Origin of the sequence: Virgisporangium aurantiacum (assembly GCF_016863635.1) — a bacterium.
GTDB lineage: Bacteria > Actinomycetota > Actinomycetes > Mycobacteriales > Micromonosporaceae > Virgisporangium > Virgisporangium aurantiacum.
Genome location: NZ_BOPG01000024.1, coordinates 228322 through 285202 on the forward strand (window position 1 = coordinate 228322; position 56881 = coordinate 285202).

The 56881-nt window shown below is 72.8% G+C and carries 49 protein-coding genes and 1 pseudogene (2 of these 50 running past the window's edge); 30 read left to right on the plus strand and 20 right to left on the minus strand.

Features of this window, described 5'->3' with window-relative positions:
* Window positions 1–104 carry the 5' end (the start) of a VOC family protein gene (locus Vau01_RS19515; RefSeq protein ID WP_203994725.1) on the minus strand. 622 nt of this gene lie to the left of the window's left edge, so the window shows 104 of its 726 coding nt (coding positions 1–104); its start codon is at window positions 102–104; its stop codon lies beyond the left edge, outside the window.
* A gap of 383 nt (window positions 105–487) precedes the next feature.
* Here Vau01_RS19515 and Vau01_RS19520 point away from each other — a divergent pair, with 383 nt between their 5' ends.
* The 11 genes from Vau01_RS19520 (at window position 488) to Vau01_RS19570 (ending at window position 12987) form a co-directional block, all read left to right on the plus strand.
* On the plus strand, window positions 488–1342 hold the full coding sequence (locus Vau01_RS19520; protein WP_203994736.1) for a fatty acid desaturase family protein: 855 nt from the start codon (window positions 488–490) through the stop codon (window positions 1340–1342).
* Complete coding sequence (locus Vau01_RS19525; RefSeq protein WP_203994738.1) at window positions 1339–2490, plus strand: 3-oxoacyl-ACP synthase III family protein; 1152 nt, start codon at window positions 1339–1341, stop codon at window positions 2488–2490. The genes Vau01_RS19520 and Vau01_RS19525 overlap by 4 nt, the downstream gene beginning before the upstream one ends.
* Window positions 2491–2492: 2 nt before the next feature.
* Entirely contained in the window at window positions 2493–3545 is a 1053-nt protein-coding gene (locus Vau01_RS19530) for a MupA/Atu3671 family FMN-dependent luciferase-like monooxygenase (RefSeq protein WP_203994740.1), read from the plus strand.
* The gene (locus Vau01_RS19535) at window positions 3545–5347 is read left to right on the plus strand and encodes a beta-ketoacyl reductase (RefSeq protein ID WP_203994742.1); all 1803 of its coding nucleotides are present in this window, start codon (window positions 3545–3547) and stop codon (window positions 5345–5347) included. Before Vau01_RS19530 ends, Vau01_RS19535 begins: the two co-directional genes overlap by 1 nt.
* Window positions 5347–6552 (plus strand): beta-ketoacyl-[acyl-carrier-protein] synthase family protein, encoded by a 1206-nt coding sequence (locus tag Vau01_RS19540; protein ID WP_203994744.1) that lies wholly within the window; start codon window positions 5347–5349, stop codon window positions 6550–6552. The genes Vau01_RS19535 and Vau01_RS19540 overlap by 1 nt, the downstream gene beginning before the upstream one ends.
* Window positions 6552–7139 (plus strand): sterol desaturase family protein, encoded by a 588-nt coding sequence (locus Vau01_RS19545; protein ID WP_203994746.1) that lies wholly within the window; start codon window positions 6552–6554, stop codon window positions 7137–7139. The genes Vau01_RS19540 and Vau01_RS19545 overlap by 1 nt, the downstream gene beginning before the upstream one ends.
* 23 nt (window positions 7140–7162) lie before the next feature.
* Complete coding sequence (locus Vau01_RS19550; RefSeq protein WP_203994748.1) at window positions 7163–8074, plus strand: phosphatase PAP2 family protein; 912 nt, start codon at window positions 7163–7165, stop codon at window positions 8072–8074.
* Window positions 8071–8775, plus strand: coding sequence for an ABC transporter ATP-binding protein (locus Vau01_RS19555; RefSeq protein WP_239151709.1), 705 nt, complete (start codon window positions 8071–8073; stop codon window positions 8773–8775). The genes Vau01_RS19550 and Vau01_RS19555 overlap by 4 nt, the downstream gene beginning before the upstream one ends.
* On the plus strand, window positions 8772–11600 hold the full coding sequence (locus tag Vau01_RS19560; protein WP_203994751.1) for an FtsX-like permease family protein: 2829 nt from the start codon (window positions 8772–8774) through the stop codon (window positions 11598–11600). Before Vau01_RS19555 ends, Vau01_RS19560 begins: the two co-directional genes overlap by 4 nt.
* Window positions 11601–11669: 69 nt before the next feature.
* Window positions 11670–12032, plus strand: a complete 363-nt coding sequence (locus Vau01_RS19565; RefSeq protein ID WP_203994754.1) for a hypothetical protein — start codon at window positions 11670–11672, stop codon at window positions 12030–12032.
* A gap of 16 nt (window positions 12033–12048) precedes the next feature.
* Entirely contained in the window at window positions 12049–12987 is a 939-nt protein-coding gene (locus Vau01_RS19570; RefSeq protein ID WP_203994757.1) for a hypothetical protein, read from the plus strand.
* A gap of 31 nt (window positions 12988–13018) precedes the next feature.
* Here Vau01_RS19570 and Vau01_RS19575 read toward each other — a convergent pair whose 3' ends face one another.
* Window positions 13019–13894: a sigma-70 family RNA polymerase sigma factor gene (locus Vau01_RS19575; RefSeq protein WP_203994759.1), complete on the minus strand. Its 876-nt coding sequence runs from the start codon at window positions 13892–13894 to the stop codon at window positions 13019–13021.
* Between the two features lie 62 nt (window positions 13895–13956).
* On the opposite strand from Vau01_RS19575, the gene Vau01_RS19580 reads away from it, so the two are divergent.
* The gene (locus Vau01_RS19580; RefSeq protein ID WP_203994761.1) at window positions 13957–15219 is read left to right on the plus strand and encodes an FAD-binding oxidoreductase; all 1263 of its coding nucleotides are present in this window, start codon (window positions 13957–13959) and stop codon (window positions 15217–15219) included.
* 61 nt (window positions 15220–15280) lie between these two features.
* Here Vau01_RS19580 and Vau01_RS19585 read toward each other — a convergent pair whose 3' ends face one another.
* The gene (locus Vau01_RS19585) at window positions 15281–16552 is read right to left on the minus strand and encodes a YbiU family protein (RefSeq protein WP_203994762.1); all 1272 of its coding nucleotides are present in this window, start codon (window positions 16550–16552) and stop codon (window positions 15281–15283) included.
* Between the two features lie 99 nt (window positions 16553–16651).
* On the opposite strand from Vau01_RS19585, the gene Vau01_RS19590 reads away from it, so the two are divergent.
* On the plus strand, window positions 16652–17725 hold the full coding sequence (locus Vau01_RS19590) for an ROK family transcriptional regulator (protein WP_203995181.1): 1074 nt from the start codon (window positions 16652–16654) through the stop codon (window positions 17723–17725).
* Here the strand turns inward: Vau01_RS19590 and Vau01_RS19595 are convergent.
* Complete coding sequence (locus Vau01_RS19595; RefSeq protein ID WP_203994763.1) at window positions 17708–18553, minus strand: helix-turn-helix transcriptional regulator; 846 nt, start codon at window positions 18551–18553, stop codon at window positions 17708–17710. The two genes, Vau01_RS19590 and Vau01_RS19595, sit on opposite strands and share 18 nt — an antisense overlap.
* A 104-nt stretch (window positions 18554–18657) precedes the next feature.
* On the opposite strand from Vau01_RS19595, the gene Vau01_RS19600 reads away from it, so the two are divergent.
* Complete coding sequence (locus Vau01_RS19600) at window positions 18658–20067, plus strand: MFS transporter (RefSeq protein WP_203994764.1); 1410 nt, start codon at window positions 18658–18660, stop codon at window positions 20065–20067.
* Here the strand turns inward: Vau01_RS19600 and Vau01_RS19605 are convergent.
* The 8 genes from Vau01_RS19605 to Vau01_RS19640 form a co-directional block, all read right to left on the minus strand.
* Window positions 20054–22243, minus strand: a complete 2190-nt coding sequence (locus Vau01_RS19605; RefSeq protein ID WP_203994765.1) for a discoidin domain-containing protein — start codon at window positions 22241–22243, stop codon at window positions 20054–20056. The two genes, Vau01_RS19600 and Vau01_RS19605, sit on opposite strands and share 14 nt — an antisense overlap.
* 57 nt (window positions 22244–22300) lie before the next feature.
* Window positions 22301–23149, minus strand: a complete 849-nt coding sequence (locus Vau01_RS19610) for a DUF1996 domain-containing protein (RefSeq protein ID WP_203994766.1) — start codon at window positions 23147–23149, stop codon at window positions 22301–22303.
* 102 nt (window positions 23150–23251) lie between these two features.
* Window positions 23252–24097 (minus strand): sugar phosphate isomerase/epimerase family protein, encoded by an 846-nt coding sequence (locus Vau01_RS19615; protein ID WP_203994768.1) that lies wholly within the window; start codon window positions 24095–24097, stop codon window positions 23252–23254.
* The gene (locus Vau01_RS19620; protein ID WP_203994770.1) at window positions 24094–25194 is read right to left on the minus strand and encodes a Gfo/Idh/MocA family protein; all 1101 of its coding nucleotides are present in this window, start codon (window positions 25192–25194) and stop codon (window positions 24094–24096) included. Before Vau01_RS19620 ends, Vau01_RS19615 begins: the two co-directional genes overlap by 4 nt.
* Complete coding sequence (locus Vau01_RS19625) at window positions 25191–26018, minus strand: sugar phosphate isomerase/epimerase family protein (protein ID WP_203994772.1); 828 nt, start codon at window positions 26016–26018, stop codon at window positions 25191–25193. The genes Vau01_RS19620 and Vau01_RS19625 overlap by 4 nt, the downstream gene beginning before the upstream one ends.
* Before the next feature lie 5 nt (window positions 26019–26023).
* The gene (locus Vau01_RS19630) at window positions 26024–26893 is read right to left on the minus strand and encodes a carbohydrate ABC transporter permease (protein WP_203994773.1); all 870 of its coding nucleotides are present in this window, start codon (window positions 26891–26893) and stop codon (window positions 26024–26026) included.
* Complete coding sequence (locus Vau01_RS19635; protein ID WP_239151710.1) at window positions 26890–27858, minus strand: carbohydrate ABC transporter permease; 969 nt, start codon at window positions 27856–27858, stop codon at window positions 26890–26892. Before Vau01_RS19635 ends, Vau01_RS19630 begins: the two co-directional genes overlap by 4 nt.
* The gene (locus Vau01_RS19640; RefSeq protein WP_203994775.1) at window positions 27855–29192 is read right to left on the minus strand and encodes a sugar ABC transporter substrate-binding protein; all 1338 of its coding nucleotides are present in this window, start codon (window positions 29190–29192) and stop codon (window positions 27855–27857) included. The genes Vau01_RS19635 and Vau01_RS19640 overlap by 4 nt, the downstream gene beginning before the upstream one ends.
* Window positions 29193–29344: 152 nt before the next feature.
* Between Vau01_RS19640 and Vau01_RS19645 the strand changes: the two genes are divergently transcribed.
* From Vau01_RS19645 to Vau01_RS19665, 5 genes are all read left to right on the plus strand, one after another.
* Window positions 29345–30385: a LacI family DNA-binding transcriptional regulator gene (locus Vau01_RS19645; RefSeq protein ID WP_203994777.1), complete on the plus strand. Its 1041-nt coding sequence runs from the start codon at window positions 29345–29347 to the stop codon at window positions 30383–30385.
* Between the two features lie 107 nt (window positions 30386–30492).
* Window positions 30493–32487: a S41 family peptidase gene (locus Vau01_RS19650; protein WP_203994779.1), complete on the plus strand. Its 1995-nt coding sequence runs from the start codon at window positions 30493–30495 to the stop codon at window positions 32485–32487.
* Window positions 32488–32602: 115 nt separating this feature from the next.
* Window positions 32603–34327, plus strand: coding sequence for a VMAP-C domain-containing protein (locus Vau01_RS19655; RefSeq protein WP_203994781.1), 1725 nt, complete (start codon window positions 32603–32605; stop codon window positions 34325–34327).
* Window positions 34324–35319, plus strand: coding sequence for an AAA family ATPase (locus Vau01_RS19660; RefSeq protein ID WP_203994783.1), 996 nt, complete (start codon window positions 34324–34326; stop codon window positions 35317–35319). Before Vau01_RS19655 ends, Vau01_RS19660 begins: the two co-directional genes overlap by 4 nt.
* The gene (locus Vau01_RS19665) at window positions 35309–40756 is read left to right on the plus strand and encodes an SAV_2336 N-terminal domain-related protein (RefSeq protein WP_203994786.1); all 5448 of its coding nucleotides are present in this window, start codon (window positions 35309–35311) and stop codon (window positions 40754–40756) included. Before Vau01_RS19660 ends, Vau01_RS19665 begins: the two co-directional genes overlap by 11 nt.
* 28 nt (window positions 40757–40784) lie before the next feature.
* Here Vau01_RS19665 and Vau01_RS19670 read toward each other — a convergent pair whose 3' ends face one another.
* Window positions 40785–41159 (minus strand): hypothetical protein, encoded by a 375-nt coding sequence (locus tag Vau01_RS19670; RefSeq protein WP_203994788.1) that lies wholly within the window; start codon window positions 41157–41159, stop codon window positions 40785–40787.
* Between the two features lie 158 nt (window positions 41160–41317).
* Here Vau01_RS19670 and Vau01_RS19675 point away from each other — a divergent pair, with 158 nt between their 5' ends.
* Window positions 41318–42514 (plus strand): BTAD domain-containing putative transcriptional regulator, encoded by a 1197-nt coding sequence (locus Vau01_RS19675; protein ID WP_203994790.1) that lies wholly within the window; start codon window positions 41318–41320, stop codon window positions 42512–42514.
* 70 nt (window positions 42515–42584) lie between these two features.
* Window positions 42585–42962 carry a VOC family protein gene (locus tag Vau01_RS19680; RefSeq protein WP_203994792.1) on the plus strand — a complete coding sequence of 126 codons (378 nt, stop codon included), beginning with the start codon at window positions 42585–42587 and terminating at the stop codon, window positions 42960–42962.
* A 3-nt stretch (window positions 42963–42965) separates the two neighbouring features.
* Here Vau01_RS19680 and Vau01_RS19685 read toward each other — a convergent pair whose 3' ends face one another.
* A complete protein-coding gene (locus Vau01_RS19685) occupies window positions 42966–43769 on the minus strand; it encodes a methyltransferase domain-containing protein (RefSeq protein WP_203994794.1) in 804 nt (267 codons plus the stop codon).
* Between the two features lie 72 nt (window positions 43770–43841).
* On the opposite strand from Vau01_RS19685, the gene Vau01_RS19690 reads away from it, so the two are divergent.
* Window positions 43842–44888, plus strand: coding sequence for a M20/M25/M40 family metallo-hydrolase (locus tag Vau01_RS19690; RefSeq protein WP_203994796.1), 1047 nt, complete (start codon window positions 43842–43844; stop codon window positions 44886–44888).
* Here the strand turns inward: Vau01_RS19690 and Vau01_RS19695 are convergent.
* A complete protein-coding gene (locus Vau01_RS19695) occupies window positions 44879–45277 on the minus strand; it encodes a VOC family protein (protein ID WP_203994798.1) in 399 nt (132 codons plus the stop codon). The two genes, Vau01_RS19690 and Vau01_RS19695, sit on opposite strands and share 10 nt — an antisense overlap.
* An 80-nt stretch (window positions 45278–45357) precedes the next feature.
* On the opposite strand from Vau01_RS19695, the gene Vau01_RS19700 reads away from it, so the two are divergent.
* Window positions 45358–47907, plus strand: coding sequence for an ATP-binding protein (locus tag Vau01_RS19700; RefSeq protein WP_203994800.1), 2550 nt, complete (start codon window positions 45358–45360; stop codon window positions 47905–47907).
* A 19-nt stretch (window positions 47908–47926) separates the two neighbouring features.
* Here the strand turns inward: Vau01_RS19700 and Vau01_RS19705 are convergent, their stop codons facing one another.
* Entirely contained in the window at window positions 47927–49156 is a 1230-nt protein-coding gene (locus Vau01_RS19705) for an alpha-amylase family glycosyl hydrolase (protein WP_203994801.1), read from the minus strand.
* A 46-nt stretch (window positions 49157–49202) separates the two neighbouring features.
* Here Vau01_RS19705 and Vau01_RS19710 point away from each other — a divergent pair, with 46 nt between their 5' ends.
* The 3 genes and pseudogenes from Vau01_RS19710 to Vau01_RS19720 form a co-directional block, all read left to right on the plus strand.
* Complete coding sequence (locus tag Vau01_RS19710; protein ID WP_203994806.1) at window positions 49203–49646, plus strand: hypothetical protein; 444 nt, start codon at window positions 49203–49205, stop codon at window positions 49644–49646.
* 54 nt (window positions 49647–49700) lie between these two features.
* Window positions 49701–50135, plus strand: a complete 435-nt coding sequence (locus tag Vau01_RS19715) for a carboxymuconolactone decarboxylase family protein (RefSeq protein WP_203994808.1) — start codon at window positions 49701–49703, stop codon at window positions 50133–50135.
* A pseudogene (locus Vau01_RS19720) lies at window positions 50132–50890 on the plus strand (sigma-70 family RNA polymerase sigma factor); the annotation flags it as partial. The gene Vau01_RS19715 and the pseudogene Vau01_RS19720, both read left to right, overlap by 4 nt.
* Here Vau01_RS19720 and Vau01_RS65685 read toward each other — a convergent pair.
* Window positions 50819–51172, minus strand: coding sequence for a CBU_0592 family membrane protein (locus Vau01_RS65685; RefSeq protein ID WP_444546033.1), 354 nt, complete (start codon window positions 51170–51172; stop codon window positions 50819–50821). The pseudogene Vau01_RS19720 and the gene Vau01_RS65685 sit on opposite strands and share 72 nt — an antisense overlap.
* Window positions 51169–52071, minus strand: a complete 903-nt coding sequence (locus tag Vau01_RS19725; protein WP_203994812.1) for a cyclase family protein — start codon at window positions 52069–52071, stop codon at window positions 51169–51171. Before Vau01_RS19725 ends, Vau01_RS65685 begins: the two co-directional genes overlap by 4 nt.
* 71 nt (window positions 52072–52142) lie before the next feature.
* On the opposite strand from Vau01_RS19725, the gene Vau01_RS19730 reads away from it, so the two are divergent.
* Genes Vau01_RS19730 through Vau01_RS19745 form a run of 4 tightly spaced genes read left to right on the plus strand, consistent with a single transcriptional unit; the run spans window position 52143 to window position 55630 of the window.
* Window positions 52143–53054 carry a LysR family transcriptional regulator gene (locus Vau01_RS19730; RefSeq protein WP_203994814.1) on the plus strand — a complete coding sequence of 304 codons (912 nt, stop codon included), beginning with the start codon at window positions 52143–52145 and terminating at the stop codon, window positions 53052–53054.
* Entirely contained in the window at window positions 53051–53980 is a 930-nt protein-coding gene (locus tag Vau01_RS19735) for an ornithine cyclodeaminase family protein (protein ID WP_239151712.1), read from the plus strand. Before Vau01_RS19730 ends, Vau01_RS19735 begins: the two co-directional genes overlap by 4 nt.
* Before the next feature lie 37 nt (window positions 53981–54017).
* Complete coding sequence (locus Vau01_RS19740; RefSeq protein WP_203994816.1) at window positions 54018–55019, plus strand: hypothetical protein; 1002 nt, start codon at window positions 54018–54020, stop codon at window positions 55017–55019.
* Window positions 55016–55630, plus strand: coding sequence for a nucleoside deaminase (locus Vau01_RS19745; RefSeq protein WP_203994817.1), 615 nt, complete (start codon window positions 55016–55018; stop codon window positions 55628–55630). The genes Vau01_RS19740 and Vau01_RS19745 overlap by 4 nt, the downstream gene beginning before the upstream one ends.
* Window positions 55631–55633: 3 nt before the next feature.
* Here the strand turns inward: Vau01_RS19745 and Vau01_RS19750 are convergent, their stop codons facing one another.
* Together Vau01_RS19750 and Vau01_RS19755 are read right to left on the minus strand one after the other, a co-directional pair.
* Complete coding sequence (locus Vau01_RS19750) at window positions 55634–56437, minus strand: MBL fold metallo-hydrolase (RefSeq protein ID WP_203994822.1); 804 nt, start codon at window positions 56435–56437, stop codon at window positions 55634–55636.
* Window positions 56438–56506: 69 nt separating this feature from the next.
* Window positions 56507–56881, minus strand: the 3' portion of a protein-coding gene (locus Vau01_RS19755) for a LamG domain-containing protein (protein ID WP_203994825.1). Its footprint extends 624 nt past the window's final position; 375 of the gene's 999 nt are visible here — the last part of the coding sequence; the start codon falls outside the window, past its right edge; its stop codon occupies window positions 56507–56509.

Genomic DNA, 56881 nt, shown 5'->3' on the forward strand with positions numbered 1-56881 from the left:
TCGTCGCCGTAGATCTGTGTCCAGCCGGCGAGGTCCTGGTAGAACCGGGCCAGGCCGGCGTGGTCACGGGCGTCCAGGACGACGGTCTTCAGCGTGCCGATCATCGTTCCATGATTGCCGAGAAGTCGACGGACCGTGGTCTGTCCTCAGTGGACAGTCATCTGAACGCGGTTACCAATGAGTAAAGAATACGCTGAAACATTCTTGAAACAGGTATGCCATGCGCGTCTATCTTGACCTGTCAATCAGGTTCTGAGCAGGCATTCTGCACTGTCATTGTGATTAGTTGACCGGCCGTCGGCCCATGATCGTCACCCACGATCCGACCACTTCGCGAGATGTCCGATTCCGTCACTGTGATGCGTTGCGGTCGAGGGGTAGCATGTAGCGCTCGACCTTAATGTGATCGGGGGCGGTCGGGGTGACGGCGGTGTCTGCGCGCCGGGGTAACTTGTCGGCGGAGCATTTCCAACCAGTTTCCTGGCAGATGTGGAAACTGCTTTTCTATGTCGCATTGGTGGTCGGCGCGATCGCGTTCGGCTCGATGTATTCGGGTCGGCTCGAACTCGTCGCGCAGGGTGCCGCGCTCGTCGTGGGCGCCTTCGGGTACATCGGCGTATTCGGCCTCATGCATGAATCCGCACACGGGCATCTGGCCCGAACCGGTCGGCTGAACCGGATCTTCGGCGAGATCCTGTCGGTCGTCGTGGGCACGTCGTACCCGGGCTACCGCACCGCCCACCTCACGCATCACGCCCGGTTCCGGTCCGACCGTGATCCGCAGGAGGTCATCCACCCGCGCCGGCCGAAGCCGATTATGGCGGCCCTGTTGATCGTCGCCACCGTGATCGGCGCGCCCGTGTTCCTGCTTGTGAAGGCGCCGTTGATCGCGGCGAAACGGGGAAAGGTGATACGCGCGATCTGGGGTCCGCTGGCGTCGATCACATTTTATGTGACGCTCGGCCTGATACTGCCCGATGCGCAGGCGACGTTCCTGATTCTCACCATCGTCGCGGCCTATGTACTCGGCAGTATGAACGACATCGTGTACCACCAGGGCCTGGTCGACGACGACAGTTTGCAGGCCAGCACGTCGTTCGAATGCGACGTCTTCGGGCAGGCATTCCTCAGCGGCGCGAACCGGCACGCCGAGCACCACCTGTACCCGAACATTCCCGGTCCGCGCCTGGTCAAGGCGTCGAAGGAACTGCGCGGCGAGTTGGAGGACGCCGGGGTGCCGTTCGAACGTGCGTTCTCCATCGCGTTCGTCAAACGGTTGACCGTCAACCCGGTCTTCCTGCCGCCGCCGGGGCCCGACGAGCTCGCCGAGATCAGCAAGTGAGCGCCGCGCGCCCGTACCGGATGATCTCCACCGAGCTGAGCGTTCTGGGCACCGGCGTCTCGCTGCCGGGCCTGCCCCGCACCAACGACGACATGGTCGCCTTCATGGCGCTGGCGGCCAGCCGGCACACGTCGGAGTTCGTGGGGAAGATCGCCGACCAGCTCGGGGTCCACCACCGGTACCTCTCCCGTGATCTCGCGGCCACCCGCGAGCTGCCGCGCCCCGGCGACACCAACCCGGAGCTGTGCGAGCGCGCGGTCCGAGCCGCGCTGGCCGAGGCCGGTCTCGGCGTCGGCGACCTCGACCTGCTGATCGGGCACACCACGTCGCCGCACACGCTGCTGCCGCCGAACATCGCCTGGGTCGCCGACCGGCTCGGCTACCCGGGGCAGTTCATGGAGCTGCGGCAGGCGTGCACCGGCTTCGCCAACGCGCTCACGATCGCGAGCTCGATGCTCACGTCCGGCGCCGCCGAGCGGGTCTGCATCGTCGGCAGCGAAACGGGCTCGGTCCTCTTCGACGTCGAAGACGCGCTGCGCGACCGGGGCCAGCTGGTCAACGTCTCCGTGATGGGCGACGGCGCCGGCGCGGTGATCCTCTCCCGGCACGACGGCGGCGGCGGGCCGCACATCCGCGACGTCTACTTCGGCACCCGCGGGCTGGGCAAGCCGTCCGGGTTCAGCCTGATCGCCGGTGGCTCCTCGCAGCCGGCGCACGCCACGGCCGACCCGTCGGCCAAGCGCGGCTGGATCAACGACTACACGCTGGCCCGCGCGGAGGGCATGGAGCTGTTCACGTCCGGGTTCGCGGCGTTGACGTCCACCGGTCTCACCGACCGGGGCATCACCCGGTACCTCACGCACCAGACCAACGGGCGGATGGCCGAGGTGCTGTCGCCGGTGCTGGGTGTCGCCGAGAACAAGTTCCACAACTGCGCGGCCGACTACGGCAACACCGGGTCGGCGTCCACGTGGATCGGCCTGCACAGCGTGCGCGAGCAGCGGCGGCTGCGGCCGGGGCAGGTGCTCGGCGTGCTCGGTGCCGAGGCCACCAAGTTCATGTTCGGCGGCTTCACCTACGTCGAGGGCGTCCGCGCGGGTCTGATCGACGAGACGCCGGCCGAGCCGGCGATGTCAGGGGTGGCGTGACCATGCGGCTGAGCGTCATGTTCTTCTCCGGTGCCCTGGAGGCGAAGACCGGAGACCAGTACCGCACGATCCTCGAGCTGGCCGAGTTCGCCGACCGGCACGACTTCGCCGGCATCTGGCTGCCGGAGCGGCACTTCGCCAGCTTCGGCGCACCGTTCCCGAACCCGTTGCTGCTGCTGGCCGCCGTGGCCGCCCGCACCGAGAAGCTCACGCTGCGGTCCGGCAGCCTGGTGGCGACGCTGCACGACCCGATCCGGGTCGCCGAAGACCTCGCGGTGCTCGACAACCTGTGCGGCGGCCGGCTCGAAGCGGGCTTCGCCTCCGGGTGGCTGCCGACCGACTTCGCGTTCTTCCCCGACCGCTACGAGAAGCGGCACGCCCTGCTGTTCGAGCTGATCGACCAGGTGCAGGCGATGTGGCGGGGCGGGCTGCACGACGCCCGGTCGGGCTCCGGCGAGGACATCCGGGTCCGTGCGCTGCCGCGTCCCGTCCAGCGCGACCTCACGGTGTGGATCGCCGCCGCGCAGAGCATCGAGACGTTCCGCAGCGCCGGCCGGCGGGGTGACGGCGTGCTGACCCACATCCTCGACGGCAACCTCGACAAGCTGCGCGAGAACATCGGCGCCTACCGCGACGAACGGGAGAAGTCCGGCCTCGACCCGGCCGGCGGGCGCGTCGCGGTCATGCTGCACACCTACGTCGGACCCGATCGCGACGAGGTGATCGAGACCGTCCGCGCGCCGTACACCGACTACCTCAAGACGATGGCGCCGCTGGCCCGGGGCCTGGCCACCGCCCGCAACCGCAACGTCGACCTCAACCGGCTGAACGCCCGCTACGTCGACCAGTTCGTCAAGGTCCACTTCGAGCGCGCGCTCGACGGCCGGTCGCTGATCGGCACGCCGCGCGACGCCCTCGACACCATCGGGATCATGCGGGACGCCGGCGCCGACGAGATCGCCTGCCTGGTCGACTTCGGCCTGCGCGGCGACCAGGTCCGCACGCAGCTGCCGTATCTGAGCGAGGTCAACGAACACGTCCGGGGGGATGCGTGATGACCATGGGGTTTTCCGAGATCGAGGCCGACGACGCGACGCGGATCCTCACCCTGCAGTGGGAGAAGGCCGAGGCGTTCGAGCCCCGTCCCGGCGCGGCGGGGGAGGCCGCCTGGGTGATCCGGTCGTGGGGGCCGAGCCGGGCCGCCGACGCGTTCGCCGACGCGCTGCGGGCGGCCGACCCGTCCGTCACCCTGGTTCGTGACGACGCGGCCGGGACAGCGGCCGGGACGGCGGCCGGGATCGCTGCCGCCGACCCGCGGTACGTCTTCTTCGTCGACGAGACCGCGCCGATGGCCGAGGTCGACCTCGCCGACGACGCCAACTGGGCGTGGGCGCACGCGGTCGTCCGGACGTGCCAGGAGGTCGCCGCCCGGCCGGGGTCGCGGGTCTGGCTCGTCACGCGCACCGGCCTGCACGGGCCCGGGCACAGCGACACGGTCCGGCCCGAGCACGACTTCGTCTGGGCGATCGGCCGGTGCCACGCCACCGAGAGCGCCGACAGCTGGGGCGGCCTGGTCGACGTGAAGGTCGATGACCCCCGCGCGGCCGGCGACATGCTCGCCGCCTACCTGCTGTCCGGGTCGGCGGAAGACGAGGTGCTGCTGCACGACGACGGGCCGTTCGTGGCCCGCCTCACCGCGTCCGAACTGCCGCCCACCGACAGCGGCCAGGGCATCTCGATGGACCGCCTGCACATCGTCAGCGGTGGGGCGCTGGGCCTGAGCTTCGAGATCGAGCGCTGGCTGGCCCGCGCGGGCGCGACGCGGATCCTGGTTCTCGGCCGCAGCCCGCTCGACGCCGACCGCGGGCGCAACCTGCGGCTGCTGGAGGGCATGGGCGCCACCGTGGAGTACGAGGTGCTCGACGTCGGCGACCCGGAACAGGTGCGCGGGCTCGCGATCCGGCTGCGCGAACGCGGCGAGTCGATCGGCGGGGTGTTCCACCTGGCGTCGTCCTGGCGGCTCGACGGCGAGTCGTGCGTGGCGCCGCTGGCGACCGCCACACCCGAGCAGACCCGGGTGCTGCTCGGCGCGAAGGCCAGCGGCGCGCTGCTGCTCGCCGATCTCGCCGAGGGGCTGGGCGCCGAGGCGATGGTGCTGTTCTCGTCGGCGGCCGCCACGCTCGGGTCACCCGGCCAGGCGAACTACGCGGCGGCGAACGCCGTGCTCGATGGCGTGGCGCGGCGCCTGCACGGCGGCCGCGTGCGCGCCGTCAGCCTCGCCTGGGGGCCGATCGGCGAGGTCGGGTTCGGCGCCTCACGGGAGGGTGCCGACCTGCACGAGGTGTGGGAACGGCTGGGCCTCAAGCGGCTGACGGTCGACCGGGTGCTGTCGACGGTCACGATGGCGCTGTCCCAGGACGAGCCGAACCTGTCCGTCGTCGCCTGGGACGAGACCGCGCTGGGCGCGCTGCCGTGGTTCGGGCAGCGGCCGGTTCTGGAGCGGCTGGCCACCGCCGAACCCGTCGGCCTGTCGTTGGACGGCCTCGCCGACCTGGCGGGCGGGGAGCGGATCCGGTACATCGTCGACGTCATCCGCGGGCACCTGGCCACGATGCTGGGCGAGGCACCCGCCGACGTCGACCCCGACCGGCCGCTCGTCGACCTGGGCCTCGACTCGCTCATGGCGCTCGAACTGCTGTTCATCGTCGACCGCGAGTTCGCGGTGAGCCTCGAACTGCACGAGGTCATGGTCGGCATGGACGCCACGCTGACCACGATGGCGACCCGGCTCGACGAGCGGATCCGCGTCTCGCCGCAGTCGGTGCTCGCCGCCGACGGCACGAGCGGACCGCGCTGATGCGGGGGGTCGCCGTCTCCGGGCTCGGCGTGCTGACGTCGATCGGCGCCGACCTGAAGACGTTCTGGGGGAACCTGGTCGAACCGGTGCCCACGTTCGGCCCGCCGTCGGCGTGCCCGCAGGTGCGGGTGCCGGTGGCCGAGATCGGGTCCACCGACTTCATCACCGGATCGGTGCTGCCCAAGCCGGCGCTGTGCGACCGGTCGGCGCTGGTCGCCGTCGCGGCGGCGAAGAGCGCGCTCGACGACGCGGGCCTCGCACCCGACTCGGTCGCACCCGACCGGGTGGCCGTGATCATCGGCAGCGGCGCGGCCGGCGTCGCGACGATCGAGGAGCAGTACGACCTGCTGTACCGGCAGCGCCGGCCGCGGGTCAGCCCGCTGACGGTCCCGAAGATGATGAGCAGTTCACCGGCCAGCTGGATCGCGATCGCGTTCGGGTTCCAGGGGCCGGCGTTCGTGGTGGCCAGCGCGTGCGCGTCGGCCACGCACGCCATCGGGATCGCCGCCCAGCTCGTCGAGTCGGGGGCGGTCGACGTCGCGGTGTGCGGCGGCACCGAGGCCTACCTGGCCGAGGGGCCGCTGCGGTCGTGGGAGGCGCTCGGCGTGCTGGCGAAGGACACCTGCCGGCCGTTCTCCGCCAACCGGGCCGGGCTGGTCCTCGCCGAGGGCGCGGGAATGCTGGTGCTCGAGTCCGTCGCGCACGCCCGGGCCCGGGGCTTCGTTCCGCGCGCCGAGGTGCTGGGCGCCGGGTGGAGCGCCGACGCCGGTCACCTCACCCGGCCCGCCGCCGCCGGAATGGCCGCCGCCATGCGCAAGGCGCTGGCCGCGGCGGAGATCGCACCCGGCGAGGTCGACTACATCAACGCGCACGGCACCGGCACGCCGGCCAACGACCCGACCGAGACGGTCGCGCTCAAGGACGTGTTCGGCGAGGTGCCGCTGATGTCGTCGACGAAGGGCACCACCGGCCACGCGTTGGGCGCGTCGGGCGGCATCGAGGCGGTGGCGGCCCTGCTGGCGGTGGAGCACGGCGCGGTGCCGCCGACGGCCAACTACGAGGCACCCGACCCGGAGTGCGACCTCGACTGCGTCCCGAACGTGGCCCGCGAGCACCCCGTCCGCACCGTCATGTCGAACTCGTTCGCGTTCGGTGGGCTCAACGCATCCGTTCTATTCCAGATCACAGGCAAGGGGGACAGGTGATGTCGACAGCGTCGTTCGTAGGCTTCTTCCTGCTCGGCGTCGTGCTGTGGACCGCCCTGGAGTGGCTCATCCACGGCAAGGCGGGACACCGCAAGAAGGCGAAGAACCCGTTCGCGAAGGAACACGCGAAGCACCACGCGACCACGAGCTACATCGCCGGGTGGCCGATCAAGTTCGTGATCGTCACGCCGGCGTCCCTGCTCGTGTGGGGCGCCCTCATGCCGGTGATGGGCAAGGTGAACGCCGCCGGGATCGTGGCCGGGCTCGCGCTCATGTACCTGTACTACGAGGCGGTGCACCGGTCCATCCACCGCCGCGCGCCGCGCAACCGGTACGACCGGTGGATCCGGATCCACCACGTCTACCACCACTTCCACAACCCGCAGCAGAACTGGGGCGTCACGTCCCCGTTGTGGGACAAGGTGTTCGGCACCTACGTGAAGGTGGAGCTGCCGGTGTCGATCCCGGAGAAGCACGTGTTCCCCTGGATGCTCGACCCCGACACCGGTGACCTCGCCGCCGCGTACGCCGACGACTACGTGATCCGCCAGCGCCGTCGCGACGGCGCTCCGGTCGAGACCGGCTGAGAAGGCAGCCCCGGCAACAGACGATGGTCGTCGCTGAATCCGAGTCCGAACCTCGCACCCGCCGCCGGCCACTGACGCGGACCCTGCTCGCCTCGGTGGCCGCCGCGGTGTTCGTGGCCGTGCACGTCGCCGGTGGCGACCTGAAGGTCACCCATGTGCTGTTCGCCGTCGTCACGGTGGTGGCGGTGTTCATGCTCGACCGCTGGCGCGCGGTGGTGCTGTTCGCGCTGCCGTTCATCGTCATGACGGCCGCGTACGACCTGCAGCGGTTCGTCGGCGCGAAGGTGACGTCGATGCCGGTGCACGTCACCGCGCTGCGCACCTGGGAACTGGCATGGTTCGGCATCCACACGCCGCACGGCGAGATCACCCCCGCCGCGTGGTTCCAGACGCACACCCTCGCGGTGCTCGACGTCGTGTCGGCGTTGACGTACCTCGGGTTCGTCGCCGCGTTCCTGGTCATGGCGGTGTGGTGGCGGTTCAAGGAGAAGCGGCCCGAGGCGCAGCGGGTGATGTGGGCGCTGCTGTGGCTGCACCTGACCGGCTACCTCGTGCACCTGCTGTACCCGACCGCGCCGCCGTGGTACGTCGACGTCTACGGCGACGGTCCGGCCGTCGCCGACGCGGCGCCCGACCCGGCCGGCCTGGCGCGGTTCGACGACCTGTTCGACACGTCCTGGTTCGCCAACCAGTACAGCACCAGTTCGAACACGTTCGGCGCCTGCCCGTCGCTGCACGTCGGGCAGATGTTCCTGGCCGTGCTGTTCGCGCTGCGGTTCCGGTCGCTGCGCACGGTCGCGGTCACGTACTGGGCGCTGGTGCTGTTCGCGTCCGTCTACCTGAACCACCACTACATCGTGGACGGCCTCGTCGGGATGGTGTTCGCGGTCGGCGCCTACCTCCTGGTGCACCTGCCGGGGAGACTCCGGAGATGACGCCCGAGGAGCGCGCGCTCACCTACCGGCAGCGGATGGTGTACGCGGCCAACGTCGTGAAGCATTACCACACCGGCGAGCTGGAGGTGCCCGCCCTGCGGGGCGTCAGCGTCGACATCTGGGCCGGTGAGTTCGTCGCCATCATGGGCCCGTCCGGAAACGGCAAGTCGACGCTGATGAACTGCCTGTCCGGCATCGATACCATCGACTCCGGCCTGGTGATCGTCGACGGGTACGAGATCCACGCGTTGTCCGACAAGGCCCGCACCGCCCACCGGGCGAAGCGGATGGGCTTCGTGTTCCAGGGCTTCAACCTGATCCCGGTGCTCACCGCCGTCGAGAACGTGGAACTGCCGCTGCTCGCGGCGTCGGTCAAGCCGGCCGAGGCGCGGCGGCGCGCGGTCGCCATGCTCGCCCGGGTCGGCCTCGACGACCGCGCGCACCACCGCCCCGGTGAACTGTCCGGCGGGCAGCAGCAGCGGGTGGCGATCGCCCGCGCGCTGGTCGGAAACCCCGCCGTCGTCTGGGCCGACGAACCGACCGGGAACCTCGACTCGTCGACCGCCACGGCAATCGTCGAGCTGTTCGTCGAGCTGACCGCGGGCGGTCACACCGTCGTCATCGTCACCCACGACCCGGCGATCGCGGCGCGGGCGCACCGGGTCATCGACATGGTCGACGGCCGCGTGGTGCCGGTGTGACGCTCGCCTGCGCCGTCGTTCTCGGGCTGCTCGTCCCGCCGATCCTGTTCGACCTCCTGTTCCGGCCGGCCGTGCGGCGGATCGGGCTGCGCAACGTGGTCCGGCGGCCGGGCGAGGCGGCGCTGGTGGTGTTCGGGTCGATGCTGGCGACCGCGCTCATCACCGCGTCGTTCATCGTCGGCGACTCGTTCGGGACGTCGTTCCGGGCCCGGGCGGAGACCTACCTCGGCCCGCTCGACCTCGTGGTGGCCACCACCGACGTCGACGCCGACCTGGGCAGGCTGAACGCGGTGCGCTCGGCGGAGGACACGCCGATCGAGTCGGTGATGGCGGTGCGTGAGGGTGACATCAGCGCCGCCGACGGCCGCGGCCGGACGCAGCCGCGGGAACGGTTCTGGGAGGTGGACCCGGCCGAGGCGCGCCGGTTCGGCAACGACCTGGCCGCGTCCGGCCTGACGGACCTGCCGGAGCGGTTGGGGCCTGACGAGGTGGCGGTCAACGCCGACCTGGCCGACCGGTTGCGCCTCGGCACGGGCGACGGCCTCGAACTCGTCGCCGGCACCGTCGTCCGCAACCTGAGGATCGTCGCCGTGCTCCCCGAGCGCGGGCTCGCCGGGTACGCGCCGATCATCGTCGCGAAGGGCGTGCTGAGCGACGCGATCGGGGACCGGCCGGGCGTCATCCGCGACGTCATCGCGGTCTCGAACGTCGGCGACACCTACGGCGGTGCACGTCGCAGCGCGGCGGCCGAACGCCGGATCGTCGAGACGCTGGGCGAGCGCACCACGGTCGTCCCCGTGAAGGCGCAGACGCTCGACCGGGCCGACAAGATCGGCGACCAGGCGACCACCCGGTTCAGCACGGTGGGCGGGTTCACCGTGGCGGCGGCGGTGCTGCTCGTCGTCAACCTGTTCGTCATGCTCGCCATGGAACGCCGGGTCGAGCTGGGCACCCTGCGTGCGGTGGGCGTCCAGGAGGGCCACACCCGGCGGGCGTTCGCCGTGGAGGGGCTGGTCTACGGGCTGTTGGCGACGATCATCGGCGTCGGGGTCGGGCTCGACGTCGCGGCGCTGGTCATCCGCACCGCGCACGGGCTGTTCGGGGTCGGCCTGGACTTCGACCTGCGGCTGGGCGTCGAGCCGACCAGCCTGCTGTCGGGCGCGGTGATCGGGCTGGCCATCTCGCAGCTCACGGTGCTCGTCACCACGATGCGGGTGGTGAAGGTCAACATCGTGGCGGCGCTCAAGGACGCGGTGCCGCGCCGGGCCCGCGGCGACTCGCGGCCGCGCATCGTCACCGGGCTGGTGCTGTGCGCCGTCGCGGGCGCCGCGTGGGCGCTGGCCCCGGACACCCAGGCCACCGTGTTCACCGCGCCGCTGGTGATCGCGGTCGGGCTGATCCCGGCACTGACCGCCCTGATCGGGCCGAGAGCCGCGGTGACGCTGTGCTGCGGCGCCGGCATCGCCTGGGCGGGCACAGCGTTCGGGCTGCGGCCGGAGCTGTTCGAGAAGACCGAGATCACGCTGTTCATCGTCCAGGGGGTCGCGCTCATCGGGCTGTCGGCCACGATCGTGGCGGTCTTCGACACGTGGCTCGTCGCCGGCATCCGCGCGGTGGGCAAGGGCTTCGTCGCGTCGCGGCTCGGGTTGGCGACCGCGCTGGCGCGACCGGTCCGCACCGCGCTGCTGACGTCGATGTACGCGCTGGTCATCTTCACGGTCACGTTCACGGCGGTGCTCAACACCGTCCTCGCGCAGGAGGAGCCGAAGGACATCGCCCGCGCCGGCGGCGGCTACGACGTGGTGCTGTTCAGCAGCCGCGCGTCACCCGTGACCGCCGAGGCGCTGCGCGGCCGCGCCGACGTCGCCCGCGCGATCGACCTGACCGACGGCTACGCCATGGTCGCCTCGCCGGCGTTGGACACCTACGAGCGCGACCAGGGCACCGGCCAGGGTTTCACCGACGGCCGCCCGGTCCGCCGCACCGTCACGCTCGTGACGCCCGAACTGGCCGGCAACGGCCCACCCCAACTGGCCGAGCGCGCGGGCCGCTTCGCCTCCGACCGGGACGCCTGGTCGTACGTGGCCGCCACCCCGGGTGCCGTCATCGTGCCCAAGTACGTCGGCCTGGAGATCGGCCAGACCGTGCAGGTCGTCGACGCCCAGAGCCGGCGCACCGACCTGGAGATCGTCGGCCTCAGCGACTGGAACTGGCTGGTCGGCGCCGGCCTCTACGTCTCCGAACGGCAGGCCGCCCTGCTGCTCGCCGACACCCCGCCGGTGGTGCGCCAGTACGTCGCCGCCGCCGACGGCGTGGACACGACGACCCTGCAGGCGGCCCTGAACGCCGACTACTTCGCCAACGGCGCCGACGCCCGCTCGTTCGCCGCCGACATCGCCACCCAGTCGGCGGAGGCCACCGCGTTCATCGAGATCCTCCAGGGCTTCCTCGGCCTCGGCCTGCTGGTCGGCATGGCCGGGCTGACCGTCGTGCTGGTCCGCGGCGTCCGCGAGCGGCGCCAGCAGTTGGGCATGCTGCGGGCGATCGGCTTCCCGCCGAGCGTGCTGCGCAACACGTTCCTCGTCGAGGCGTCGTTCGTCGGCGTGCAGGGCATCGTGCTCGGCATCGGCCTGGGCGTGCTGTGCGCGTGGCAGGTGCTGACGATGTCGACCGCTGTCGCGCGTCACCTCGATTTCGCCGTGCCCGGGGTGTTCCTGGCGGCACTGGCGGTGGCGGCGCTGGCGGCGGCCCTGCTGGCCGGCCTGGTCCCGGCGATCCGCGCCGGCCGCACCGCGCCGGCGGAGTCGTTGCGCCTGCCCGGGTAGATGCTAAATCTGCGTTAGAGGTCGGCCCGCTGCCGTGCCCGGGACCGGTCGCGCACCTACCGTCGGGTCATGGAGGGAACAGTGTGCGACCCGCAGTGGCTCAGAGACGTGGGTCAGCAGGACCTGCCCGGTATCGCCAACGCGTTGCAGGCGGCGCGTACGGCGCTGCTCGGAACGGTCGACGACTGGTCGTCGGCGTTCCACGAAGACAACACCGCGTCCGGAAGCATGTACGACGGCACCCGTGACGTGTGGTCGTCGGTCTGCTGGTCGTACTTCTACTCGTTGCTGGAGGCGGCGACCCGTCTCGACCATGCCGGGCAGGCGCTGGTCGACATGGCCGACACCTACTGCGCGAGCGACGACGGCACGGCGCGCGACCTCACCGGCGTCTTCGAGCTTCACGACATCGGTGGAACGCCGGAGGACTGAGATGCCCGATCACCGGATGCTTGACGACGACACCTTCCGCGAGGCGCTCAACACCGCGGTCGACGAGATCATCGAGGCGTTCCGCATGGAGTTCGCCCAGTTCGAGATGAACCGGGAGTACCTGGCCTGGTACGAGCGGGAGGCGAACACGTGGGTGCCGTTCTCGCCGTGGCGCGACGAGAGCGCGTTCGACGGCCTTCCCGCCGACGACATGGCCGGCCTGGAGGAGCACTACCGCAACCTGTTCAAGCAGTTCCGCGGGTACAACATCACCGGCGGCACCGCGTCGATCGCGTCGGTCCTCACCGACGACGTGGTCGAGCGGCTGCGCCTGCAGGCCGACGAGGCCTTCGAGGGCTCCCGCCCGTACGACCTCATCAAGGACAAGCTGGCGGGCTGGGGTGGCGGCCCAGACAGCGCGTCCGACGTGTTCCACCACACGTACATGCCCGACCTGTTGATAGCCCTGGTGTACCAGTACGACATCGCGCAGGCGCTGAAGACCGCCATCAAGACGCACGAGGGCGTCGTGCTCGCGGCGCGGGAAGGCATCCTGCGCATCGCCGACCAGACGCTCTCGGCGCTCGGAGCGCTGCGCGACCGGCGGGCCACCGAGAGTCGGGAGGCGCTGCAACAGTTCGTCCAGGACGTCATCGGCGCCTGGACCGGCGCGTCCGGCGAGGCCAAGGCGATCGTCACGGAGGGCCTGGCCGAGATCGGTTCCGCGATCGCGGGAGCGACCCTGGAGGTGCCCGACGGCGACGTGCGTGAGGTCGTCACCAACATGGAGTCCGCGATCGGCTCGCTGGCGTCGGCGATCCGCGTCGAGGAGGACCTGATCACGAGCACGTTGACCGGAATCAACGACCTCATGCACGGCGCCGACCGCATGGACCTGCCACCCGACGTGAACCCACCAGCACCGGTGCGCTCACCGTCGCGCGGCCCGATCTGACCGCCTTCCGTCGCCGCGGTCGGGCCTATGGTCAGTGCAGCGTGACCGGGATGTCGGCCAGAACGTCGGTGGCGCCCATGACGTCGATCCGGGTGATGCGGCCGTTCCTGATCCGCACCGAGTAGAGGGCCTGGACCGTGCCGTCCGGGGCGTACGCGGCGCCGACGAGCCCGTCGACCTCGGCCCATCTTGTTTCCCGCGCCCGGCCGGCGAACACCCGGGCCACCGCGTCGGCGCCCCGGGCCCGCGTGGTGAGGAGCGGGGCGCCGTGCTCGGCGTACGGTGCGGCGGCGGCCACCACCTCGGCGTCCGCGCGCAGTTCGACCTCGGGATCGAGCAGCCGCAGCAGCGTCCCGAAGTCCCCCTCGCGCGACGCGCGGAGGAACGCCTCGACGGCCTCGCGCTGGCGCGACCGCTCGGCTTCGACGTCGACCTCGCGCACGCGGCGCCGTGCCCGCGACGCGAGCTGGCGCGCGGCGGTGGGCGTGCGCTCGACGATCGGCGCGATCCGCTCGAACGACAGCCCGAAGATGTCGTGCAGCACGAACGCCAGCCGTTCCAGCGGGCCGAGCGCGTCGAGCACCACCAGCATCGCCGCGCCGACCTCGTCGGCGGCGACAGCCTCGTCCTCGACCCCGGTGTCGCCGGAACCAGCCGGCAGGTCGGCGTCGAGGTCCTCGTGCTTCGACGCCGCCGACCGCACCTGGTCCAGGCTGAGCCGGGAGACCACCACGGTCAGCCACGCCTCCAGGTTCTCGATCGCACCGGCGTCGGCCTGCTGCAGCCGCAGCCAGGACTCCTGGACGGCGTCCTCCGCGTCGTGGTGCGAGCCGAGGATCCGGTAGGCGATCGCCCGCAGCCGGGGGCGTTGCCGGGTGAACTCGGCGGCGAGGTCTGTCGTCGTCACGTTTTCGCGGGCCCCTCCGTCGACCTGATCGAACCCACGGTACACAGAGTGCGAGGTTGGACATGTCTCTTCAGTCAGTGGTGCGTGGCCGCGTGTGGCTTCCGGGCGACGAGGGCTTCGACGGCGTGCGCCGGCCCTGGAACCTGGCGGTCGAGCAGCCGGTGGCGGCGGTGGTGGAGGCGGCCGATGCCGCCGACGTCGTCGCGCTGGTGCGGCACGCCGCGGCCACCGGTGTGAGCATCGCCACGCAGCCCAGCGGACACGGCGCCTCGGGCCGCACCGACGGCACGATCCTGCTGCGGACGGGCAAACTGGACCACATCGTCGTCGACGGCCGCACAGCCCGCATCGGTGCCGGCGTCCGGTCCGGCGAGTTGCAGGCGGCCGCCGCTTCACACGGCCTGACCGGCCTGCCCGGAAGCTCGCCCGTGGTGAGCGTCACCGGAGTGGCGCTCGGCGGCGGGTTGAGCTGGTTCGGGCGGGCGTTCGGCTGGGTCGCCGACAGCGTCGTCGCGTTCGACGTGGTCGACGCGTCCGGGACGCTGCGCCGCGTCACCGGCGAGTCGGACCCGGACCTCTTCTGGGCGCTGCGGGGCGGTGGCGGGGACTACGCGATCGTCGTCGGGCTCGAGGTCGCGTTGCGCGCGGCACCATCCGTCGTGGGCGGGCGAATGCTCTGGGACGCCGGTCAGACGCGCGCCGTCGCCGACGCGTTCCGGTCGCTCGTTCCGGACGCACCGGACGAGTTGACCGCGTGGCTGGAGTTGGTGCACTTCCCGGGTGCCGAGCCGATGGTGGCCGTCGACACCACCTTCCTCGGCGACGAGGAGACGGCCCGCAAGCTGCTGGCGCCGCTCGACGCCCTGCCCGCGCCGATGGTCGACTCCCGCCGGACGATGGCCGTGTCGGAACTCGGGAGCATCACCGCCGAACCGACCGACCCGAGCCCCGGCATGGGTCGCGCCGAGCTGTTGACGTCGTTGGACGACGCTCTCGACACGCTGCTGGCCGAGCCCATCGCCCCGCTGATGGCGGTGCAGGTGCGGCACCTGGGCGGTGCGCTGGCGCGGGAGAGCGACAGCCCGCACGGCGCGCTGGCCGAGCCGTTCCTGGCGTACCTGTTCGGCCCGCCGACCCCGGCGGTGGCCGCCCGCCAGCGCGAACTGGCGGAGGCCCTGCCGACCTCTGGCCGTAAGCCGGTGACGTTCCTCAACCCCGAGGAGTCCCTGTCCGACGCGCTGCCGCCGGAGGCGATCGCCCGCCTCCGCCGGATCAAGGCCGACCGCGACCCCCAGGGCGTGTTCCGCGCCAACTTCAGCGCCTAGCTCCCGCGATCTTGGACTCCTTGCGGTGCCAGAGGCCCGTGCGGAGTCCAAGATCGCCGGATCAGAGGCCGAGGCCGCGGCGGCCGATGTCGTTGAGGTCGTCCGGGCGGAAGCGGTTTGGCCAGTCGCGTTCGTAGTGCTCGGCGGGGAAGTCGCTCGGGCTCTCCCCGCTGAGGAACGCCGCCCGCACCGACGCGGCGTACTCCTCGTTGCGCGGGCACCACGGCGCGGCCGGGATGTACATGACGTTGCCCCAGCCCTTCTGCGCCTCGACCGGAGCCACGCTGTGGATCATGTCGCAGTGCCACCAGACGGAGTCGCCGGCCCGCACGTCGGGGATGCCCGACAACGCCTCCATGAGTGGCGCGTGCCATTTGTGACCGGCCGGGAAGACCTGGTTGACGGTGACGCCGCACATGTCGTCGTCGGGCACGTCCGACAGCAGCGGGCGCAGCATCAGGTACGCCATCGCCGCCGGAATCGGGACGGTGTGCAGCACGCCCTGGTCGTGGTCCATGTCCGACAGGGCGGTCCAGCCCTGGAACGTGCGGAACGCCGAGCACATCGTGGAGCCGGGGTACTGCGGGCCGGCGGTGCGGTAGGCGGCGTCCCACGGGTCGTACCGCTCGACGTCGCCGTCGAAGAGGTGCCGGAACGCCTGCTGGTAGGCGCTGGTCATCCAGAGGTCGAGGGTGCCGGGGTCGAGGTGCGTGCCGAGGCCGGCCGAGTCGGCGCCCTCGGGACGGCGGCGGATCCGGTCGGGGTAGAGCGAGTCGCGGTCGGGGTCGAACCACTGGACGCCCTCCGACGACGACGTCCACCGCCGGTTCAGGAACGCCTGGACCGTGGCCATGCGTTCGCTCTGCCGGGCCTGCATCTGCGCCGGCGACCAGTAGACGGGGTAGATCTCCGGCTTGGAGCCGACGCTGCCGAAGAAGTCGTCGCCGGGTCCCCGGTAGTTCTCGAAGAACCGGTTGCTCTCCACGTAGTCGACGATGTCGGCGTCCCATCGCAGGGCCTGATCGCGGTCGAGTTGATTGCGGACCACGAGGCAGCCCCGCCGCTTGAGCAGGGCCACCTGCGACGGGGACACCGTGCCGGCGGCGATGTCGGCGTAGTCGATGACGGGCCAGACCGGTTCGCCGCGCCGGCGGGCCGCGACGATCTCGTCGATCGCGACCTGCACCCGCGCCTCGATCACGGCGAACACCTCGTCGACGGTCCGGCCCGACGCGGCGATCCGCTCGCGCAGGGCGGTCTTGATCTCGCGGGTGGCGGCCCGGAGATCGGTGGGCGTCTCCTCCCAGTGGGGCAGGGCGGCGGTGACCGGCATCGGCGTGATCCTTTCAAGTCAAGGGTCCTTACTTGTATTGACCGTACGGGTCGGTCGCTTTCCAGGCAAGTCCCCTGACTAGAATCGCGTCCCGTGGAGATGGTGCGTTCGGTCACCGACGAGCACGTCCTGCGCGCGCTGATGCGGCACCGCCGCCTCACCCGGGCCGAACTGGCCACCGAGATCGGCATCTCGAAGCCGACCGCGGGGGAGAGCGTCCGGCGCCTCAGCGAGCGGGGCCTGGTCACCGACACCGGCGAGCGCACCCCCGGCGGTCGCGGCCGGGGGCGGGTCGGCTCGTACTACGCGCTGGCGCCGGCGGTCGGTGCGGCGCTGGCGGTCACCATCGCTCCCGGCGGTGTCGTGGCGACCCGGGTCGACGTCTACGGCGACACCGTGGCGCGGGCGGCCCGCGACGTCGACCGCCCCGCGCGTCCGGAACAGGTCGCCGCCGCGCTGCGGACGGCGGTCGCGGAGGCCTGCGCCGGCGATCGGGCCCGGCTGGCGGTGGTCGGCGCGGCCGATCCGGTGGACCGCGAGAGCGGACGCCTGGTGCACCTCCCCGACTCGCCGTTCCTCGTCGGCGAGCTGGACCCGGTGGCCGTCCTCCGGCCCCACGTCACCGGCCCGGTCGTGGTCGACAACGACGTCAACTGGGCCGCCCTGGCCGAACGCGCCCACACCGGTCCCGACTTCGTCTACCTGTACCTCGGCGAGGGTCTCGGCTGCGCGGTCGTCAACGACGGCGAGGTCCGCCGTGGCCGGACCGGCCTGGTCGGCGAGATCGCCCACGTCCTGACCACCGGCCCGGACGGCCGGGCCGTCCACCTCATCGACGTCTTCGGCCACCTGGGTCTGCGCCAACCCGGCACGACGGCCATCGACGTCGGTCGCGTCATCGCCGCGGACCCGGCCACCCGTGCGGTGATCGGCGGCGCGATCGCGGGTGTGGTGGCGGCCGCCGTCGCCCTCTGCGACCCGCACGAGATCGTCGTCGGCGGCCCCTGGGGCCCGACCATGCTCGACGCGATCCGCGCCGCGACCGACCGCACGCCGAGGCCGGTGGCGGTCCGCGCCGCCCGCGTCACCGACGACCCGGTGGCGTCCGGCGTGCGCGCCGACGCCGTCGACCGCCTGCGCGCCCTGGTGACCGACTCAGGCCCGGCCGGCTGACATCGGTGACGCGACCAGCCGGTCCAACGCGGTACGGGTGTCGGCGCCGATCGGGATGAACGTGGTCAGCCGGGTGGTGGACGTGGGACCGAGCCACAACTGGGTGTGGGTGAACCGCAGTAGGCCCAGCCGCGGGTGCAGGTACGCCTTGTACCGGGCCTCCGGTTGCGCGATGTCGTGCGCCCGCCACCGTCGCGCGAACTCCGGCGAGGCGTCCCGGAGCCGGTCGAGCAGCTCGCACCAGGCCGGGTCGTCCCGGTGCCCGGCGCGGGCGGCCCGCAGTTGGGCCACCACCCGGTCGGCGGTCACCGGCCAGTCGGCCAGCGACCGCCGCCAGGCGGGATGGGTGAACGTCAGCCAGGCCACGTTGCGGTCGTCGGCCGGCAGGGCGTCGAGGTCGCTGATCAACAGCCGGTAGGCGGTGTTGTAGGCCAGCAGGTCGCTGCGGGCGTTCTGGACGTTGGCCGGGAACGGGTCGAGCTGCCCGAGCAGGGCGAAGATCTCGGGCGGCACCGCCGCCGCGGCCGGCGCGGCCGTTGCGGCCGGGTCGAGCGCACCGGCGAGGGCGAAGAGATGGCGACGCTCGTGCGGGTCGAGGCGCAGCGCCCGGGCGACCGCGCCGAGCACCGCGGCGGACGCCTGGATGTCGCGCCCCTGTTCCAGCCACGTGTACCAGCTGACGCCGACGTCGGCGAGCGCCGCCACCTCCTCGCGCCGCAGGCCGGGTGTGCGCCGGCGGTCGCTGTTCGACAGCCCCACCTCGCCGGGGGTGATCCGTTCCCGTCGGCTGCGCAGGAACCGCCCCAGCTCGGCCCGCCGCGACTCCATGCGCCGGATTGTCCCCCGATCCGCGATCCCGGTGCCAGGTGCTTCTGGTCCCTGGATAGGGACGCTCTGGCACCCCGGCCGCGACGGCACCAGCATCGGCGGGCGTGACCTCCGGAACCGATCACCGACTGTCCACCGTCGGGCTGGCGACCGTGCTGCTCGGCGTGTTCCTGCCGCAGACCGACATGTTCATCGTCAACGTGGCCCTGCCCACGATCCGCGCCGACCTCCACGCCTCCCCGGCGATGCTCGAACTGGTGGTGGCCGGGTACGGGGTCGCGTTCGCACTCCTGCTGGTGCCGGCTGGCCGGCTGGGTGACCAGCTGGGCCGGCGGCGGCTGTTCCTCGCCGGGATCGTCGCGTTCACGGCCGCCTCGGTCTGGTGCGGTGCGGCCGGGTCCGCGGCGCAGCTCGTCACCGCCCGGACCGTGCAGGGCGCGGCGGCCGCGGTCCTGCTGCCGCAGGTGCTGGCCACGATCCACGCGACCACATCGGGACCGGCGCGGGCCCGTGCCCTGGGGGTGTACGCGGCGGTCACGGGCGCCGCCGCGTCGACCGGCCTGGCGATCGGTGGCGTGCTGATCTCCCTCGGCGCCGGCTGGCGGTCGATCTTTCTGGTGAACGTCCCGATCGGGCTGGTCGCGTCGCTGCTGGCGCTCCGCCACCTCCCCGAGACCACCTCGCCGCGGCCGCTGCGGGTCGACCTGGCCGGTACCGGTCTGCTGGCGGCCACCGTGATCTGCCTGCTCCTGCCGGCGACCCAGGGGCGGACCCTCGGCTGGCCGCCCTGGAGCTGGGCGATGCTCGCGTGCGTTCCGGTGACCGTGACGGCGCTCGCCCACCTCGAACGGAGCACGGAGCGGGCCGGCCGCACGCCGCTGATACCGCCGTCGCTGGTGACCCTGCCCGGCGTGCGTCGCGGCCTGGCCGTCGTCCTGCCGTTCTTCGCCGGAGCCGGCGGCTTCTTCTTCACCTACAGCCTGCTCACCCAGCAGGGTCTGGACGCCGCGCCGGCGGTGGCCGGCCTGTCGCTGGCCACGATGACCCTGGGGTTCCTCGCCGCCTCGATGACGACGGCCCGGCTGACCCACCGCCATGGCCGTGGCCGCGTCATCGCCGCCGGTGCGGCGACCCAGGCGCTGGGGCTGGGGATCATCGCGACCACCGTGCTTACCGCGTGGCCCGGGCTTCCTATCGTGGCACTGCTGCCCGGACTGGTGGTGGCCGGATGCGGGCAGGGGCTCGTGGTCGGTCCCCTGTTCGGCGCCGTGCTCGCGCGGATCGACACCGCCCGCGCCGGGGTCGGCAGCGGCCTGCTCGTCACCACCCAGCAACTCGCGCTGGCCCTCGGCGCCGCCGTGCTCGGCAGCCTGTTCCTCGAACTCGACGAACTGCCCGGCGTGTCCATGGGCCGGGCGTTCGCCGCGGTGGTCGCGGTACAGACCGTGGTGGCGCTCTGCGTGGTGCCGGCCGGCCGCCGCCTGGACCCGGCTCCGGTTCCTACGGGTAGCTGACCACGTTCACCGGGACGGTCTGGGTGCCGGTCGCCGGTCCGCCGACGTCGTTGATGACGTGGGCGATCGTGCCCATGCCACCCAGCGACACGGTGAGCAGGTCGTGGAACCGTACCGTGGAGCGGTTCGGTGCCTCGAAGCCGTGCTCGGCCACGATCGACGGGTCGACGTTGAAGTTGCAGTAGCTTCCCAGGCCCCACGCCTCGTGCGAGGTGACGGTGTCGGCCACCTTGTACGCCGCGTACCCGCGGGCGCCGCCGCGCCAGGCGGACTGGCTCGGCGGGTCGTAGGGCAACTCGTTCTGGAAGAAGATGGTCCGTCCGCCGTTGCCGTTCCAGATCACCTCGTACTTCTGGTAGTGCTCGACGAACAGCCCGTACGCGGAGACGTCGGCACCGTTGACGATCAGGCCGGTGTCGGCCGGGTTGACCGTCCACCCGACGCCGCTGCCGTGGTCGGCCCGCCAGGCCCAGATGTGGTCGATGATCGTGTTCGCGCTGTTGACCACCAGGCTCGTCGTCGCCCGGCCCGGTGCCGCGCCGCCGATCCGGAAGAACACGTCCTGGATCGTGGTCGGGTTGGCGGCGTGGCTCGCGCTCGCGCCGTTCGGGCCCACCCGCAGCAGGACGGGTGAGTTCACCGTTCCGGCGTCGAAGAGCAGTCCGGCGAGCTTGACGCCGTCGACGTCGGCCACCGACATCGGCACCACGCCGTTGTCGGGGATCAGCGTGGCATATCCCAGACCCAGCACCACCGTGTCGGCCCGCGTGACGTCGATGGTCTGGTTCACGTGGTAGACGCCGGGCGTGAACAGCAGGTGCAGGCCCTGCCGCAGCGCCTGGTTGATGCGGGCGGCGCTGTCACCGGGCTTCGCCACGTAGAACTGGCTCAACGGGATCGAGGTGCCGGGCGTCGAACCGCCCGACCACGTGGTGCCCTGCGAGTTCTGCCGCAGCGACGGCACGAAGACGGTGTACCGGCCGGCGGAGTCCAGGTACAGGTATGGCTTCTCCCGGCTCACCGGTGTGCGCGGCACCACCGTGTAGGGCGGGTTCGGGAAGCTCTGTGCCGGCGCGCCGGCCACGCCGGAGAACACCATGTTCCAGACGCCGTTGACCCAGCCGCCGATCCGGCTGTCGCGGGTGAACCACTGCTGCTGCGAGTACGGGCCCACGCGGCCGTCGACCTGACTGTCGGCGAGGTAGCCGCCGCTGGCCCAGCCGTAGCCGTTCGGGGCGAGGTTCAGGTCGCCGCGCACGTGCACCCGCCGCATCGGCGCCGCCTGGGCGACGGCCCAGCGGTCGGTGCCGTTGCTCGGAACCACGGCGAAGTTCTCGGCCGAGCGCCAGAAGTTCTGGGTGGCGTTGCCGTTGAACCAGCCGGCGTCGACGGTGACGTCGCCGTTGATGGTGACGTCGTCGGGGTTGCGACCCAGCCCGGCGATCGAGGTGTAGAAGCCGATGTTGGCGTTGATGCCCCGGTAGGTGCCGGGCTTGAACAGCAGCGCGTAGCGCTGCGAGCCGAACTGGTTGCGTTCCTGTTCGCGGAACACGGTGTCCAGTCGGCTCTGGATCGAGGCCGACGACATCGACGGGTCGAACACGACGACGTTCGGGCCGAGGTCGCCGCCGCCGGGCAGGGCGGGCCCGGACTGCGACTGCGACGGCTCGGTGGTCACTCCACTGTGGACGGTGAACTCGTAGAGGGAGTAGCCGTACCCGGTCGCCCGGGTCGTGCCGTACATCCGGACGTAGCGGCCGGTGCCGGAGAGGGCGATGGACTGCGTGCCGCCGGTTCCGGTCGTCGTCGACCATGCCGTCGTCCAGTCGGTGCCGTTCGGCGAGAGCTGGATCTCGAACGCGCGCGCGTACGACGTCTGCCAGCTGATGACGACCTGGCAGACGTCGGTCGGCGTGCCGAGGTCGACCTGCAGCCACTGCGGGTCGCTGAACGCGCTGGACCAGCGGCTGCCGGCGTCGCCGTCGACGGCCTTCGCGGCGGCGGTGCGCGAGTTCTCGTTCGACGACGCGGTGGCGGGCTTCCCGAGGGCGACGTTGTCGGTGCCGCACGCGGCGCGGGCGGCGTCGGGGGAGGGCACCGCGAGAGCGGCGGTGGCCAGGCCCGACAGCAGGAGGCCGGCGGCGGCCGCGATGAGCGGACGGGTGGGTGGTCGCATGGGGGTCTCCAGGAAAGGAGGGCGCCGGGGCGTTGGCGGACCCCGGCGCCGTCGGAATCAGGGCTTGTGGGGGTCGACGCCGTAGCCGTTGCACTGGCGGCCACCGTTGATGCAGTGGACGACCAGCTGCGCCAGCCGGGCCTGGTCCCAGCCGTTCATGAAGTCGTAGTGGAACGAGTAGCCGGCGCCCGAGGAGTACCGCAGCCCCGCGGTGCTTCCGGTGGCCAGCGGGTAGGGCACCTTGATCTCCAGCATCGGCACCGCGACCGGGTGGTGCGCCGGGCACACGCCGTTGACCGGGTAGTCCAGGTGCGACTTGTGGTTCGCGGAGTCGACGTTGACGCCGTCCCAGCAGCTGGGTGCCTTGAGCCGTACCACCAGCGAGGTGCCGGCCGGGCAGGACGCCGGGATGTCGGTGTACCGCTGGCTGCCACACGTCCAGTAGCCCTTGAAGTCGGCGGCCGAGGGCGTGTTCATGTCACCGACCACGACGCGGAAGCCGGCCGGGAACGGCTTGACGGTCCGGTAGTCCTTGACGCCGGACTTGTAGTACACCGTGGGCTTGCTCGGCGCGACCGGGGTTCCGTTCTGCAGCAGCGTCGGGAACCAGTAGCCGGAGGCGTCCTTCGTGTCCTCGCACGACGTCGCGTCTCCGAGGAGCGACTGCGGCGTGGAGTTGGCGTCGACGGTCGGATTGGCGATGAACGTGTGGTTGTGCGACGCGCCCGCCAGGCCGGGGAACACGATCGGGTCGTCGTTGAGCCGGTGCGTGACGGTGCAGTTGGCGTGCATCTCCTGGTACTGCGCGAACGGCGGGTCGTCGGCGGCGGCCGCGGCGCCGGTGCCGAGGGTGCCGACGGCACCGACGACGAGCAGCAGCGCGGCCGCCAGAACGGGTCTCCTCATGGAATCTCCTTGTACGAAAGGGAAGGAGCGGGAGGGTTACCCGGACGTTAACGGCGGCCGTAGATCGACATCAATCAATTGCCACGTGCGTTGCCAAGGTTCTCAACGGATTCCGGTCAGCTCGCGCAGGTACGCGAGGTTGTCCGCGGTGCGTTCCGCGAGCGGCAGCACGGTCGAGAAGTCCTCCACGGTGACCCAGCCGTCGTAGCCGACCTCCGCGAGCGCCGCGAAGTACGCGCCGAGGTCGGCCAGGCCGGTCCGCAACGGCGCCCACTCGTCGACCCAGCGGGTGGAACCGTCCGGCCGCTGTCCGTCCGGGCGCCAGGCCACGTTCTTCACGTGCACGTGCGCCAGGTACCGCCCGAGCATCTCGAACGCCGACAGGTAGTCCTCGTGGCCCTCGATGACGATGTTGCCGATGTCGTGGATGACGGCGACGTGCGCGGGATCGAGCCCGTCGACGAGCCGCAGCGCCGCGGAGGCGGACGCCACGATGGTCCGGTGGTGCAGTTCGACCAGCGCGGTGACGCCGTACCCGGCCGCCCGTGCCGCGACCCGTTCCAGGTCGCGCCGGGTCGCCGCGAACAGGTCCGGATACCGGCCGGTGCCCGACGGCGGCATGGTGACGCGGACGCGGCCGGCGCCGAGCTTCGCGGTGGCCGCCAGCACCCGTTCCACGTTGGGCCGGTCGTCGCTGCGCACGTAGCTGCCGATCCCGGAGTACTCCAGGCCCGCTCCCCGGGTGACGCGGTCGATGTCGGCGAGGTGGTCCTCCAGCCCGCGCAGCGGCCACGTCGCCCGGTTGCCGGCCCAGAAGCCCGGCTCCGGCGCGGGCTCCTGGTCGGTGACCCGCCACTCGACGCCGTCCCAACCCTGGGCGGCGAGGTGCGCGGCCGCCTCCTCGGGTGTCCACTGTGGAGTGGACGCGGTGAACACCGAGAACCTCATCGCGCCGCCTCCAGCCGCACCTCGTCGTACGATCCGCCCAGCACCCCGGCCACGTCGATGGGACGGCCGAGGGCCGCCGACAGGTACACGGCCTCCACCACGGCGAGCGCCACGAGTCCATCGTGGACGGTGACGCCCGGTGGCCGGTTCCCGTCGATCGCCGCGACCACGTCGTCGTATTGGCGCAGGTGCCCGACGACGAAGCTGTCCGCCGGCTTCGCCGCGCCCCACACCTCGTCCGGGCCGACCGCCTCGACCGCCTGGTTGGCCCGCGACGCGTGCGTGCGCAGGTACTCGAGCTGGTCGTCGTGGATGACCGCCGACCCCCGCGAACCCTGCAACTGCAACCGGACACCGAGCCCGGGATGGCCGGCGGTGGTGGCGTGCAGCGTGGCCAGCGCGCCCGACGGGAAGCGCAGCACGGCGACGGCCACGTCTTCGACCTCGATGCGTTCGTGGGCCATCCGGGTGGTGTAGGCGAAGACCTCCACGGGTTGCCCGAGCAGCCACACGAGCAGGTCGACCGTGTGTACGCCCTGGTTCATCAGCGCACCGCCGCCGTCGAGCCGCCAGGTGCCGCGCCACTCGGCCGAGTCGTAGTACGCCTGGCCGCGCCACCACGGCACCGACGCGACCGCGGAGGTCAGCTCGCCGAGCGATCCCGAGCGCACGGCGGCGGCCGTGGCGACGCTCGCCGGGTCGAACCGGTGCTGGCTGACCACCGACGCGACCAGGCCGCGCGCCGCGGCCGAGGCGGCCACGTCGGCGAGGTGCCGCGCGCGACGCAACGAGACGTCGAGGGGCTTTTCGACGACCACGTGCGCCCCGGCGCCCAGCGCCTCCTCGGCCGCGGTCGCGTGCAGGCCGGTCGGGGTGCACACCGCGACCAACCCGATCGGCTCCCCGGCGACAGCGTCGGCGAGGGTCGCGTACCGCGACACCCCGGGGGCGAGCGTGCCGGCCAGCACGCCCGTCGCCGCGGTGTCCGGGTCGACCAGCGCGGCGAGCCGCAACCGGGGATGACGCAGCACGGCCGCCGCGTGGTTGGCGCCGATGATGCCGGCGCCCACCACGGCGACCGGGAGGTGTTCGGTCATGCCAGTTGAACTCCGATCGATCTGGTCAGGTCGGTGAACGCGCGGGCGGCGCGTCCGAAAGCGGCCGGGCCGGAGAACCCGCCGAGCGCGGTCTGCTCGGCCAGGTGGGGTTCCAGTGACGCGAAGCCGGTGTACCCGTCGTCGTGCAGCGCGAGCAGCGTCCGGTACAGCTCCCCGTCCCCGTCGCCGGCCGGCACGACCTGTCCGGTGTCGGCGAGGGCGTCCTTCACCTGGAGGTAGGCGAGGTACGGGCGGAGCATCGCGTAGCCGTCGGTGTACGGCCGCACCCCGACCTGGACGAAGTTCGCGCTGTCCCAGGCCACCCGCAGCGCCGGCGAGCCGACCGACTCGACCAGGTCGAGAACCCGGGCCGGCACGTCGCCGTAGATGTGCTTCTCGTTTTCGTGCACCAGCACCACGTCGGCCCGCTCGGCCACCTTCGCGAAGGACTCCATCCGCCGCAGCACCGCGTCGCGGACGGACTCCGGCGTGGTGTCCGGTGGACGGTAGAACGAGAACAGCCGGATGTACCGGGTGCCCAGCCGGTGCGCCGCCACGACGGCCCGCTCGAGCCGCGCGAGCTCCCCGCCGGTGTCGGCGGTGACGTCGACCTTGCCGACCGGCGACGCGACCGCCGACACGCCCGTGTCGCGTTCGGCGAGCAGCGTCGCCAGCCGGTCGAGGTCGTCGTCGCTGAGGTCGACGACGTTGGTGCCCCAGGCGCTGCGCACTTCGACGTGCCGCGCACCGAGGGCCTGCAGGACGGCGACCTGCACGGCGGGATCGGGGTCGATCTCGTCGCCGAACCCGGACAGTGTCCACACCGGACTCACTTGACACCGCCCGAGGTCAGCCCGCTCACCAGGTACCGCTGGAAGACCAGGTACAGCAGCACCACGGGCAGCGCGCACACCAGCGCCGCGGCCATCAGCTGTCCGTACACGGGAATCGCGCCGCCTTCCTGCGCGGCGCCGAAGTTCTGCAGCGACACCGCCGCCGTGCGGGTGTCGGGGTTGGTGAGCACCGACGCGAACAGCACGTCGTTCCACCCGAGCAGGAACGCGAACACCGCGGAGACCACCAGGCCGGGCCAGGCCAGCGGCGCGACCACGCGGGTCAGCACCTGCCACGACGACGCCCCGTCGACCCGGGCCGCCTCGTCCAGCTCCCGCGGCAGCTCCCGCAGGTACGTCACCATCACCCAGGTGGAGAACGGCAGGGCGAACGTCAGGTACGTCAGCAACAGCGCCCAGCGGGTCCCGATGACCTGGACCCCGACGGCGTTGGCCAGGCTCGCGAACAACACGAAGACCGGTAGCAGCATGAGCGTTCCCGGAACGCTCTGCAGCGCCAGCAGGCCGCGCAGGATCGCGACCCGGCCGCGGAACGTGAAGCGCACCAACGGGTACGCGCTCAGCAACGACACCAGCGCGCACACCACGGCCACGGCGCCGGCGACCAGGATGCTGTTCACCAGCCCGTGGCCGAGGTCGGTGGTCGACCAGATCCGCACGTAGTTGTCGAACCGGGGGCGGCGGGGCAGGATCTCGCCGGCGGCCACGGCGAGGTCGGTGTTCAGCGAGGCGAGCACCATGTACAGCAGCGGGCCGAGCGCGACGACGAGCAGGATCGTGAGCAGCACCGCGCGCAGCGGGCCGGGCAGCATCCGGGTCACCTCGCGGGCACGTGACCGGCTCATTGCTTGGCCTCCCCGGTGTCGAGCCGGACCGCCCGCAGGTACGCGGCGATGGGGATCGCCACGAGCACCAGCGAGATCACGGCCATCGCGGCGCTGAGCCCGAACCGGAAGTTCTGGAAGCTCTCCACGTACGTGAGCACGGGCAGCACCTCCACGTCCTCCGGGCTCGGCACCCCGAACAGCACGAACGGCAGCGCGAAGTTGTTGAGGTTGTGCAGGAACGAGATGACGAACGCCAGCGCGACCGGTCCGCGCAGGTACGGTGCGACGACGTGCCGCAGCTTCTGCCACCAGCCGGCCCCGTCGAGCGCGGCCGCCTCGTACACCACCGGGTCCACCGACTGCAGACCCGACACCGCGAGCAGGTACACCAGCGGCCACGAACTCCACAGCTGCACGATCACCAGCGCCCAGAAGCTGCGCGGACCGTTGAGCCACAGGCCGTCCAGCCCCAGCATCGCGTTGGCGACGCCGTCCGGTTGCAGGACGATCCGCCACACCGTACCGACGACGAACGCCGGCAGCACGTACGGGACGAGGAAGATCGAGCGCACCAGCCCCCGCCCGCGGAACCGGTCCTGGGTGACCAGTGCCGCGGTGACCCCGAGCGGCACCGCCGCCAGCGCCACGACCGCGGCGTAGGAGACGCTGATGAGGATCGAGTGCGGCAGGTGCGAGTCCCGGACCGCCTCGATGTAGTTGTCGAGGGCGACGAACGGTGCGCCCACCCACTGCCGGATCGAGTACTGGTCGAGGTCGAGCAGCGAGATGTACACCGCCACACACAGCGGCACGACGATCACCACGACCGTCACCGCGCCGCCCGGCAGCAGCATCCACAGTGGACGGTTGCGCTGCGACGCGCCCCGCCGGCGCCGGACCGGCCCGGCCGGCACCGGCGGGGTGCCGACCGGCGGGACGGTGGTGGCGGTGTCGGGTGCCCCGACGCCCAGCGGCGCTGTCACTTGGCCTTGTCCAACGCCGCCTGTGCGGTGCTCTGCGCCTGCGCCAGCAGGCCGTTGAGGGCGTTCTCGTCGACCTTGCCGGCCGACAGGTTCGGGATCGACTGCACCACCACGTTGACCAGAGCGAGCTGGATCTGGCTCCAGGCGCCGGTGAACGGCGTGCCGGCCGACTTCCCCGACGAGTCCACGATCGCCGCGAGCGCCGGATCGTCCTTCAGCGCCGCCGCGGCCGCCGCGTTCGTCGGGAGTTCGCCGAACGTCCGGTAGTACTTCTCCTGCGACTCCTGGCTGGTCAGCATCTTCACCAGCGCGAGCGACAGGTCCCGGTTCTTGCTGTACTTCGCGACCACGAGGTTGTCGCCGGAGAGGATGCTGGTGGCCGGCACGCCGCCGCTGGGTAGCGCCGTCGCGCCGGGCGGGATCGTCGGCATGACCGCGTATCCGTACTTGCCGGCGACCGCGGACTTGTCGAGCGTCACCTTCGAACTGGCCGAGACCATCGGCAGGAACGCCGCCTTGCCGGCGCCGAACGCGGCGATCACCTGCGCGTTCTTCCATCCCACGGCGGCCGGGTCGACGACCTTGTCGGTCGCCAGCCAGCCGAGGTACGTGCGGTAGGCCGCGCGCGAGGTCGGGTCGTCGAGCCGCAGGGTGCGGCCGTCGACGATCGGGTTGCCGGCCTGCACGTCCATCGCCCAGATGAACTTCCACGGGTCGAAGCTGTCGGCGTAGCCGATCGCGAGGCCGAAGGTGCCCGGTTTCGTCAGCTTCTTCGCCTGGTCGCGCAGGCCGTCCCAGCTGTCGGCGGGCTGGTCGATGCCGGCCGCGGCGAGCAGGTCCCTGTTGTACGCCATCACGAACGGCCGGCTGGCGAACGGGATGCCGACCTCGTGTTGCTTGTCCGGGCCGGAGATGCCGAGCGTGGCCGGCAGGAACCGGTCGCGTCCGCCGACCTTGGTCCAGTCGTCGGCGGTGAGCTCCACGAACGCGCCGGTGGCGTAGGCGGTCGGGGTGAACGTGGTGCCCAGCGCGTAGACGTCGGGCCCCTGACCGGCGAGCACCGAGGTCTGGATCTTCGTCAGCTCGTCGTTGGGTGAGGCGAAGGTCTCGAACCGTACGGTGGCGCCGGTCTCGTTCCTGAACCGGTCCGAGATCTCGGTGAACCACTGCCGCTGCTGGTCGGGGAAGACCGTGTTGGCGCCCATCAGGACGGTGAGCGTCTTGCCGGCGCCGTCGAGCCCGCCGCCGCTGTCGTCGGGCTCACCGCAGGCCGGCAGGCCCGCGGTCAACAGGATCACGCCGACCATCGCGGCGATGTTTCGTCTGGTCGTCATGGCTACTCCGAGGGGTGGGGGGCGGCTTGGGCCTCGGTACCGGTTCGCCGGACGCTAGCAACGTGGCAACGCGGCAACAATCGTTTGCCATTCGTTGCCATCGGTGATTCCGTAAGACTGTCAGCAGTTGATTTGTCGTCGAGGGAGACGACGTGGAAACCGGCCAGGGGCACCGGCGCCGTCCGGTCACCATCGCCGACGTGGCCGCGGCGACCGGCGTGGCGCCGTCCACCGTGTCGCGCGCGTTGAACAAGCCCGGACGCGTCAACGAGGTCACCCGCCAACGCATCCAGGCGGCCGCCCGCGCGCTCAACTACGTGCCCGACTCCCGGGCACGGGCGCTCGCGTCCGGCCGGACCCGCACCGTGGCCGTGCTCGTCTCCGACGTGACCAACCCGTTCTACTTCGGCATGATCCGCGGCACGCAGGAGCAGCTGAAGGCGGCGGGGTACGCGCATCTGCTCATCGACACGGAGGACTCCGGCGAGCACGAGGCGGAGATGCTGCACAAGATGCGGCAGTCACTCGACGGTGCGATCCTCGGCGCGTCCCGCCTGCCCGAGCGGGCGCTCGCCGCGCTGGCCGAGGAGATCCCGCTGGTGACGGTGAACCGCAACGTCCCCGGCGTGCAGAGCGTGGTCATCGACACGCCGGCCGGTATCGCGCAGGCCGTCGAGCACCTGGTCTCGCTCGGTCACCGGAACATCGTCTACGTCTCGGGGCCCGAACGGTCCTGGTCGAACCAGGCGCGCTGGCAGGCGATGCGCAGCGCCGCCGAGCGGCACGGACGGCAGTTCCAGCGGGTCGGCCCGTTCCCACCCGGCCGCGGTTCCGGCTCGGCGGCGGCCGACGCAGTGCTCAACACCGCCGCCACCGCCTGCATCGCGTTCAACGACCTGCTCGCCATCGGCATGCTGACGCGGCTGCGCGGACGCGGCGTCCGCGTGCCGGAGGACCTCAGTGTGGTCGGCTGCGACGACATCTTCGGCGCCGACTTCAGCAACCCGCCGCTGACCACGTTGACCGCGCCCATCCAGCAGGCGGGCCGGGTGGCGGTGGCCATGCTGCTGTCGAGGCTGGACAGTCGGGGTCCGGAGGCGGTGCGCCGCAACGTCGTCCTGCCCACCTACCTGACCGTGCGCGAGTCCACCGGTCCGGCCCCGGACCGGCATCGACCCACGTCATTACCCTAAGTGGTGACCCGCTGTCAAAAGGTAGTCACATGCGCTCCCGTTCCTCGACGGCGGGACGAGGATCCCTGTCGCACGGATGAGACGGCCGCGAGGGGGCGGAATCGACAATGACCACAACGACCGACAACGACCTCGCCGTCATCACGCTTCCCGACTTCCTCGGCGCGAACGAGATCGGACTGCTGTCGCTCGCCGACCGCCGGCTGATCGTCCGCCAGGCGTCGACGGTGCTGGAGCACAGCTACGCCATGCTGGGTTTCAAGGTCGCCCGGTACGGCATCAACCCGCTGCAGCGGCTGCGGCTCCTGGCCGACCGGCTCGACCGTCCCGGCTACTCGGAGCCGGAGTGGCGTTTCCACGCCGAGATCGTGGACGTCTTCAACTCGCTGCACGACCTGCACACCCGGTACGTCCTGCCGCGGCCGTTCGACAAGGTCGTGGCGTACGTGCCGTTCCTGTTGAAGGAGTTCACCCAGGACGGCCGGCGGCGGTACCTGGTCGGGCGCCGGGAGGCCACGCCGGGTGAGATCCACCATCCGGCCTTCGTTCCCGACGTCGAGATCACCCACTGGAACGGTGTGCCGATCGCGCGCGCCGTCGAGCGGTTCGCCGACCGGTTCCCGGGCGCGAATCCCGAGGCCTGCCACGCCCGCGCGGTCGACCGGTTCACGTTCCGCTCGTTGGCGTTCGGTGCGCCACCGGACGAGGAGACGCTCACCATCCGGTTCATCGATCTGCAGAACAGGGTGCAGGTGGTGGAGACGGTCTGGTTGGTCGCGCCGACGAACCTGGTGCCCCCACCGGCGGGCCCGGGCGGCCCGGGCGGGCCGGTCGCGGGCGAAGCGGACGGCACGGACGGCTTCGCCGTCGGCATCGACGTGGAGGCCGATCACCTCGCCCGGATCCGCACCCGGCTGTTCGCGCCGGAGTTCGTCGCCGCCGAGGTGTCGGGCCGCGCGGTCGACGTCGGGCCCGACGGGGTGGCGGTCTCCCCGGAATGGTCGACGATCTTCGAGGCGCGCCCGGTCGACGCGGGTGGCCGCGCGTTCGGCCACCTGCGGATCCGCCGGTTCGGTCCGCAGACCCCGTTGGCGCCGGGAATGGCGGCGGGATGGATCCAGGGATTCGTCAACGAGTTCATCCGGCTGCTCGGGGAACTGCCCCAGGACGGCGTCGTCGTCGACATCCGGGGCAACCCCGGTGGCTTCGTCCTGGCCTCCGAACTGTGCCTGCAGGTGCTGACCGGTCGCCCCGTCGAACCCGAACCGGCACAGCTCGCCGCGACGGCGTTGAACCTGCGGATCTGCCGCGCCCTCGATGACTTCGACGAGTGGACGCGCTCGACCGAGCAGGCCCTCGAGTCCGGATCCCCCCACTCGGCCGGCGTTGCGCTCACCCCGCCGTGGCTGATCGACCTCGCGCCGCAGTCGTACTTCGGCCCGGTCGTGCTGCTCACCGACGCCCGTTGCTACTCCGCGGCGGACATCTTCGCCGCCGGCTTCCAGGACAACGGGATCGGCGACGTCCTGGGAACGGACAACAACATCGGCGCGGGCGGCGGCAACGTCTGGCAGATGTCGAGAACCGTCCCGCAGCCGCTGCTCGACCGGCCGGAGTTCCCGTTCGACCCGCTGCCCGGCGGGGCCGACCTCACGTTCGTCATCCGGCGGTTGCTGCGGGTCGGCCCGAATGCCGGAACGCCGTTGGAGGATTACGGCCTCCTGCCCAAGCGGCATCACGTCATCACCCGCGACGACCTCCTCCGCGGCGAGGTCGACCTGATGGCCGTGGCGGCGGAGATGCTGGGCGAGCGGACGCCCCGCCGGTTCGACGTCGACCTGTCCACGGCCGACGGCGTGCTGACGGTCCGGTTCGCGACGCTCGGCGTCGACCGCGCGGACGTCATCGTCGACGGTCGGCCGCTGCTGACGGTCGACCTCGGCGGCAACCCCGCGCCGACACCGGTCCCCGTCCGGGGAACCCCGCAGACGGTCCAGGTGATCGGGTTCGACAACGGCAACCGGGTCGCGCTACGGACGTTCGTCGACCGGGGTGCCGACGGTCTGCGTCTGCGCACCGCGTTCGCGTTCCCCACCGGATAGGGGGTGCAGACGGACATACGACCCACACATGGCCCATCCGGGCGATGGCCCGTCGCCGATCGTGGCGGTACGTTCACCGTCTGCCCTGTCGTATGCCCGAGCCCGGGGGATGGTTGTGAACGACGACCAGTGGCCTGCGCAGGTGTTCGACGCCGACGGGCTCTCGGGCAGCGGCTCCGGGTTCCTGATCGGCCCCGACCGGGTGATGACCGCCGCGCACGTCGTCGACGGCATGGCCCGGCCGACCGTGCGGCTGCCGGCCCGGCCCGGCCTCGGCGAGGTCCCCGCCACCGTCGAGTTCGCGGGGCCGTGGCAGCGCGACGGTGACGGCCACGGCGACGTCGCCGTCCTCCGGCTCGCCGCGGCCGTCGACGTGACGCCCGCCCGGTTCGCCGCCCGCAACGCGCTCGACCTGCCCCGCGACCTGATCGTCATGGGCTTCCCGGCCACCCCGGACGGACTGGCCCGGATCGCCACCGTGCGGGCGACCACCGCGCGGTTCCTCGTGGAGGGCGAGTGGATCCAGGTGCACAGCCGGGCGGCGCACGGTCCGTCGGTGGCCAAGGGCTACAGCGGAGCGGCCGTCGCGCTCGCGTCCAGCGGCGAAGTGGTCGGCATGATCACCGCGGCCGTCGGTGCGGACCGGCTCGGGCACATGCTCCCCGTCACCCGGCTGGCGCACCACTGGCAACCGCTCGCCGACCTGCTCCCGCTCGGACCCCTCACCGCCGCCGCGCACGCCGAGCTGCGGCGCGACCTGGCCGCGGTGCCCGTCGACCGGGCGCGGACCGCGGCGGTGCGGGTGGTCGACGAGGACGGCGGTCCGGATCCGGACGCCGGGGCGCTCGCAGCGGCCGGTACCGCGTACGAGGTCGCGGCCTATCTCGCGGAAGGGCTTTACCTGGACGGCGTGAGCGTGGCCCGGATCGCGGCGGTGCTCGCCTCGTTCCGGCAGGCCCTCCGGGCCGACGCGGCCGACGACGCGGCGCCGCCGGTGGAGGAGCCGGTCACCGTCTCGGTGCAGGTGGCGCGCAGCGGATCCGGGCAGCGCAACGTGCTGCTGGGGGTGCGGGTGCGGCACGGCGGGCGGGCGCTGGCCGAGGTCTGCCACGAGGTGGTCGCCCGGAGCCGGCTGCGGGCCCGCGTGCAGGAGGTGCTGCCGGAGGCGATCGGCGGGCACGTGCCGCGCGGTGCGCAGGTCGCGGTCGAGTTCATCCTGCCGCGCGGCTCGCTGTCGATGCCCGTCGACACGTGGACGCTCGGCGTGGGCAGCGTCGTCCAGGTCGGCTGGCGCCATCCGGTCACCGTCCGGGACCTGGCCCGCGCGCAGCAACGCGTCCCCGACTGGGAGCATGACCGGCGCTGGACGGTGCTGCGGACGGCCGGGACCACCGACGAGATCGTGCACTGGATCGGCTGCGGCGACACCGTCGACGCGTCCCGGCTCGCCGCGATGTTCGCCCTGCACGCCTCGCGGGCGATGCTCGCGCTGGACACCCCGCCCGAGCCGGCGGCGACCCATCCGGCGCTGCGGGCCGCGTTCGACAGCGGCATCCCGGCCATCCTCTGGCGCCGGTCGCCGTGCCCGCCGGAGTGTCCGGGAAGCTCGGTGCCCGCCGACTGCCCCGGCCGGCGGTTCCGGGCCCGGATGGCCGGCCGCATCGGCGCCGGTGATTGGATGGACCTTCCGGAGACCGTGCGCCGGCTGCGGTCGGAAGCGGGCGTCACGGACGACGACGACCACGACGGACACGCCGTCACCCTGCTGTGGGACCCGCCCGGGCAGCGCCCGGCGGCCCCGCCGCTGCGGATGGCCGGCACGGGACGAGGGGCGGCATGACGCAGACCGAACCGACCACGGACTGGTGGATCTTCACGGGGACGGGCGAGCCGCACGACCGGATCGACGACCTGCCCGCCCCGCCGCCGTGGCGGGTGTTCCGGGGCGAGCCGGCGCTCCCGTCGCCGCCGCCGTCGACCGCGCACGCCGACGTGGTGCGCGCCGTCACCTACCGGCCCGACCGGCGCACGGTCCAGCAGGTCAACGCGGCGCTGTACCTGCGGCGGCCGCTGCTGGTGACCGGCCCGCCCGGCACCGGCAAGACCTCGCTGGCCTACGCGGTGGCGCACGAACTGTCGCTGGGCCCGGTGCTGCGGTGGTCGATCAGCAGCCAGGTGACGCTGCGCGACGGGCTCTACCAGTACGACCCGCTGGGCCGCCTGCAGGACGCCAACCGCCGCGCCGACGCCGCCGAGGACATCGGCGACTACCTGCGGCTCGGCCCGCTGGGGACGGCGATGCTGCCGTACCCGCGTCCCCGGGTCCTGCTGATCGACGAGATCGACAAGAGCGACCTCGACCTGCCCAACGACCTGCTGACCATCTTCGAGGACGGCAGCTACGAGATCCCGGAACTGGTCCGCGCGTCGGCGCCGACCGCCGACGTCCTCGACGCCGGCGGCACCGAACGGGTGACGATCACCGGCGGCCGCGTCACCTGCCGGGCGTTCCCGCTGGTGGTGATGACGAGCAACGGCGAACGCGAGTTCCCGCCGGCCTTCCTGCGGCGGTGCATCACGGTGGCGATCCCGCAACCGACCGGCGCCGAACTGAACCGCATCATCGCCGCGCACCTGCCCGGCATGGTCGAGCACTCGGCCGAGGTGATCGAACAGTTCCTGGTCCGCCGCTCGGCCGGCGAACTGGCGACCGACCAGTTGCTGAACGCGATCTACCTGACCCAGGTCACGGGCGCCACCGACGAGCGCGCCCTGGCCGCCGACCTGATGCCGTACCTGTCGACCCCGCTGCCCGACGCCGATGCCGGCTGACGGTCCGCCACCACCGCCCGGCGCGCCACCGCCCGGCGCGCCATCGTCCGGCGCGCCGCTGCCCGGTCCGCGGGTCGACCGGTTGCGGGCGGCGCTGGTCGCGGCCGGTGCGGATCCGAGCCCGCGGGAGCTGGCCGAGGTGTTGTGGCTGGCCGGGCACGTCGGTGCGCCGGCCGCCGTCGAGCCGGTGCGGTCCACCGGTGTCGTCACGCCGACGCGGGCCGGTGACCCCGGCCCGGCGCTGGAGCTCACGCCGCCGCCCGCACCGCCGTCCGCCGCACCGGCGCCGGCGCCCGAGCCGGCGGTGCCGCTGCACCTGCCCGCCGGCGACGGCGACGGGCCGCCGGGTGCCGGGGTCGCGGGCCTGCTGGCTCCGGCGGCGCCGGCCCTCGGCCCGCGGTTGCCGTTGCAGCGGGCGCTGCGCCCGTTGGCGCGGCGGGTGCCGGACCCGCGCCGCTACGTCGTCGACGAGGCCGCCACCGCCGACGGCGCCGCCGACCGCGCGGTCGACCGGGCCGTCGATCGGCGGACGTGGCTCCCCGTCGTGCGGCCGGCGAGCCGGCGGTGGCTGGATCTGGCGCTGGTGCTCGACACCGGCCCGTCGATGGCGATGTGGCACCAGCTGCTCGCCGAGTTGCGGCAGACGCTGATCGAGTCGGGGACGTTCCGCAACGTCACCGTCTGGGACCTGCACGGCGACCGGCTGGTTCCGGCGGGCGGCCTCTCGCACCGGGACGCGGCAGCGCTCGTCCGACCCGACGGGCGGCAGGTGGCGCTGGTGGTCAGCGACTGCAGCGGGCCGGCGTGGCACGCCGGCGGCGTCGCCGCGATGCTGCACCGGCTGGGCGGGCACGGGCCGGTCGCGATCCTGCAGCCGTTGCCCGAGCGGCTGTGGGAGCGCACGGCGGCACCGGCGACCGTCGGTCGCCTCACCGCGCCCGCGCCGTGCGCGCCGAATGTCCAGACCCGCTTCACGGCCTACGACGGCATGCCGAACCCGGCACCGGGCGACGTCGTCGTGCCGGTGCTGGAACTGCGGCCGGAGTGGCTGGCCGGATGGGCCGCACTGATCGCCTCGGGCGCACCGCTCGACCCGGCCGCTGTCGCGTACATGGCCGCGCGCGGCATGGCCGCGTCGGCGGTGTCCGAGCCGGACGCGGTGCCGCCCCTGGAACTGGTGCGCGAGTTCCGGGCGGGCGCGTCGCCGACCGCGGTCCGGCTCATGCGCTGCCTCGCGACCACCACGCCGGCCGTCCCGCTGATGCACCTGATCCAGCGGACCGTCATCGGGCACACCGCGCCGGGCGACCTGGCCGAGATCGTCCTCAGTGGACTGTTGACGCCCGTCGCCGGTGTGCCGGGCCGGTACTCCTTCCTGCCCGGTGTCCGCGAGGCGCTGCTCGACGGGCTCGGACGCGCCGACGCGGCGTCCACTGTGGACCTTCTCACCCGGGTGTCCGAACGCATCGAACGCGACGCCGGAACCGCGACCCGTGCCTTCCGCGCCCTGATCCCCGACCCCGACGGCCGGCCGGGTGCGGCGACGGGCGCGTTCGCGCTCATCAGCCCCACCGCGCTGCGGCGGTTGTACCCGGCGGGCGAGCACATCCACGGAACGGCCGACCGGCCCGCGCCGGACGGACCCACCGCGCCCGACGGCCCGACCGTCCACATCGGACACACCGGCGGGGTGCGGGCGCTGACGGCCGTCACCGCGCCCGACGGCCGGACGCTGCTCGCCTCCGCGGGCGACGACCGGGCGATCCGCCTGTGGGACCCGGCCACCGGCGAACCGGTGGGCGCGCCGCTGACCGGTCACGAGGGTGCCGTCCACACCCTGGTGACGCTGGACCTCGACCGGCGACCGGTCCTCGCGTCGGCCTCGATCGACCAGACGATCCGGTTGTGGGATCCGACGACCGGCGAACTCCGGGAGTCGAGGACGGTCGCCGGACGGGTGCGATCGCTGACCGTCGCCACCGACGCGAACAGGGTGCGGTTCCTGTGGGCCGCCGTGGGGGAGGAGATGGTCCACCGGTGGGAGCCGTCGACGGACCGGTGGCACGAGATCGTGGTCGACGACACAGCGGTGGCGATCGCCGCTACCGTCCTCGACGGCGAGGAGGTGCTGATCCTCGGCGGCCGGACCGGGAAGCTGTGGTTGCAGCCCTACGTGTCGCTGTTCGCGTTCCCCGCGCACGACGGGCGGGTCACCGACCTGGCCGTGCTGTCCACATCGGACGGTCCGCTGATTCTCAGTGCCGGCAACGACTCCACGGTCCGGATCACCGACCCGCGCACCGGGTCACAGCGGGTGCTGACCGGGCACGAGGGCGCCGTCAACACGGTGCATCCATTGCCGGACGGCACGTTCGCCAGCGCCGGCGAGGACATGACGATCCGGTTCTGGGCGGCGGACGGGTCGCTCCTTCGGGTGGAGGCGAGCGCCCACACCGCGCCGGTCACCGCGATGGCGACGGTGGCGCTGCCCGACGCGTCCCGGATTCTCGCCACCGCGAGCCTGGACCGGACGATCCGCCGGCGGCCCCTGGCCGCCCGGCCGCCCGCGCCGACCGACGATCCCCTCGCCGCCGTGGCGGCCTACCGGGACCTGATGGGCCGGGTCGGCAACCCCGCCGTGTCGGGCCGCCTGGACCGGGTGCTCCGGACGGCCCTCGCGACCGGGACGCCGCCGAACCTGGTGTTCACCGGCAACAAGGGCACCGGAAAGTCCACCAGCGCGCGGCTGGTGGGGGCGATCTGCCGCGACCTCGGCCTGCTCCCCGACGGCCACCTGCACACGGTCACGGCCGTCGACCTCACGTTGTCGGATGTCGAGCGGGCCGTCGGTGGCGTGCTGTACCTCCGGCACGCCGACGACCTTACCGAGGAGATGATCGGGGAGCTGGCCGGGCAGCTGGGAGTCCACAGTGGACAGCTGGTGGTGGTGCTCTCGGGACGGGCCGAGGGGACGGCCGACGTGCTGCGGCTGGGCGGGCTCGGCGACCACTTCCCGGAGGCGAACCGCGTCGAGTTCCCCGACTACGATCCCGAGTTCCTGCTCGGGTTCGTCCTGCAGAGCCTCAGCACCCTCGACCTCACCGTCGACGAGGAGGTGCTGCCCGCGCTGCGGGCCCGCGTCGAGCGGATCCACGCCGAGCGCGGCCCCGGCTTCGACAACCAGGGCAGCATGCGGACGCTCGCCTGGGACATCGCCGACCGGCGCAGCCGGCGCGTCGGCGCGTACCGGCCGCACGGTCCGATCGCCGTCGAGGACATCCCCGAACCGGACGGGTCGTCGCGGCGCTCGCGCCGGATCGTGGTCGCGGCGACACCGGCGGACCCGGCGGACACGGCGGCCGGCAACCGCCTCCTCGACGCGATCACGGCGGTGGCCGGCCGGCCCGGCGCCGAGATGCGCGACGGGTCCACGATCCTGTTGCCCACCGGCGCCGACCATACGTACACGCCCGCCGACGTCGTGGCGATCCTGGTGTCGCGGCTCGGCGGCCCGGACGCGCCCGGCTACCGGGTCGTGCTGTCCGACGACGAGATCCAGGCCACCCGCGTCCTGCTGAGCCGGGAACTGCATCGCGCCGGTACCGGCCTCGTCGTCGCGGTCTCCTCGACCCTGTACCACGACGATCCGGCCACGACGCCGGAGTGGCACCGGCTGGACGCCGTCGAACTGGCCGGCCCGCCGGCCGAGACCGTCTACGTGGCGGCGTTCGGCCCGCCCGAGACCGCTACCCCGGACCTGGACCGCGCCCTCGCGAACGACGAGTTCACCGTGCTGTACCAACCGATCGTGGACGTGGCGTCGGGCGCGCCGGTGGCCGTCGAGGCGCTGATCCGGTGGCGGCATCCGGACCGCGGGGTGCTGCCCCTGTCGGAGTTCATGACGGCGGTCGAGGACGATCCACGGTTCACCGACGTCGTCCTGCGCAAGGCGCTGGAGGTCCTCGCGGTCCGCGCCGACCTGGCGGTCGTCGTCAGGGTCTCCGGGCGCATGGTCCGCGACGCGGCGTTCGTCGACGTCGTGACGGCGCGGCTCGCGGAGCACCGGGCACCGGGGGCGCGGCTGATGCTGGACCTCGGCGAGCGGACCCTGCGCGGCCTGCCGGCCGAGGTGGTCGACCGGCTCGCGGGGCTCCGCGATACGGGCGTCGACGTGATGCTCGACTTCGGGGTGCGGTTCTCGTCGCTGGCCATGTTGCGTCAGCTGCCGCTCGACGTCGTGAAGATCGACGAGCGCGCCGGTCCGGTTGCCCAATCGACCGTGGTGAAACAGGCGCGGGCACTCGGACTCCGGACGCTGGCAGCCGGGGTCGGGACCGCCGACGGCTGGGACGCGGCGGCGCGCCGGGGATTCGTGCTGGCGCAGGGGCCGTTCTTCGGCCGGCCGGTGCCGCTCGCCGAGGTGGACACGATCGTTCCGGCCCGGGAACCGGCTCCGGCGGTCGCCGAACCGCGGGCGACGGACCGGGTCGACGTCCTCGTGATGACCGCCCGGTGGGAGGAGTTCGCGGCGGTGCGGGCGACGGCCTTCCACCCGACCGCGTGGGCGGAGCGTGACGCCGACACGGACACGCCGTACCTGTGGGGGGTGCGCCGGACACCGGACGGGCGGGAACTGTCGATGGCGGTGGTCGATCCGACGGGCAGCGGCTCGTGGGAGACCGGCGCGGTCGCCGAGCGCCTGGCCGACCGGTTGCGTCCGGCCTGCCTGGCGCTGTGCGGGGTGTGCGCGGGCGATCCGGCGCTCACCACGCCGGGGGACGTCGTCGTCGCGGACCGGGCGTACGAGATCTTCCCCGACGGCCGCGCCGTCGACCACCGGCGGTACGACCTGGATCCGGACCTCGTCGGCGCGGCGCGGGACCTCGACCCGACCCGCCTGCCGAGCAACGGCCCGCCCTCCGACATCGACGCCCTCCTGTGGACACTGGAGCGGCTGCGCGCGGGTGAGGATCCACTGTCGCATCCCGACCGCGTCCGGTACCTCTCCACCGCGACGTCGGCGACGCGGCTGGAATGGCTCGAGTCCGCCGACCTGGTCACCCGGCACGGGGACGGCACCCTGGCGATGACCGACGCGGGCGCGGAACTGGTGCGGCGCCGGTCGTACGACGACGTCGAGGGACCGCGGCGGCTTCCGTTCCGGCTTCTGGTCGCGCCGATGGCCAGCGGCAGCGGGATGGTGGCCGACCTCGGAACCTGGGTGAGCCTGCGCGGCGCGGGCCTGCGCGGGATCGCCGCGGTCGACCTGGACGCGGCGGCCGTCGCGTCCGCCGCCCACCGGGCCGAGGTGCCGCGCTGGCTGGTCGTCAAGGGCGTCATGGACCACCTCGGCCCGCACTGGTCCGCCCGGTACACCACGTTCGCCGCCCGCGCGGCGGCGGAGGTGCTCTTCGCCCTGCTCGACCGCGTCGAGTGACGCCCGTGGTGTCGTCCGCTGTCATCGATCAGGCACAGGGGGTCTGCGCCTGCGGGAGGGTGACGGGACCGGTGGCGGCACTGTAGTAGCCGCGCGCGAAGCGGTAGATGGCGCCCTGGCCCCCGACACCGCACGAGGACGAGCCGAGGAAGTGGAAGATCACGTACGCACCGCCGCCGCAGCTCTTCGTGTAGTCGTAGCTGACGGCCATGGGGGTGAAGCAGTCCGCCTTGACCTGGACGTCGGCCGGGCGGGCCACGGTGGCGGCGTCTGCCGGGGCGGCGCTCGCCGTGCCGGCGCCCAGCGCCAGGAACGCCGACCCCGCCAGGAGCGCGGCTCCGACAGCGCCGACGCGTGTGGCGGTGGCCTTCGAGCGGGACCTCGGTGCGGTGCGGGCGTCCATGCGTACCTCCGTTGTGCTGTCGATCGGGGGGCCTCGGACGCTATTCGCCGGACCTTGCACATTCCTTTCCTTCAGGCGTATCAGCAGAAATGCCCCCATGAGCGGGCGCTTCCGCGTTGCGGCGTGGGGGCTCCGGCGGGCGGTGTTAGGTTGCCGGAATGGGGGGTGACATCCGCCTCAGCGTCCTGGGACCGGTACGGGCGTGGCGCGGCGGCACCCCACTGCCGCTGGGTCGGGTGGGGCAGCGGGCCGTGCTCGGGTTGCTCGCCCTCGCCGGGCAGCGGCCCGTCACGCGGGCGGAACTGGTCGACGCGTTGTGGCCGACCGCGCCGCCGCCGACCGCGGCCAACGTGATCCACACCCACGTCAGGCGGCTGCGGCAGGTGCTGGAGCCGGACCGGCCGGCGCGCGGGGCGAGCACGGTGCTGCCGGCGGTGGGTGACGGGTACGCGTTGCGGCTGCCCGGCGACAGCGTCGACGTCGAGCAGTTCCGGCGCCTCGTCGCCGCCGGCGCGGCGGCCGGCGCGGCTTCCGCGCTGCTGGGCTCGGCGATCGACCTGTGGCAGGGGCCGCCGCTCGCCGACGTGCCGGCGCTCGCCGGGCATCCGGCGGTCGTGATGCTGTTCCGCGAGCGGCAGGTGGCGCGGACCCGGTACGCCGAGGCGATGATCGCGGCCGGCGCCGCGGTCGAGGTGCTGCGGATGCTGGAGCAGTGGGTGGCGGAGAGCCCGTTGGACGAGGGGGCGCACGCCCTGCTGATCCGGGCGCTGCACCGGACCGGCCAGCGGTGGCAGGCCTTCGACGTCTACCGGTCCGTGCGCCGGCGGCTGGTGGACGACCTCGGTGTCGAGCCCGGGCCCGAGCTGGCGGCGGCGCACACCGCGGCGCTGGACGCGGCGGCGCTGGACGCCGACGGCCAGGCGACGATGGTCCCGCCGCACCGGTTCCGCGAATTCGGTGACCGCGTCGACGACGCCGGCGGGGTCGGCGCCGCGTCGCCGTTCTTCATCGTCGACGAGCTTCCGCGGGCGGTGGAGTTCTACCGCGACCGGCTCGGGTTCGAGGTGACCCTGATGGCGCCCGATCCGGAGGCGTTCTTCGCCATCGTGCGGCGCAACGACGCCCAGTTCCTGCTGAAGGTCGTGGGCGTGGGACCGCGACCGAACCGCGACCGCCATCCGTACGCCCGCTGGGACGCCTTCGTCTACGTGCCCGACCCGGACGGGCTCGCCGTCGAGTTCGGCGGCCGGGGCGTCGCGTTCAGCGCGCCGCTCGCCGACACCGACGACGGGCTGCGCGGCTTCGAGGTGGCCGACGCCGACGGCTACCTGCTGTTCTTCGGCCGCCCGCGGTAGGCGGTCCGCGACAGGCGGTCCGCGACATGGCGTCCAGTCGATGTCCAGCCGGCGTCGGGATGCTGGCCCGATGACTTCTGTTTCGCCGTTCTTCATCGTCAGCGACCTGCCGCGCGCACTCGGGTTCTACGCCGACCGGCTCGGATTCGAGGTGACGCTCACCGCGCCCGACCCGGAACCGTTCTTCGCCACCGTCCGGCGCGACGGGGTGCAGTTCCTGCTCAAGGTCGTGGACGACACCGTGCAGCCACTCCCGAACCGGACCCGGCACCCGTACGCCCGGTGGGACGCCTTCGTCACGGTGCCGGACCCCGATTCGCTCGCCGCCGAGTTCGCCGGTCGCGGTGTCGAGTTCACCGCGCCGCTCGCCGACACCGACGACGGGCTGCGCGGCTTCGAGGTGGCCGACGCCGACGGTTACCTGCTGTTCTTCGGCCGGCCCCGATGACCGTCAGGCGCGGGCGAGGATCTCGCCGTTGACCAGCGCGAACCAGCCGTCCCCGTCGGCGGCCCAGGCGCGCCACGCGGCGGAGATCCGGCGCAGGTCGGACTCTGTCGCGGCGCCGGTGGCGAGGACGCTGCGGGCGAGGTCGGAGTGGAGGATCCGGTCGGCCCACAGGCCGCCCCACCACGCGCGGTCGGCCGGGGTCGCGTAGCACCAGACGGTCGCGGTCGGTGTGACGGCCGTGAGGCCGGCCGCGTGGGCCCAGGCGAGCAGGCGACGGCCGGCGTCGGGCTCGCCGCCGTTGGCGTAGGCGGTGCGCCGGTACAGCGTCTTCCACTCGTCCAGTTCCGGCGATTCGGGGTACCAGGTGAAGCTCGCGTAGTCGGCGTCGCGGACCGCGACCACGCCGCCCGGCCGGCAGACCCGGCGCATCTCCCGCAGTGCCCGCACCGGATCGGTGACGTGCTGCAGCACCTGGTGGGCGTGCACCACGTCGAACGTGTCGTCGGGGAAGTCGAGGGCGTGCACGTCGCTCACGGCGAAGTCGACCGTGGTGACCCCGCGCCGGTCGGCCTCGGCCCGCGCCAGGTCGAGTGCGGTGGGCGTCACCTCGACCGCCGTGACCCGGCCGGGCGCCACGCGCGCGGCGAGGTCGAGCGTGATGGTGCCCGGGCCGCAGCCGATGTCGAGCAGCGACTGCCCGGGACGCAGGTGCGGCAGCAGGTAGGCGGCGGAGTTCTCCGCGGTGCGCCACCGGTGCGACCGCAGGACCGACTCGTGGTGGCCGTGGGTGTAGACAGCGTCTGGCATGCTCCGACCGTAGATCGGCGTCCCGAAGTTCGGGAAGAAAATCCCGCTATATGGACCGGCTAGGGTCTCTCCATGTTCGGAGCGGCAGAGCCTCACCTGCGTCCCCTTGCCCCGGAGTTGGCGCGGCGACTGCTCGCGCTCCGCGCGGAGACCGACGAATCGCGGCTCCGGGAGTCGCTGGCGGGCCTGCCGGCGCCGCGGGTCCGCTCGCACCACCCCGACCACATCGTCGCCGTCGACAACGCCCTCCTCGACGCGTTCGGCGCCGCCGGGTTCGCGGCCACGTTCGACCGCTTCCGGGTCCGCGACACGCACGACTGGGTCGACGGCGAGAACTACGGCCCCACCCTGGCCCGGGCCGACCTCCCCGGCGTCAACGTCGTCGCGGTCAAGGAGGGACGGATCCGGGACGCGGTGGTGGTGCTCGCCCACCACGACACCGTCCCCGGCACCGGCGGGGCCGACGACAATGGCAGCGGCGTGGTCGCGCTGATGGAGCTGGCCCGCCTGCTCGGCCCGGTGTCGTTCGAGCGGACCGTGGTGCTGGCCGCCGTCGACCACGAGGAGCTCGGGTTCCTCGGCGCCTACCGCCTGGTCGAGCAGCTGAAGGCCGAGCTCCGCCCGGTCGTCGGCGCGTACGTGTTCGAGATGCTCGCCTACTCGTCGACCGAACCCGGCAGCCAGCAGTTGCCGCCCGGCATCGGTCTCCTCTATCCCGGTCAGGTGAAACGGATCCGCGCGAACGCCGACCGCGCCGACTTCACCGCGGTCCTCTACCGGCGGTCCGGCCGCGCGCTGGCCGTGACATTCGCCGAGGCGCTGGCCCACCTCGCCGGCCCGACCGCGACGGTGCTCCTCCGGACGCCGACAGACCTGCCGGTGCTCGGCCCCGTCCTGGCCCGGACCGTCCCCTTCACGCGCGACTTCGGCCGCAGCGACCACGTCCCGTTCTGGGCGGCGGGCCTGCCGGCGGTGCAGATCACCGACACGGCGAACTTCCGCAACCCGCACTATCACAAGCCGACCGACCTGCCCGCCACCCTCGACCACGGCCGCCTCGCCGACGTCACCGCCGCGACCGCGCTGGCCGTCGAACGGCTGGCCGGCGGTCAGCCGTAGCAGATGAGCTCGACGAGGTTGCCGTCCGGATCCCTGGTGTAGACGCTGTTCCCGGCGCCACGGGCGCCGTCCTGCCCGACCGGCCCGAACTCGATCACCTGGCCGTGGGCCAGCAGATGCCGGTGCGCGGCGTCGACGCCGGCGTCCCAGGCCAGGCAGATGTCGAGCGTGCCGGGCCGCGCCACGGTGGCACGCGGACGCAGGTCGCCGCCGGCCGGGTGGACGTTCATCTTCCAGGACCCGAAGTGCAGCACCGGGTACTCGGCCGCGCCCGCTTCCCAGGCGGCCAGGTCGCGCACCTCGGCACCGAGCACCCGCCGGTACCAGTCGAGCGTGGCGTGGACGTCGCAGGCCACCAACACCAGATGATCGAACCCGATGACCCCCACGAAGATCACCCTATCCACTCGCCGCGCGCCGCAGTCGGGCTGGATCGTAGCGACCCACCTACACCCCGTAACCTTGACTGATGAGGGCGCAGCCGGCGCGGGACTTCTTCATCTCGTACGCGTCGGCGGATCGCCGGTGGGCGGAGTGGATCGCCGTGGAACTCGAGCGGGTGGGCTACAGCACGTTCGTCCAGTCGTTCGATTTTCGTCCGGGCACCGACTTCGTCCACCGGATGCAGCACGCCACCGCAACGTCGGGACGCACGATCGCGGTGCTGTCGCCGGCGTATCTCGGCTCGGCATTCGGCGAGGCGGAGTGGCGGACGGCGTTCGCCAGGGACCCGAGCGGTGAACACGGTCTGCTGCTCCCGGTGCGGATCGAACCGTGCGAGCCGCCCGGGATGCTGGCCACCCGCGTGTACGTCGACCTGGTCGGCGTCACCGAAGCGGTGGCTCGGGAGAAGCTTCTCGCCGCCGTCGACCGGAACCCGTCCCGCCCGACCACAGCCGCGTATCCGGGCGGACATCGGGCGACGGCGGACGGCGACACGGAGCCGGCGCGGTTTCCGGGGCGGCCGAGCCCGGACCGGGGGCGTGCGGTACCGCACGAGCTTCCGTCGGACGTTCCGGACTTCGTCGGGCGGGGCGCGGAGATCCGGACCCTGCTGGCCGCGCTCGGCCCGGGTCGCCGCGGGACCGGTGGCGTGTCGGTCGTCGCCGTGTACGGGCCGCCGGGCGTCGGCAAGACCGCGCTCGCCGTGCATGCCGGGCACCGGCTCGTCGAGGCCTTCCCGGACGGGCAGCTGTACGCGGACCTGCGGGGAAACCTGACGGAGCCGGGTGACCCGGGTGAGGCGCTGGCCGCGTTCCTGCGCGCGTTCGGGCTGCGCGACGGCGACATCGCGGAGTCGCTGGACGAACGGGCGGCCCGGTACCGGTCGCTCCTGCACGGCCGACGGGTGCTGGTGGTACTGGACAACGCGGCCGACGAACGGCAGATCCGTCCGCTGTTGCCGGGCGCTCCCACGGCGGCGGTGCTCATCACCGCACGTGCCGCCCCCGTCGGCATCGACGGTGCGCTGCCGGTGGCGCTCGACCCGCTGCCGCCCGCCGCGGCCGCGCGCCTGCTCCGGCACATCGCCGGCCCGCGCGCGCGTGGGCTGTCCGACCAGGCCCGCCAGATCGTGGAGCACTGCGGGCGGCTGCCGCTCGCGGTGCGGATCGCCGGCGCCCGGCTGCTGGTCGATCCGCACCTGGACGCCCGGTCGTACAGCGAACTGCTGGCCGACGAGTCCCGCCGGCTCGACGAACTCAGCATCGGCGACCGCGCGGTACGGGCCAGCGTCAACGTCAGCTACGCCGCGCTGGAACCGGTGCAGCAGTACGTGTTCCGCCTCCTGGGGTCGATCGGTCCGGTCACGTTCGCACCGTGGCTCGCGACGGCGTTGGCCGGCCTGGACGCGCCGCGGGCGGAGGCGGCACTCCGCGGCCTGGTGCGGGCACAACTGGTGCAGGCGGCCCGGGACGGTCGTTACCGGCTGCACGATCTCGTCCGCCTGTTCGCGGCGGAACGGGCGGCCGAGGCCGGCGACGACGAGCGCCGGGCCGCCGTGCGGCGCGCCGCGGACGCCTGTTGCGGTCTCGTGGAGCGGATCAACGCGAGAGTCCTCCCGGCCGGCGACGGCGGCGTGACCGCGGACGCGAGGACGCCGGAGGACGCGCTCGCGCAGTTCCGGACGGAGCGGGAAACCCTGCTGACGCTCGCTGAGCGGCTCGCCGCACCGGACACCGCCGACGCGGCGTGGCGGCTGGTCGTGCTTCTGCCGGCGCTGCTGCAGATGGTCGGCGACTGGACCGGCTGGCAGCGCGTGACCCGGGCCGTGCTCACGGCGGCGGCCGGGTCCGGCGACGACTACGCGTACGCCCGCGTCCTGCTCGGATGGGCCGCGGTACGACGCGAGAAGGGCGCCCTGGACGAGGCCGCCGACAGCTACCGGCGGGCCCATGACCTCCTCGAGGCGGCCGGTGACACGGATTGGCAGGCGCAGGCGCTGGCGGGTCTCGGAGCCGTGCGCCGGGAGCAGGGTCGCATGGCCGACGCGGCCGCGACCCTGGACGCGGCGATCGCGCTCTTCCGCCGTTGCGGCAACCGGCGGGGCGAGGCGTTGGCGTTGAGCAACCTCGGTACGACCCTGCTGAACCAGGGACAGGACTCCGCTGCCGAGGAGGCCTTCCGGGACAGCCGCGCGACGTTCGAGTCGCTCGGTGACCGACGGTGGGTCGCGTACTGCCTCGGCGATCTCGCCGACCTGTACGGCCGCCGCGGATCCTGGGCCGAGGCCGGTGACCACCAGGAACGCGCGCTGGCGATCCTGCGGGCGTACGACGACCAACTCGGCATCGCCCGCAGTCACGGCCACCTCGCCGAGATACGGCAGGCCGAGGGCCGGTACGACCGGGCGGTCGAGCATGCGCTGGCCGGGTTGAGGATCGTGACCGATCTCGGGGCACCGCTCGAGCGGGCCCGTTCCCTCGAGCGACTCGCCGGGTTGTGCGAGCGCACCGGCGACCCGGAAGGCGCGGCGCGGTACCGGCACGAGTTAACGACCTCGCAGCGCCCGGCGGAGTGACACCGGCCGCCGACCGGCGTCAGCCGAGGATGGTCCAGCCGTGGGCGGGGACGGCCGTCGGGGCGCGGCCATCCGCCGGAGTGTCGGACTCCAGGATCTCCAGGCCGGTCGCGTCGACGGGGAGGTCCGCCGGCGTGTCGCCGATGTTCAGCAGGGTCAGGATGCGGCCGTCCGGGGCGGTGGACGCCAGCGCGGCCGCGGTGTTGGTCAGGTGGACGGGTTCGGTGCGGGCGCGGGTCAGCCACGGGTGGCGGCGGCGCACGCCGATGAGGCGTTGGTGCAGCCGGTAGACCGGCCAGCCGTACGGGGCCAGGCCGGCGGGCGTGGCCGGGAACGCGGGGCGGATCTCGTCGTCGCCGCCGGCGCGGTCCTCCTTGACGCCCTGGAAGGCCTGTTCGTCGCCGTAGTAGACGCTCGGGACGCCGGCCACGGTGAAGAGCACGGCCAGGGCGTGCCCGAGGTGCCGCTCGTCGGCGAGGCGGGTCGCTATGCGGGTCACGTCGTGGTTCCCGAGGAACGTCATCGGGACTCCGTCGGCGAGCACGCCGTTGTTCCGGTCCAGCGCCCACGCGAGCTCGAACAGGTTCCGGTCGTTGAGGCTGCTCCAGGTCGCCTTCCACAGCTCGTACTGGGTGACCGAGTCGAGGCCGCTCTCGCGCAGGTAGGCGCCGTAGTCGCCGTGGATGACCTCGCCGGCCAGCCAGGCGTCCGGGAGCCGGTCGCGGACCTTGCGCCAGAACGCCGGCGGCACCGCGTAGGCGGCGTCGAGGCGCCAGCCCGACGCGCCCCGGTCGAGCCAGTGCCGCATCACGCGGACCACGTGGTCGAGCACCTCGGGCTGGTCGTGGTCGAGGGCGAGCAGGCCGCCGTGGCCCTCGAACACGTCGCGTTCGCCGGTGCCGTTGCGGCGGAACCAGTGGTCGGGCGCGTCGAACCCCTGGCCGACGTGGTTGAAGACGCCGTCGAGCAGCAGGTGCAGGCCACGGCCGCGGGCGGCGGCGACCAGCGCGTCGAAGTCGGCGTCGTCGCCGAGCCGGGGGTCGACGCGGAAATGGTCGACCGTGTCGTAGCCGTGCGTGTGCGACGCGAAGACCGGCCCGAGCTGCAGCCCGGAGACCCCGAGCTCGACGGCGTAGTCGAGCCAGTCGACCAGCTGCCCGAGGCGGTGGCCGGGCCCGGCGTGCAGCGCCCCGGTGAATCCCAGCGGGTAGACGTGCCACCAGATCGCGTGCTCCGCCCAACCGCTCATGCCAATACCCTAGATCGGTCGCGTACACAGATGATTGGGGCCTTCGATGGCACGGGTCGAGTTCAACGTCAAGAGCGGTTCGGTTCCACCGGAGCGGTTCATCGCGGCGCTCACCGACTTCTCGCCGAAGCGGGCCGAACTGTGGCCCAACATCGACGAGCAGCACCTGAAGGTGCACGAGGTCGGCACCGACTCGGCCGACGTCACGGAGGGCTCGTCGCTGGCCGGTGGCGTGTGGGAGCGGAACCGGTACGACTGGTCCACGCCCGGCACCGTGCGGGTGGAGACCACCGAGTCGAACACGTGGCAGCCGGGCAGCTCGTGGCTGTACACGGTGAAGCCCGACGGCGCGGGCAGCGACATCCACGTCGTCGTCGAGCGGCGACCGGCGAGTTTCAAGGGTCGGCTGATCGCGGCGCTGCTGGTGGTCGGCGGGAGCGGGCCGCTGCGCAAGGCGACCGAGAAGGTCGTGAAGAAGCTCGAGGAGTGACCGGCGTCACCCCGGGCATTGTCACGGGGCCGGTCGCCCGGCCGTCGTGCCGGCATGACCCGTCGATTCGCGATCAACAGATTTCCGGACGCCTACCGGGCGCTCACCGGCGTGGAGACCTACGCCCGCGACCATGTCGACAAGCAGGTGCTGCACCTGCTCAAGCTGCGCGCCTCGATGATCAACGGCTGCGCGTTCTGCCTCGACATGCACACCCGCGAGGCCCTCGCCGACGGGGAGGACGTCCGGCGGCTGATGGCGCTCGGCGCCTGGCGGGAGGCGCCGTTCTTCGACGCGGGGGAGCGGGCGGCGCTCGCGCTGACCGACGAGGTCACCCGCCTCGGCGAGCACGGCGTATCCGACGGGACGTGGGCCGGCGCGGTCGAGCACTGGGGTGAGGAGGGCGCCGTCAACCTCGTGGTGGCGATCGGGATGATCAACCTGTGGAACCGGATCGCGGTGACCGCCAGGGCACAACCGCCGGTGTGACGGAGGCGTTCCTCGCCCACCGGCCGTTCCTGCGCGCCCTCGCGTACCGGCTGCTCGGCAGCTGGCACGACGCCGAGGACGTGCTGCAGGACGCGTTCGTGCGCTGGTCCCGCGCCGACCGGACCGACGTCGACGAGCCGCGCCGCTACCTGACCCGGGTGGTGACGCGGCTCGCCGTCGACCGGTTGCGCGCGCGGGCCCGGGAGGCGTACGTCGGCCCGTGGCTGCCGGAACCGGTGGCCACCGACCCGTCCCCGTTCGGCACGGTCGACACGTCCGACCTGTCGATCGCGGTGCTGCACCTGATGGAGCGGCTGACCCCGCCGCAGCGGGCGGTGTACGTCCTGCGCACCGCGTTCGGCGTCGACTACCCGGAGATCGCCCGGATCGTCGGCCGGCCGCCGGAGCACTGCCGCCAGCTCCACCACCGGGCCGCCGAGGCGCTGTCGGGCCACCCACGCTTCTCCGCCGACCGGGCCGAGACGTCGCGCCTCGTCGACGCGTTCGCCGCCGCCGCGCGCCGGGGCGACCTGTCGGCGCTGGAACGCCTGCTGCACACCGACGTGGAGGCGTGGAGCGACGGCGGCGGCCGGGTGCGGGCGGCGCTGCGTCCGGTGCTCGGCGTGCGCAAGGTGGCGCGCCTGTTCGCCGCCGTCTACCGGAGGCCGCGGGCGTTCACCGCGTCACCGGTCGAGGTCAACGGCCAGCCCGGCCTGGTCGTCGGGTACGTGACCCGGACCCACGTGCTGACCGTCGCGGTCACCGACGGGCTGATCAGCCGGGTCTACCTCGTCGCCGACCCGGTGAAGCTGCGACCGTTCCTTACGCAGCGCCACCAGCCCGATCAGCAGCCAGATCAGGTTGAGGCAGGCCGACGGCCAGGCACCGTGCGCGACCGCGTTGACCGCCAGCCCGACCGCGCCGGCGAGGTTCAGGAGCTGATAGGTGACGCCCGCGCCGATCCGCTTCGCGGACAGCAGCCCGTAGGCCAGCAGCAGGGTGCCCGCGCCCACCCAGCCGATGATCTCGACGATCACGGCAGCAGCGCGTAGGCACGCACCGGGAACGTGCCGAAACCGGCCACCCGCGGGGGAGCGGTGTGCAGGCGCGCGCCGGTGGCCGGCAACCGGTCGAGACCCGTGAGGTGCTCCAGCACGGGCACGCCCGCCGCGAGCAGGATCGAGTGCGCCGGCCGCTCGCGACCGTCGGCGTTGTCGATGTTCACGCTGTCGATGCCGACCAGCCGGGCGCCGCGTTCGACCAGGGCGGTCGCGCCCTCGGCGGTGAGGTACGGCGCGTCCGGTCCGTAGGCGTCGGTGCCCCAGTTCCGGTCCCAGCCGGTGTGCAGCAGCACCGCGGCGCCGGCCACGTCGTACGGCGCGACCGCGTTCGCCCCGATCCCGCGTTCGCCGCTGCCGGTCAGCCGCACGACCACCGTCGCCAGGTCGGCGACCGCGTCCAGCGGCAGGCCGGCCAGGTCGACGCCGTCGGGGTACCGGTGGAACGGGCTGTCCAGGTACGTGCCGGTGTTGCCGACCATGCTGATCCGGTCGATCGTGAACTCCGTGCCGGGCGCGTAGTGGTCGCGGGACGCCGCGCGGGTCAGGTGCGGCGTGATCTCGGGGCCGGGCAGGCCGGGGTAGGTCGTCATGCCGGCGGTGATCACGTGGCTGAGCTCCACGAGCCGGTCACCGCGGTCGGTGGGTTTCGGGGGGACCGTGTTCCGCGGGCCGCGGTGCGGTTCGGCGACCACGTGGACGTCGCTCAGCCGGACCTCGCCGACCATCAGCAGGCCGAGGTGACGGACGAACAGGTCGGCGAGCGTGTCGGCGTCGACGTCGGCACCGGGGACGTCGAGCTTGAAGCCCTGCGCCTGCAGGCCGCCGCCGTTGAGGAAGGTCACGTCGGCGTCGAACGACGCCCGGTACTCGGTCATGCATGAATCGTCGCGCACTCACGCGTTCAGTACCAGCGAATGATTCTTCACACGGCATGTAGCGTAACTGAATGCGAATCGACCCGCGCCGGCTCGTCGTCCTGCGCGCGGTGGCCGACGCGGGCGGGGTGCTGGCCGCCGCGTCCGTGCTGCACCTGACGCCGTCGGCGGTCTCCCAGCACATCGCCCGGCTGGAGGCCGAGACCGGCGTGACCCTGCTCGACCGGTCCCGCCTGGGCGGCCGGCGGTCGGTCGGGCTCACCGCCGCCGGCCGGCTGCTGGCCCGCCACGCCGCCCGGCTCACCGATGTGCTCGCCGCCGCCGAGCACGACCTGGCCGCGCTCACCGGCCAGGTCAGCGGGCCCGTCGTGGTGGGCGCGTTCCCGACCGCGGTGCGGCACATCGTCGCCCCGGCCGCCGTCGCGCTGGCGACGACCGCGCCCGGCCTCACCGTCCACATCAGACAGACCGAGCCCGGACCGGGCCGCGCGGTTCTGCGCTCCGGCGGCCTCGACCTGCTCATCACCGAGACCGACGCGGCCGACCCGCACGCCGACCTGCGCGGCCTGACCGCGACCCGGCTCTTCGACGACCCGTACCGCGTGGTCGTCCCGGCCGACTGGGGACCGGTGGCGGGCCTCGACGCGCTGTTCGGCCGCCCCTGGGTCGACGGCCCGCCCGACTCGGCCGCGCGGCGCGTCCTCGACCGGGTCGCCGCCGACCACGACGTCGTGCTCGACCGCCCGCACGAGTGCCTGGAGTTCCCGGCCGTGCTCGCCGTCGTCGCGGCCGGGCTGGCGGCCGGGATCGTGCCCGCGCTGGCCCTCCCGGCGGAGGTGCCCGGCGTGCGCGTCGTCGACGGCCCACCGGTCGGTGCCCGCCGCCTCGACCTGGTCCACCGCCGCGGCCGCCACGAACCCGGCGCGGCCGCATTGCTGGTGACCGGCGAACTCCTCGCCCGTGGTGCGACAATCCTGCGGTGAATGCGCCGCGGATCGTCGACGCCGAGGGGGTCTTCGCGGCCTGTGGACCGGCCGCGGCCGTCTGGGCCGTCACCGCGGCGTTGCGGACCGGGTTCGACCCGGCCACCGACCTGCCGCGCCACGGGGTGCCGGTGGGTTCCGGGCAGCTGCTGCTGATGCCGTCCGACGGCGCGGCGCACGTGGGCGTCAAGGTGGTGACGATGGCGCCGGACAACCCGGCGCGCGGGCTGCCCCGGGTGCAGGCGTCGTACCTGATGTTCGACGCCCGCTCGCTCGGCCTGGTCGCGGTGCTCGACGGCACGGCGTTGACGACGTTGCGCACGCCTGCCGTCTCGGTGGCGGCGGTCGCGCACCGGTTGACCGGGCCCGGACCGGTGTCGGTGGTCGTGTTCGGGGCCGGGCCGCAGGCACACGGTCACGTCGAGACGCTCGCCGCGGTGCTGGCGCCGCGTGCTCTCCGCGTCACCGTGATAGCGCGTGACCCGGCACGCGCGGTACCGCCCGGCGGTGCCGCGGTGGTCGCGGCCGGGGACCCGGCGGCAAGCGACGCCCTCCGCGCGGCCGACGTGGTCGTGTGCGCGACCTCCGCGCGGACGCCGCTGTTCGACGCCGACCTGATCGCCGACGCGGCGGTGGTGATCGCGGTCGGCTCGCACGAACCCGACGCCCGCGAACTGCCCGCCGCGCTGTGCGCCCGGGCGACCGTGGTGGTCGAGGACGTGGCCACCGCGCTGCGCGAGGCCGGCGACGTGTGCCTCGCCATCGGGGAGAACGCCCTGCGCCCGGCCGACCTGGTGCCGATGCGCGACGTGGTGACCGGCCGCACCGTGCCCGCCCTGGACCGGCCGCTGGTGTTCAAGAGCGTCGGCATGTCGTGGGAGGACCTGGTGGTGGCCGAGGCCGTCCTCCGGCGAATTCCGCCGTAGCTTGTCCACCGTCCCCGCCCTGCGGGAGGCTTCCACCATGCGCCCGGCGATCCCCGTGCTCGTGCTGCTCCTCCTGGCCGGCTGCGCCGGAACCGGGACCGGGTCCGACGCCGGCGAACCGGTCGTGCCTGTGCCGACGGGCGTCGCCGAGGTGAACGACGCCTGGACGTCGTGCGCCGCGGTGGGTGCACCGATCCCCGACGAAGGGCGGGTGGCGCCGACCCGGCGTCCCCGGCTGGGCGCCGACTTCCACGCGACGTCCGTGGTCGTGTGCGACCAGATCTCGGAGAAGCGGGCCGACGGCGGCATGGACCTCGTGAACATCGAGGGACGAGCGACCGCCAAAAACGGCGTGGCCGCGCTCGTCGACGCCGTGCGGCTGCCGAACGCCCCGCCTCCGAAGGAGGAGAACTACGGGTGCGCCCTGGACGGGCCGGCCGTGACCTGGTTCGCCCTCGTCGACGATGTCGGGCGGTGGGTCCGGCCGGGACTGCCGGCCGACGCCTGCGGCGGGGTCCGTCACGAGGTGGCGAACGCGGTCGGGAAATTGACGGTGCGGCGGGTCTCCACGGTTCCGGTCCGCGAGCTCGTGTCGGCGGCGGCCGGCGCGACCGGCTGCGTCCAGGAGTGGGCGGACATGGTGTGGGTCACCGGTCAGGAGCAGCGGCAGAACCCGCCGCCGGCCGTCCGGGAGAACCCGCTGGCGGCGGCGCCGCGGGTGCGCGTCTGCGTGTACGGCGTCCCGACGAGCGAGCAGGGCGGCGCGAAACCGGTCGGTCGGTTCGAGCGCGGCGGCGTGCTGCCCCAGGAGCGCCGCACCGTTCTGACCGCGGCGGTCACGGCGACGATCGCGGCGCCGTCCTGCGCCACGCCGGCAAGCCGGTTCGCGGTCGCCCATCCGGCCGACGGCACCGCCGGCGCGATCTACGTCGAACTCGACGGGTGCCGGCGGGTCCTGGTGGAGCCTGCCGGCGGCGGAGGCGGAGCGTGGCTCGGCACGGCCGACGCCACGCTGATCGCGCTGGTGGGGAACCCGTGACGTCGGCCTGGGAAAGCCTCGAACCGCCGTGGCGCGAGTGCTTCCTGCTCGCCTGGGAATCGTTCGGGGCCGGCAGCATCCCCGTCGGCGCCGTGCTTCTCGACGGAGCCGGCACCACGGTCTCCCGCGGCCGCAACCGCCGCAACGAACGGTCCGGCCCGGCCGGGCAGCTCCGCGCGAGCGGCCTCGCCCACGCCGAGATCAACGCCCTGGTGACGCTGCCGCCCGCCGACTACAGCGACCACGTCATGTACACCACGCTCGAACCGTGCCTGCTGTGTACGGCGGCGCTGCGGCAGTGCCACGTCGGCACGGTCCGGTTCGCCGGCCCGGACCCGATGTTCGCGGGCGTCGACCGGATCCCCGACCTCGACCCGTTCCTCGCCCGCCGGTGGACGCGCCGGGACGGACCGCTCGGCGGACCCTTCGGACGCCTGGCGGTGGTGCTCCACCTGGTGTGGGCGGTGGAGAACGGCGCACAGTCCCTTGTGGACGGTCACGCCGACACGATGCCGGACGAGCTGCGCGCCGCCCGGAACCTGGCCGGCGCCCCGGCGGACCGCCTCCGTAGGCTGCCCCTCCCGGAAGCGCTGCCCACCCTCCTCGGGTGACGGCTATCCCGCGAGTTCCGCCGCCACCGCGTCGGCGCCGAGGGCGATCATCCACGACAGCGGCGCGTCGGGGAGGAACGCCGTCATCACGTCGGTGAGCTCCGCCTTCTGCCCGTCCGTCAGCGCCGGTGCCCCGGCCGCGAGCCGCCGGACGACCTCGCGGTACATCATGAGGTAGCGCCGCTGGTCGGCCAGCATGCGCACGTCGCCGGGCGCGCCGTGGCCGGGCCGCAGCGTGTGCCCGGCGAGCCGGTCGGCGAGGCCGTCGAGCGCCGCCAGCCAGGCGCCGGTGTGACCGTCGGCGGTGTACGGGTGGGTGCCGTGGAACGCCAGGTCGCCGATGAACGCCGTGTCGCCGAGCGTCAGGTAGGAGTCGGCGTGGCTTTCGGCGGCGCCGACCGCGTGCAGCGTGAACCGCAGGCCGCCGAGGTCGACGCTCTCGCCGTCGGTCAGAAGCGAGTCGGGGACGCGGTGGGTGGCCGGCCATTCCGCGCCGTACACCGGTTGCCACTGCTCGCGTTTGGCGTCGGCGATGGCGGCGATCGTGTCGGCGACGTCCTTGGCCGCGAACACCGGCACGTCGTCGGCGGCGAGCGTGGGCAGGCCGTTGAAGTGGTCCGGGTGCGCGTGCGTCACGAAGACGCCGAGCAGCGGCTTGCGCAGCGCCGTGAGCCGCGCGTCGAGCGCGTCGATGTCGGACTGCAGCAGGTTCGCGTCGACGAGCACGACCCCGTCGTCCGCCTCGACGAGGTAGCTGTTGACGAGCAGCCCGGCCTCGGCGGCGGTGTAGGTGTGGATGCGGTGCATGGATCCGACGCTAGGCGGCGCGATCGCGGCCGGACAGAAGGCACTTCGCGGTGCCCTTTCGACGGTCGGTCAGTTCAGTCGCAGGACGCGGTAGGTGGCCACTTCGAGCTGATACTCCGCGGAGATCAGCCCGGTGAGCCCGCCGGTCAGGTGCCGGTTGTCGGTGACCGTCTTGAGTTTGGCGCCGTCCACGAGGAAGGTCACGACGTTGCCGTCGACCTCGAGGCGGTAGGTGTGCCACTCGCTCTCCGGGGCGAACGGCTCACCGTACTCGAGGATGTTGTCGTCGTTCTCGCTGATCAACGTCGCGCCGTCCCACCGGACCACCCCGGCGTACCCACCGCCGCCGGTGCCGCGCCGGGCCGCCAGTCCGAAGACCCGGCAGCAGCCGCCGCCGCGGACAACCCGGATCTTCGCCTCGATCGCGTAGTCGGCGAGCTGTTC

What these genes read in the sequence shown, in the direction of transcription:
- Vau01_RS19580 (WP_203994761.1), top strand. Translation starts at nt 13,957, where the DNA reads ATGTCTCTTCAGTCAGTGGTGCGTGGCCGCGTGTGGCTTCCGGGCGAC.
- Vau01_RS19675 (WP_203994790.1), top strand. Translation starts at nt 41,318, where the DNA reads ATGGGGGGTGACATCCGCCTCAGCGTCCTGGGACCGGTACGGGCGTGG.
- Vau01_RS19705 (WP_203994801.1), bottom strand. Translation starts at nt 49,156, where the DNA reads ATGAGCGGTTGGGCGGAGCACGCGATCTGGTGGCACGTCTACCCGCTG.
- Vau01_RS19550 (WP_203994748.1), top strand. Translation starts at nt 7,163, where the DNA reads ATGGTCGTCGCTGAATCCGAGTCCGAACCTCGCACCCGCCGCCGGCCA.
- Vau01_RS19710 (WP_203994806.1), top strand. Translation starts at nt 49,203, where the DNA reads ATGGCACGGGTCGAGTTCAACGTCAAGAGCGGTTCGGTTCCACCGGAG.
- Vau01_RS19700 (WP_203994800.1), top strand. Translation starts at nt 45,358, where the DNA reads ATGAGGGCGCAGCCGGCGCGGGACTTCTTCATCTCGTACGCGTCGGCG.
- Vau01_RS19530 (WP_203994740.1), top strand. Translation starts at nt 2,493, where the DNA reads ATGCGGCTGAGCGTCATGTTCTTCTCCGGTGCCCTGGAGGCGAAGACC.
- Vau01_RS19535 (WP_203994742.1), top strand. Translation starts at nt 3,545, where the DNA reads ATGACCATGGGGTTTTCCGAGATCGAGGCCGACGACGCGACGCGGATC.
- Vau01_RS19520 (WP_203994736.1), top strand. Translation starts at nt 488, where the DNA reads ATGTGGAAACTGCTTTTCTATGTCGCATTGGTGGTCGGCGCGATCGCG.
- Vau01_RS19690 (WP_203994796.1), top strand. Translation starts at nt 43,842, where the DNA reads ATGTTCGGAGCGGCAGAGCCTCACCTGCGTCCCCTTGCCCCGGAGTTG.
- Vau01_RS19660 (WP_203994783.1), top strand. Translation starts at nt 34,324, where the DNA reads ATGACGCAGACCGAACCGACCACGGACTGGTGGATCTTCACGGGGACG.
- Vau01_RS19555 (WP_239151709.1), top strand. Translation starts at nt 8,071, where the DNA reads ATGACGCCCGAGGAGCGCGCGCTCACCTACCGGCAGCGGATGGTGTAC.
- Vau01_RS19595 (WP_203994763.1), bottom strand. Translation starts at nt 18,553, where the DNA reads ATGGAGTCGCGGCGGGCCGAGCTGGGGCGGTTCCTGCGCAGCCGACGG.
- Vau01_RS19545 (WP_203994746.1), top strand. Translation starts at nt 6,552, where the DNA reads ATGTCGACAGCGTCGTTCGTAGGCTTCTTCCTGCTCGGCGTCGTGCTG.
- Vau01_RS19670 (WP_203994788.1), bottom strand. Translation starts at nt 41,159, where the DNA reads ATGGACGCCCGCACCGCACCGAGGTCCCGCTCGAAGGCCACCGCCACA.
- Vau01_RS19680 (WP_203994792.1), top strand. Translation starts at nt 42,585, where the DNA reads ATGACTTCTGTTTCGCCGTTCTTCATCGTCAGCGACCTGCCGCGCGCA.
- Vau01_RS19590 (WP_203995181.1), top strand. Translation starts at nt 16,652, where the DNA reads ATGGTGCGTTCGGTCACCGACGAGCACGTCCTGCGCGCGCTGATGCGG.
- Vau01_RS19640 (WP_203994775.1), bottom strand. Translation starts at nt 29,192, where the DNA reads ATGACGACCAGACGAAACATCGCCGCGATGGTCGGCGTGATCCTGTTG.
- Vau01_RS19570 (WP_203994757.1), top strand. Translation starts at nt 12,049, where the DNA reads ATGCTTGACGACGACACCTTCCGCGAGGCGCTCAACACCGCGGTCGAC.
- Vau01_RS19620 (WP_203994770.1), bottom strand. Translation starts at nt 25,194, where the DNA reads ATGACCGAACACCTCCCGGTCGCCGTGGTGGGCGCCGGCATCATCGGC.
- Vau01_RS19605 (WP_203994765.1), bottom strand. Translation starts at nt 22,243, where the DNA reads ATGCGACCACCCACCCGTCCGCTCATCGCGGCCGCCGCCGGCCTCCTG.
- Vau01_RS19665 (WP_203994786.1), top strand. Translation starts at nt 35,309, where the DNA reads ATGCCGGCTGACGGTCCGCCACCACCGCCCGGCGCGCCACCGCCCGGC.
- Vau01_RS19630 (WP_203994773.1), bottom strand. Translation starts at nt 26,893, where the DNA reads ATGAGCCGGTCACGTGCCCGCGAGGTGACCCGGATGCTGCCCGGCCCG.
- Vau01_RS19730 (WP_203994814.1), top strand. Translation starts at nt 52,143, where the DNA reads ATGCGAATCGACCCGCGCCGGCTCGTCGTCCTGCGCGCGGTGGCCGAC.
- Vau01_RS19715 (WP_203994808.1), top strand. Translation starts at nt 49,701, where the DNA reads ATGACCCGTCGATTCGCGATCAACAGATTTCCGGACGCCTACCGGGCG.
- Vau01_RS19685 (WP_203994794.1), bottom strand. Translation starts at nt 43,769, where the DNA reads ATGCCAGACGCTGTCTACACCCACGGCCACCACGAGTCGGTCCTGCGG.
- Vau01_RS19750 (WP_203994822.1), bottom strand. Translation starts at nt 56,437, where the DNA reads ATGCACCGCATCCACACCTACACCGCCGCCGAGGCCGGGCTGCTCGTC.
- Vau01_RS19610 (WP_203994766.1), bottom strand. Translation starts at nt 23,149, where the DNA reads ATGAGGAGACCCGTTCTGGCGGCCGCGCTGCTGCTCGTCGTCGGTGCC.
- Vau01_RS19540 (WP_203994744.1), top strand. Translation starts at nt 5,347, where the DNA reads ATGCGGGGGGTCGCCGTCTCCGGGCTCGGCGTGCTGACGTCGATCGGC.
- Vau01_RS19615 (WP_203994768.1), bottom strand. Translation starts at nt 24,097, where the DNA reads ATGAGGTTCTCGGTGTTCACCGCGTCCACTCCACAGTGGACACCCGAG.
- Vau01_RS19650 (WP_203994779.1), top strand. Translation starts at nt 30,493, where the DNA reads ATGACCACAACGACCGACAACGACCTCGCCGTCATCACGCTTCCCGAC.
- Vau01_RS19585 (WP_203994762.1), bottom strand. Translation starts at nt 16,552, where the DNA reads ATGCCGGTCACCGCCGCCCTGCCCCACTGGGAGGAGACGCCCACCGAT.
- Vau01_RS19740 (WP_203994816.1), top strand. Translation starts at nt 54,018, where the DNA reads ATGCGCCCGGCGATCCCCGTGCTCGTGCTGCTCCTCCTGGCCGGCTGC.
- Vau01_RS19565 (WP_203994754.1), top strand. Translation starts at nt 11,670, where the DNA reads ATGGAGGGAACAGTGTGCGACCCGCAGTGGCTCAGAGACGTGGGTCAG.
- Vau01_RS19725 (WP_203994812.1), bottom strand. Translation starts at nt 52,071, where the DNA reads ATGACCGAGTACCGGGCGTCGTTCGACGCCGACGTGACCTTCCTCAAC.